The following is a 56,324-nucleotide window of genomic DNA, read 5'->3' as shown; positions in this document are numbered from 1 at the left end:
CTGGGGTCGGGAAGCGCCGCGCCCGAGGGGACGCGGCGCATATCCGGGAGCAGGTCGACCTGAGCCTGCGCCGGCTGGGGACAGATCACGTGGACCTCTATTACCTGCACCGGGTGGACCCCGGCACGCCGATCGAAGAGAGCGTCGGAGCCTTGGGCGAGCTCGTCTCCGCCGGCAAGGTGCGCACCATCGGCCTTTCCGAGGCCACCGGGGAAGAGATCGCTCGCGGCCATGCGGTGCACCCGATCACGGCGGTTCAGAGCGAATGGAGCATCTTCGCACGGGATGTGGAAGCCCATGTGCTGCCGACCTGTGCGCGGCTGGGGATCGGCTTCGTGCCGTACTCCCCGGTGGGCCGAGGCATGCTCACTGATGCCCTCGATCCACAGTCTCTCCCCGCCGATGACATCCGGCAGAACTTCCCGTGGTTCAGCGCAGAGAACATCTCGCGCAACGCCGTTCTCGTCGCGCGGGTGCGTGATGTTGCGTCCAGGCTCGGGATCCCCACAGCCGGGCTTGCCCTGGCCTGGCTCTACCAACAGGCGGACACCCTGGGGGTACAGATCTCCCCGATCCCCGGGACCAGGACGGCGGCGCACTGGGATGAGCTGCAGTCCGGTGTGGATGTCTCACTTCCCGGTGAGGCCGTGGAGGAGCTGGACAGGCTGGCCGGGCAGGTTCATGGAGATCGCAGCTTCGATCCGCGCTGGGTCTCCGGTGGGCGCGAGGGCCTGCTCCCGCGCAGCTGAGCAGGTCGGGACTCCCCTGTGCTCGGGCGGCTCAGGACACGCCGGTGATTGCTCGAAGTTTGCCCCAGCACCGGCGATCTCGGGGCCCTGGATCCATCCTCTCCACAGCAGCGAACGCTCCTGCGGAATCGGCGATGGCGCACCCGAGACTGGTGAGCACCTGCAATCAGCAGGGCTCACCAGTCGTCTGGTCCACGGGGCCGAGAATCTCACTTCCCCGAGGCTCGGTTCGCTGAGGCTCGGGGGTCCCGAGCTCCGGGCGACCGTCATGGAAGGCACTGTCATGGAAGGCATGGTCAGGGAGACGACGCAGGAGCGCACCGGTCCGCAGGAGCCCAGGGGCTGGGGGCGACGGCTCCACCAGGAAGAGGAAGGGCTCGCGACGGCCGAATACGGCATCGTCATGTTGGCAGCCGTCGGGTTCGCGGGGCTGCTGGTGGCGGTGCTGAGCTCCGGCACGGCACGAGGACTGCTGAGCGGCGTCGTGGAACGTGCGCTCTCGTTCTGAGCGCGGCTCGATCAGCGCGGAATTCGCGGTGGCGCTGCCCGGGGTGGTGCTCGTGCTGCTGCTGGTGCTCGCCCTCGGTCTCCATGGCGCCGCCCAGGTCACTCTGGAGACGGGAGCTCGGGCCGCGGCTCGGGAGCTGGCCCGCGGGGAGGACCCCGCCGCGGCGGAGGCGGCCGCCCGGCGGGTCGCCGGTGAGGAGGTGTCCTTCCAGCTCAGCCACGATCAGGACTACGTCACCGTGGCGCTGGTCCGCCCGGTCCGGGTGCTCGGGTGGGTCGAGGTCGGGATGACCCAGGATGCCCGCGCCACGGCCCGGGTGGAGAACCTGCCATGAGGCCCCGGGTGTCGCTCTCGGAAGAGCGCGGTTCGGGCACCGTCCTGGCTCTGGGGCTGATCATGGTGCTGCTCATCCTGCTCGCCGCGGCGCAGACCCTGAGCATGGTCGCGGCGTCCTCCGCGCAGGCTGCCCGGGGAGCGGATCTGGCGGCGCTCGCGGGAGCCGATGCGGCCCGAGGCCTGAGCACCGGGAGCCCGTGCACCGTGGCGGAGGCGGTGGCCGCCCGCAATGCAGTGGAGCTCACCAGCTGCACCGTGACCGGCGAATACCGCACCGAGGTGCTGGTGAGCACCGTTGTGCCGATCCTGCCGGAGCGGCTGCTGGACGCCGGCGGTGTGGATCTCTCCGGACTGCTCAGTCGCGGGGCTGCGCGCGCCGGGCCTCCCCCGTGATCGGCAGGCTGGACCGAGATCCGCGCGAGGACCGCGCGAGCAGAGGCTGCCGCCCACCGGGGGCCGGTCTGGCTCAGAGACGGGCGAGCAGCGCCGCCAGCAGAGCGATCCGCTCTGGGATCGATTCCAGCCGGACCTGTTCATGATCGGCGTGGGCACCGGCGCCATCGGGACCCAGACCGTCGAGGGTCGGCAGGCCCAGCGAGCCGAGGAAGTTGGTGTCTCCTGCTCCTGCCGCGGGCCGACCGCCGACGGTGGGAAGTCCAGCGTCCGCAGCGGCGGCCTCCACCGCGGCGAGCAGCTCCTCATCGGCCGCGTCGGCCTGCCAGGCGGGGCGCTGGGACAGGGTCTGCACCTGCAGCTGGGCGTCCCGACGGACCGGGACGAGATCACTGATGGACGCCAGCACCTGGTTCTCCACCTCGGGGGTGCGAAACCGCAGTCCCACCTCCACCGATGCCGCCGCAGGCACCACATTGGTCTTGCCGCCGCCGGCGATGGTCCCGACATTGCACAGCACATCTCCCGGAGCGGCGTCCTGGGCCGATCCGATGATCTCGCGCAGGGCGAGGATCTGATCCACCAGCTCCTCGATGGCGTTGACTCCGCCCTCGGGGTCCAACGCCGCGTGCGAGGCGCGCCCGGTGACCTGAAGCCGGAGCCTGGTGCTGCCGAGCCGACCGACCTTCAGCGCTCCGCCGGGGTGGGGGGACTCGAAGCCCAGCACGGCGCTGACTCCCTCGGCGCTGGCCAGAAGCAGCTCCCGCGAGCTCGGGGACCCGATCTCCTCGTCACCGACCACGATCACCCGCACCGGCGGCCGGCTGAGGCCCAGCTCTGTGCTGACGCTGAGCCCCTGGTGCATGATCAGCAGCCCGGACTTCATGTCGAAGATCCCGGGCCCGTGGGCGATGCCTGCTTCGATGCGGAACGGCATCTTCTCCAGCGTGCCGGTGGGCCAGACCGTGTCGGAATGTCCGATGAAGAGCACCGGAGCGGCCTCACTGCGCTCGCCGGCTCCCGGGATGTCCATCACCAGGTGCGTCCCCCACTCCCCCTCGTGGACGGCGACCTCGGCATCGTGCTCGGTGAAGAGCACGCGCACCTGATCAGCCACTGAGGTGACCCCCTCGGCGTCTCCGGTGGGCGACTCGGTCACTACCATCCGTTCCAGAAGCTCGAGGGTGCGGTCATAGCGATTCCCTGCCAGGTCAAGCAGGGCAGTGGGAGAAGAGTTGTCCATGGGGCTATGATACGCAACGTAAGAACATATACCAGGCTTCGAGAGGACCGCATGACAAATCAGGATGCAGCCGCACCCGCTTCCCCCGCCATGCCGGAGACGATCAGCCTGGATGATGGGGTCATAGTGCGGGGTCTCACCGAGGTCGCCGAGCTGGAGGCCGCATGCCGGCTCTACCGCGAGGTCTTCTCCTACAGCGGGGAGGACCAGGGGATCAACGCCCGCCTGTTGAAGAACCTGCTCACCTATGGCGGCACAGTCATCGGTGCGCTCGACGCCGCCGGTGCCTTGCGCGGCATGGCCTTCGGCTGGACCGCGGTGGAGACCGATCAGGATGATCCGCACATCTACCACTTCTCCCAGGCCGCAGTGGTCTCCCAGGACCTTCAGGGCCAGGGCGTCGGCCGCGCGCTGAAGAACGTCCAGGCCGCCGTCGCCCACCGGCAGGGATCAAGCCGCATGCGCTGGACCTACAACCCGATGATCAGCCGCAACGCCCACTTCAACCTCGACGTGCTCGGCGCGCAGGGCCGCTGGTTCACCCGCGACGCGCTCGCCGGGCCCGGCACCGATCGCATCACGGTGGAATGGCGACTCGATGAGTCGCACGAGGGACACCGGGTGGCGACCGACAGCAGGTTTGAGGCCGAGCTCGCGGCACACCCGCTCACCACCCCCGGGGAGATCCGGGCCGGCGGCGAATCCACCGCGCTCGCCGTCCCCGCCCAGCAGCCCACCGATCCGGCAGTCATCGAGCTGCTCCGATCGCGCTTCCAGGAGATCTTCGACCAGGGGTTCGTCGCGGTGTCCTGCCGCCGCATGGACGAGGACCTGGCTGTCTACAGCTTCACCCGACCGGCATGAACCGGATGAACAGCATGGTCACCGAAGAGTTCACAGACCAGCATGCGAGTGGCGGAGCAGAGGACGCGGGGTCCGATGATCAGCGCGGTCCGGACAATCCAGCCGCGCGCTTCGGAGCCAGCATGTCCCCGCGGGCCTCGGCCAAGACCCTGCAGGCGCGACTGATCCGCAAGGAGCGCGAGAACCTGGAGCGGGTCTTCGCCAGCTTCGAGACCGAGGACTCGGTGGCCCGGGCCGCTGCGCTCATCGCCGGGGCGCGCCGTCGCTTCATCGTGGGCCACGGCAGGTCTGCGGCCTTCGCGCACCTGCTGGACCTGGACCTCTCCCATGGGGTCTCGCAGGTCTCGCTCATCGACGGCCAGAGCACTCGCAGCATCGATGTGCTCACCGATGTGCGCGGCACCGACGTCCTGGTCGCGTTCTCGATGCGCCGCTACCGCCGGGAGACCGCCGACCTGGTCCATGCCTTCGCCCAGCGCGGCGGCACTGTGGTCGCGGTGACGGACTCGGTCGATTCCCCGCTGGTCGCGCCGGCCAGCGAGGTCGTGATCGTGCCCACCGGCTCCGCCTCGGTCACCGACTCCGCCACCGGCATCGCCGCGGTGATCCACCTGCTCACCGCGCTGACCACCGCAAGTGCCAAGGGAAGCCGCCGTCGGCTGACCGAGAGAGAATCACTGATCCAAGAGATGGGACTGTATATCTGATGCGCGCCACAGAGATCGTGCTCCACGACGTCGAGCTGCCCCTGCGGCACGCCTTCGAGACCAGCTCACACCGGAAATCCTCGCTGCGCCACCTGCTGGTGGAGATGATCGCCGAGGACGGCACCGTCGGCTGGGGCGAGATCGCCTCCCCCGCCGGCCCCTTCTACGCCCCGGAGACGACGACGACGGCGTGGCAGACCGCGGTCGAACATCTGATCCCCGCCGTGCTCGGCGCAGACTGGGAGCACCCAGACGAGGTCGCGGGACTCTACGCGAAGGTGCGCGGAAACTATTTCGCCAAGGCCGGGATCGAGATGGCCGCATGGACCCTGTGGACCGCGGCCCGGTCGGTGCCGCTGGCACAGGCTCTCGGCGGGGAACGCGACTCCGTCATCGCCGGCGTCTCCTTGGGCATCGAGCCCAGCATCGACGCGCTGCTCACCGAGGTGACCCGCCACGTGGAATCGGGCTATCCCCGGGTGAAGCTGAAGATCGCACCGGGTTGGGATGTCGATCCCGTGCGCGCGGTGCGTGCGGCCTTCCCGGACCTCGATGTCCATGTCGACGCCAACGGCGCCTACCCGGGGTCTGCCGAACCGGGCGGCGAGGAGGCCTTTGAGGTGCTGCGCGCCCTGGATCCCTTCCGGCTGACCATGATCGAGCAGCCCTTCGCGCCGAAGAACTTCTTGGACCACGCCCGTCTGACGGCGGCGCTGGAGACCCCGGTCTGCCTGGACGAGTCGGTGGAGACCCTCGATGACCTGCGGACCGCGCTGGCCCTGAAGGCCGGGAATGTGCTCAACATCAAGGTCTCCCGCATGGGAGGGCTCAGCGCGGCGCGCGACGCCCACGCCATCGCCTCCGCCGCGGGCTGGCCGGTCTGGTGCGGCGGGATGCACGAGTTCGGGGTGGGCCGGCTCGCCAATGTGGCGCTCTCCTCGCTGCCCGGGTTCACGCTGCCCTCCGACGTCTCCGCCTCGGGCAAGTACTACGCGGAAGACATCATCGATCCACCGGTCACCGCCGAGCAGGGCGTGGTGCAGGTCCCGACCACCCCGGGGCTGGGCGCCGGCGTGCGCACCGACGTCATCGCCGCGCACGCGACCAGACAGCAGCGCTTCCAGGCCTGAACCCACCCCGCAGCGCGATAATCTGACGGCAGTACTCTGACACCAGCATCCTGACATCCCAGCGGTGCTCAAAGAGTCTCCCCGGCTGAGAGGCAGCGATAACATGGTCACCGCATTCGTGATGATGAAGACCGACCCCCACCGCATCCCCGAGTCCGCGCAGGACATCGCCAATATCGAAGAGGTCCAGGCCGTCTATTCGGTCACCGGCAAGTGGGACCTGGTGGCCATGGTGAAGACTCCGAACCTGGAGGATCTCAGCGATCTGGTCCCGGCGAAGATCTCCAAGGTGGCCACGGTCCATGACACCGAGACGATGGTCGCGTTCCGCACATACTCGGACCAGGAGCTCGAGGCCAGCTTCAGCCTCGGCGGAGAGTAGCCCCGCGGGGGTACGCGCCAGGCCCCCGCCATGTCCGAACACTGAGGGCCCGACCGGATTCCGGTCGGGCCCTCAGTGTTCATTCATCCACGGTGCTTCGGGTTCCAGCGTCTTGAGCCCGGGCGGGTCGGCTCAGGCCATCCCGGGTGCTGGGTTCTCCACCGAGCCGCCGCCGCGGGCGGTCACGTGGGGGCCGTCCTCCTCGGACGTGGCCTCCTCGGCAGACCCATCCCCGCGGCCGCGGCGGATGAACTGCAGCGCCACAGCAAGTGCCAGAGCCACCATTCCGCCGACCGAGAACGTCAGATCCGGGTAGATCAGCAGCAGACCACCGACGATCAGCAACGTCCGTTCGATGACCGAGGCGCGCAGGAAGAGATATCCGGCAAGGCCCGAGGACAGCGCGATCAGCCCCACGATCACGGTGAGCAGGGAGACCGCAAGCTCGTCCCAGGTGCCTTGCAGCAGCAGCGCCGGCTGAAGGATGAAGACATACGGGATCAGGAATCCGGCCAGCGCGATCTTCACCGCCGCCACACCAGCAGCCATCGGATTGGCCCCGGCGATGCCCGCACCGGCGTAGGCCGCGAGACAGACCGGTGGCGTGATGTCCGCGAGGATGCCGAAGAAGAACACGAACATGTGCGCCGCGATCAGCGGGACGTCGAAGTTGTTGTACAAGATCGGCGCCGCCACCGAGGCGGTGACCACATAGTTCGCGGTGGTCGGCAGGCCCATGCCGAGGATGATGCAGGCGATCATCACGAAGAAGAGCACCAGCAGGAAGCTGCCGCCGGCCAGCGACACCAGCCCGCGGCCGAGCTGGCCGCCCAGGCCCGTGGCGGTCACGGTGCCGGCCACGATGCCTGCTGTGGCACAGGCGGCGATCACCGGCAGAGCGGTCCGCGCAGCGGCGATGAACAGTTCCACGAATCCGCGCACGTTGAGCCGGGTGGAGGAGCGGAAGAAGCTCAGGACGATCGCGGTCGCGATGCCCAGCAGTGCCGCCCGGGTGGGGGTCAGGCCGGCGATGAGCGTGCTGATGATCACGACCAGCGGCAGCAGCAGGTCGGCGCGGGTGACCAGCGACCGGATGCTGGGCAGCTCCTCGACCGGCAGACCTTTGATCTCCCGGCGCTTCGCCTCGAAGTGCACCGAGAGGAAGGCGCCCAGGAAGTAGAGCAGCGCCGGGATGATCGCGATGACGATCAGCTCGTTGTACTCCAGGTTGGGCACGTTCTGCGCCATGATGAACGCCGCGGCACCCATGATCGGGGGCATCAGCTGACCACCGGTGGAGGCCGTGGCCTCGGTGGCGGCCGCGAAGTGTGGCTTGAACCCGGCCTTCTTCATGATCGGGATCGTGAAGGAGCCCGAGGCCACGGTGTTGGCCACCGAGGATCCGGAGACCATGCCCTGCAGGCCCGAGGCGGCGACGGCGGCCTTGGCCGGGCCGCCGGTGTACTTGCCTGCCGCGCGGAAGGCCAGGTCATTGAAGAACTGGCCGATGTTGGTCCGGAGCAGGACCACCGCGAAGAGCAGGAAGAGGAAGATGAAGTTCGCCGAGACCTGCAGCGGAGTGCCGAAGATCGATCGCGTGGAGAGGAAGGTCTCCGTGGCGAAGGCGTCCCAGGAGCGTCCGCGGTGCGGGAAGATCGGGCTCATGTTGCCGAAGATCGCGTAGGCGATGGCGGCGGCGGCGATGATCACGATGGGCAGTCCCACGCAGCGACGCGTGGCTTCCAGGACCAGCAGGGTGCCCGCCACTGCCACGGTGTAGTCCAGCGCGCTGAAGCCGAGGATCTGAACGGCGTTGCCGACCAGGTACTCATAGCGGAAGACGATGTAGAGGTTGACCGCCATGCCTGCGGCGGCGAGCAGCGCGTCATACCAGGGCACTCCCCGGCCACGGCCGAGCAGCAGGTCTTTCCAGAGGACCCCGCTGGGCTTCGTGTTGAGCAGCTTCTTGCTCGCCGGGTAAAGCAGGAAGATCAGGGAGGTGGCGCCCGCGAGGTGCAGCGCGCCGTGGATCCAGCCGGTGAAGGGCCGCTCAAGCGCGTAGTAGAGGTGGTACAGCGTGAAGGCTACGGAGAGCCCGCCCACGATCCATGTCCACCAGCCCAGATCCGTCCGGAAGCGGCTCGAGGTGTCGTGCTTCCGAAGAATCTCGGCTGCGCGCTCCTCACCACCGACCCCCGGCTCCTGCAGATCAGCAGAAGCCGGGGAGCGATTCTCAGCAGTGCTGCGTGTCACGGCAGGTCAATGCCCTGCTCTTCGAAGTAACGCTCTGCGCCGGGGTGCAGCGGGATATCGCCGATCCCGGTCAGGGCGTTCTCTTCGCTGATGTTCTCACCGATCTCGAGCGTGACGTCTCCGGCGTTCTCCAGAGTGGCGGCGGTGATCTCGTAGCCGAGGTCCTCGCTGACCTGGGTGGTGGAGGCGACCAGGGCCGCGAACACCGAGACCGTGGTGACGTCCTCGTCGAGGAAGTCATAGGCGTCGGCGGAGATGTCGTAGGACTCGGCGCCGGACTCACCCGAGATGGACTCGGTCATGTCGTCCTCGAGGCCCAGCAGCGCGACATCGGTGGAGGCGGCCAGCTGGGTCAGACCTGCCACCGGGACGCCGACCACGAAGATCGACGCGTCGATCTGGCCGTCAGCGAGCATCTCCGTGGAGGTGCCGAAGTCGGCGATCTCTGCGGTGTAGTCACCCTCCTCGATGCCGTGCGCGGCGAGGATCGCGTCGGAGATCGCGCGGGTGCCGGAGCCGACGTCGCCCACGGCGATGGTCTGTCCCTCGAGATCCTCGATGGACTCGATGCCGGAGTCTTCGCGGACGATGATGTGCGCGGCCTCGGGGTAGAGGTTGGCGATCCAGCCGAAGTTGTCCAGCGCCATGCCGTCGAGGTCATCGATCTCACCGTTGACGCCCATCTCCGCCGTGTCGTTCTGGGTCAGGCCGAGCTGCATCTCTTCCTGGAAGATGCCGCCCAGGTTGTCTGCGGAGCCGCCGGTCTCGATCGCGGTGACCGAGACGTCTTCGATGTTGTCTTCGAAGATCGAGGCCAGCTCGTCTCCCAGCGGGAAGTAGGTGCCGGCGACGCCGCCGGTGCCGAAGGTCAGCTCATTGGTGTAGCTGTCCTCGTCCCCGGTCTGGACGTCTTCGTCCCCACCGTTGTCATCTCCGCCGCAGGCGGACAGGGCTAGAGCGGCTGCAGCGGTGACTGCAATAGTTGTACGACGCATTTTCATGAGTCTTCTCCTCAGTCGAGTGATTCAAGGTGCGTTGAGTAGTCAGAGGTGCGTGGAGTAACCAGCGGGTTGAGTACACGGTGCGATGTGTAGTCAGTCACTTTACCGTGGTGTACGACACTTTACTGGCTCCGCGGATACCCTTTTTATACTGCCCTAGATGGATGAGCAGGGTGTTTCGTGATTTGCACAGCATGGAACCCGGTGCCAGGGCCGCGAGAGAGGGAGGGTCCGAGATGACGATCTACATCGACCCGCCGAGCTGGCCGGCCCACGACACCGTGTTCTCGCACCTGATCTCGGACCACTCCCTGCAGGAGCTGCACCAGATCGCAGCGGCCGCAGGAGTCAGCATCCGCGCCTTCGACCGGGATCACTACGATGTCCCGGCCCACCTCTTCGATGACCTCACCGCCCTGGGGGCAGTGCCGGTCTCGGGGGGTGAGCTGACCCGGATTCTGCTCGGCTGTGGGCTGCGCATCCCTGCGGCGCAGCGGCCCGAGAAGCTGCGCCGGAATCTGCAGCGTGCCTGGCTGCGGCTGGGCACACGCTGGGAAGCCCTCGACGGCACGTGGACGACCCTGGGCGAGGAGCTGCTCACCCGCTGGTCAGAGCCGCACCGGAACTACCATTCGCTGACCCACCTGAACGCGGTTCTGCGTGGGGTGAGCACGCTGGAGCGTGCCGGGGAGCTGTCCCCGGAGCAGCGTCCCGTGGTGAGCCTGGCCGCATGGTTCCATGACGCGGTCTACGTCGGGGTCGCAGAAGAAGATGAAGAAGCCTCGGCATCTCTGGCCGAGAGCAGGCTCGGAGCGCTGCTCCCCACTCATGTGGTGGGAGAGACGGCACGGCTGGTGCGGCTCACCACGCATCACGACCCGCCGACCGGGGATCGCAACGGAGCGGTGCTGGTCGACGCCGACCTCGAGGTGCTCGCCCAGACTCCGGGGGGCTATGCGCGCTACGTCGCGGCGGTGCGTCGGGACTACCACCACGTAGCCGAGGACGATTTCCGCCGCGGCCGGGCACGGGTGCTTCAGCGGCTGCTCGCCGCGCCATCGCTGTTCCACACAGCCACCGGCGTGCAGCGCTGGGAGCCGCAGGCACGGGTCAACCTGACTCGCGAGCTCGAGCTGCTCAGTCGCCGCTGAGGCGCTCTTCGAGGCGGGTGACCTTCTCGGTGAGCTGCCCGGTGAATCCGGGGCGGATGTCGGCCTTGACCACGAGGCTGACTCGAGGGCTCACTGCGGCCACAGCATCGGTGGCCCGGCGGATGACGTCGAAGACCTCATCCCACTCACCTTCGATCGTGGTGAACATCGAGGTCGTCTCGTGCGGAAGCCCGGAATCACGGACCACCCGGACGGCTTCGGCCACGGCCGCGCTGAGCGAACCATCGGGGGTGTCTGCGGCGACGGGAGCGACGGAGAAGGCTGCCAACATGGTCACAGATTACGCCAGTTCCTCCACCAGGCCCAGCACCACCGGAATCACCCCGAGCAGGATGAACCCCGGCAGGAAACAGAGTCCCAGAGGCAGCACCATCTGCACCGCCAGGCGGGCGGCCTGCTCCTCGACCGCCTGGCGGCGTCGTCTGCGCGCCTGGACCGCAGTCAGTTCCAGCAGCTGGACCGTGGGGGCGCCGGTGGCGTGTGCGAAGGCCAGCTCCGCACCGAATTCGCGAAGCTGCACCTGGGAGTCCACACCGGACCAGGCGTCCTGCCATCGTCGCCCGGCAGAGAGTCCACGGTGCACGCGGGCCAGCGGCGCGCATCCCGGGACGTCCTGGGAGAGCCGCTGCACAGCGGTTTCGATGCCCGCACCGGCCCGCAGCATCGCTGCGGTGAGGTCGAGCAGCGTCGCGGCATCGGGGGTGCGATCCGCGGGAGCCTCTGCCGGCGTCGAAGCCCTCGACGCCGGTGCACCCCGCCTTCGCCGCCGCGGCGACGCGGGCGCCGGCAGGGGCGCAGGTGCGGGCGCATGCACCAACGCGATCAGAAGCCCCACCAGCAGGGCACAGAGAAGTGCCGGCAGCACCTGCCCCTCAGCCATGCTTCCCCACCGCTCGGATCATCCTGGTGCTCCAGCGCCAGCCGAGCAGGAGACTCCCCAGCCCGACGACCAGGCATCCCCACCCCAGCGCCGAGCCGAGCAGCACAGCGAAGGGATCAGCCCCCATCAGGGCGCCCATGACCAATCCACCCAGCGGGAGCGCAGCCAGGATGAACTGGGTCAGTCGGGGACCGGCGGCCGCGGTGCGAACGGCGGCCTCCAGGGCGGCCGAGTCCTCCAGTGCATCGGCGGCCTTGCGGCACAGCGCCGAGAGGGGTGCACCGGTGGACTGGGAGAGCGCGTGGATGCTGATCAGCCGCTCCAGCACCTCCGTGAGGACCACCGTGGCGGTGGCGCTGGACCGGGCCGGCGCGAAGTTCCCCATAGTGCGTCCGGCTCTGCGGCGTTGGCTGGCCGTGACGGACGCCAGGCTGCGCCGGAGCCCGACCACGGCCCCGAGGCCTGCCTGCTCTGCCGCTGCCGCGAGTTCACAGACCTGTGTCAAGGGGTGCGTGGTCTCCCGCGAGCGCCAATGGGCCCCAAGGTCGGCCCATGCCTGGGCCTGGGAGCGTCCAGACTGCAGCAGTGCCGCATATTGGTGCAGCAGAGAGCCGGCGCTGCTGCGCAGATCGTCAGCGGAGCGCTCTGCCCTGAATCTCCCGCCCCGCAGCGACGCCGTGCGCAGGACCTCCCTGCGCAGGACCTCCCTGCGCAGGACCTCCCTGCGCAGGACCTCCCTGCGCAGCACCTCTATGAGCAGCGCCTTCGGAGGTCGCAGCGCACGACGAGGCCATCGCCCACGTGGGGGAACTCCGAGAAGCGCCGCGCTGGCCGCCGCAGCGGCCACGCAGAGCAGGAGAAGAAGCGGCACCGGTGTGGTCATCGCAGACCGATCCGCTTCGTCAGTTCATCCCAGCCGCTCTGGATCTGCACGCTCGGCTGGACTGGCACCTCGAGGGCGTTCGGGTCGATGAACCTGGCCAGCAGTGCTGGCACCATCTGAAGCGTCCGCTCACGGCAATGGACGAGTGAGATCGCCACGGGCATCCGCCGACCTCGACGCCGCTCCATGTGGATGACCGCGTCCAGGGCGGCGCCGGCCTGCAGCGCCACCGACTCCGGGGGCAGCTCGGCGAGAGCGCCCATCGCGATGAGTCTGGCCGGGACCGCGTCCGGTGAATTGGCGTGGACCGTCCCGACCGCGCCCTGATGCCCGGTGTTCATCGCGGTGAGGAAGTCCTTGAGCTCACTGCCCCGGCACTCCCCGACGATGAGCCGGTCCGGGCGCATCCGCAGCGTCTCCCGGACGAGTCGGCCCATCCCGAGTTCGCCGGCTCCTTCCACATTGCCGCGGCGCTGCTGCAGGTGCAGCACATGCGGGTGATCTGGCCGAAGCTCTGTGGTGTCCTCGACGATGATGATCCGCTCCTGGTGCGGGCACTCGGCGAGCATGGCCCCGAGCAGGCTGGTCTTGCCAGAACCCGTGGCGCCGGAGATCAGACAGTTCAGCCGGGCGTCCACGATGCCGCGGATCACCGGGAGCCACACTTCTGGTGCGTCCCATTGCTCGGCAAGCTGATCCAAGGTTGCCGCCGAGCCGCGGGAGATGCGCACCGAGATCATCGTGCCCTCCACCGCCACCGGAGGAATCACGGCGTGGATGCGACACTCACCGATCCGTCCCTCGGCACACGGCTGACCCTCATCGAGCCTGCCTCCGGACAGGGCGATGAGTCGCCTGGCCAGGCCACGGACCTGCTCCTCCCCGGCGAACTTCACCTCGGTCTTGCTCAGACCTGCGGCGCCGTCGATCCACACCTGACGGCGACCATCGATGAGCACGTCGGTGACGCCGGGCCGCTCGACCAGCGGCTGCAGCGGGCCGAGCCCGACGAGCTCGTCACGCAGCGTCCTGACCAGCTCCCCGGTGGTTCGAGACCCCAGCGCCAGCCCTGATGCGCGCACGGCCTCCGCGATGCGGGCCGCGGTCACCGGCTCGGCGGAGCTGGTCAGCTTCTCCCGCAGCGCGTGAAGCTGCTGGTCACTCATGGCGGAGGCCCCGCTCGAGGTCCAGGACCTCGAGCAGCGTCCCGATGTAGGCCGCGCCTCGCCGTGAGCGAAGCAGCTCGTAGGCGGCACCGAGTTCATCCTCTCGGCGGAGCCATCGCTGCTCGGGGAGATCTCCGGCCAGGGGGATCTCTGTGGCTGCCGCCAGCTCCTGCGGACTCCACCCGAGATGCCCTGCACCGTTGGCGACGAGCATCGGCGGCACCCCTGTGAGCGCGCGTGCCAACTGCCGCGCGGCCGCGGCGCCCCGGGCACTGCAGGGTGTGACGAGCAGCAGCTGGTGCAGGTGCTCGCGCACCAGCGCCACCGCGTCTGCATCACGCCCGACATCGATCACCACGGTGTCGAAGACCCTCAGGGCCGAGCGCACGACGGGGCCCAGCATCCGCCGTCGCGCGTCAAAGCCTGGTGCGCCGCTGAGCATGTGGACCCCGTCGCGGAGCGGCAGCGCGGCGGCCAGCTGCGGGGAGGCGATCTCCCCCTGCAGACCGGCCAGCTCCTCCCACCCGAATTCTTCGCCGCGCTCTGCGGCCGCTGGACCGCGTCGGTCCTCCCTTCCACGCCCGTTCAGGGCGCCGCACGAGACCTCCGCCACCCCCATCAGCCCCGCGATTCCTGACCCCGGGGCGGGATCCGCATCGACCAGCAGCGCCGAGGCACCTCTCACCGCCTGCTCTGCGGCGAGCAGATATGCCACGGTGCTGGCCCCCACGCCTCCCAGGACCCCGGCGACAGCCACCACCCGACCGGGACCCCGATCCAGCACCCGCTCGCCCAGATGACCGGCCAGCCACGCCTGTGCCGCCGGCAGCGGCACAGGCTGCAGCCCCGGATGCTCCGCCGCGATCCTCCACAGCTGCTGATCCTGCCCCTGTCGCGCTCCCGAGCTGCTCAGCAGCAACGCACCCCGCGCCACCTGCGGAAGCGAGGGCAGCCGGTCGGTCCCACACATCAGGACCGCCCATTCCTGCGGAACCACCGCCTCCCAGCTGGAACGAGACTCCAGCGCAGCGCCCACGGTGGCGGCGATCAGCGCGACGTCGTCGCGCAGCACTCGATCCTCGGTGATCAGCAGCAGGCGAGGTTCAGCGTCCATGACCCCACCCTGCCGGTGTCGGCGGCAGCGGTCCGTGGAGGCGGAGGAGCTGTGGGCAGCGGCTTCGCGGCGCGAGGTTATTCCCAAGCTGGGGAAAACTCTGGGGAAAACCGGGGGGAACAGTAGAGCGAACCATGCGGATCATCACGGACGCTGTTCGGAGACCCTGCCCGGCACCACACCCTGCGCCTCGCCGCTCGTCGCCTCCTAGACTGGGCCGATGAGCACCGATTCAGCCGCCCTGCCCGCATACCCCGACGCTGAGCTGCGCCGGGTGCTGTGCGTGGTGGCCCATCCGGATGACATGGAGTACGGCGGTTCGGCCGCCGTCGCCCGCTGGACCGCGCAGGGGGCTGAGGTCTCCTATCTGCTGCTCACCGCGGGAGAGGCCGGGATGCGCAGCCGCGACCCCGAGGAGGCCGCAGAGATCCGCGCCGAGGAGCAGCGCAGGGCCTGTGAGCTGGTCGGCGTCACGGACCTGGTGATCCTGGATCTGCCCGATGGCACGCTGGAGGCCTCGCTGGACACCCGCCGACAGATTGCTCGACGCATCCGCCAGCTGCGTCCCGAGGTGGTGCTGACCCAGACCTGGGATCTCGAGGTCGGCTGGGGGCTCAACCATGCGGACCACCGCGCAGCCGGGCTGGCCACCCTGGACGCGGTCCGCGACGCCGACAACCCCTGGGTCTTCCGTGAACTCATGGACCAGGAACGGCTCGAGCCCTGGGCGGTGCGGGAGCTGCTGGTCTTCGGGGCGGCACCGACCCATCTGATCGACATCAGCCGGGAGCCGCTGCAGCTGGGCCTCGCCTCGCTGGAGGCCCATGAGCAGTACCTGGCCGAGCTGGGCGGCGCCGCCGAGACCCGGCAGATGCTGGAGTCCATGGCCGCGCAGCAGGCCGAGGACCTGCCCGGGGTGGATCATGCCCTGGGTGTGGCCGTGCACCGCATGGGCTGACCCTCAGGACCTAGAGACCCGGCAGGTAGTCCTGCGGGTCCACGCTGCGCCCGGCGTCCCAGGGCTCTTCCCAGCCGAGCCGGTTGAGCACCCGGTCTACCAGGATCCCGGTGAACCCCCAGATCAGCGTGCCATCGACGAGGAACGCCGGGGCCTTGAACACGGTGCCAGAGCGATGCAGGACCGTGGTGCGGCGGTTCTCCGGGCGGATCAGCGCATCCAGCCGGACGGGCAGCACCCGTTCCACCTCCCCGGACTGCGGGCGGAGCAGACCGGTGTGTCCGGCAATGCCGATCACCGGTGTCACCATGAAGCCGCTGATCGGCACCGGGGCCGGAGGCAGGGAGCCGAGCACCCGGACGCGGGCGGGGTCCAGCCCCACCTCCTCCTGGGCCTCACGCAGCGCCGCGGCCGTCGGGTCGCGATCGAACTTCTCCTGGGCGCCACCGGGGAAGGAGATCTGTCCTGGGTGTTTCTTCAGTCCCGGGGAGCGCTCGGTCAGGAGCAGGTGTGCGTCGTCGTCGTCGGGGGTGGGGGCGCAGAAGAGCATCAGCACCGCCGCCCGCCGGGCGTTCTCCATCCCTGCCGGGGTCATCCGGGGAGGCATCGTGGTCGGGCGCTGGTTCCACCAGCCCCCGGACCCTGCGGATTCCGGATGCGTGCACGCGTAGTCGCGCCCCTGCTGCAACAGCGCCTCGAGTCGGGTCGGGACCGCCGTGCCGGTCAGCGAGAACCCAGCGGGCACTCCCCCGCCGAGAAGGTCGGGCCGGGCGATGTCTGGACGAGCTGCGTCTGGGCGAGCGGCGTCTGGGCCCTGAGATGCGGTGTCGGCGTCACGCACTGAGCGGGTACCCCTGCGCTCGCAGCTCCCGGCGGGTGTGCCCGGCCTGCATCTTGGCCAGCAGCTCCTCGCGCCCCGGCGCCAGCTCGTACTTCAGCAGCGTGGCGGCCAGTTCCGGGTTGACCTCCCCGGCACCGAAGGCAGGGCACATGGAGGCGATCGGGCAGGCGCCGCAGGCCGGTCGACGGGCGTGACAGATGCGCCGGCCGTGGAAGACCAGCCGGTGGGACAGGTCGGTCCAGTCGCGCCGCTCGAAGAGCTCCGCGACCTCCTGCTCGACCTTCACCGGGTCCTGCTGCTGCGTCATGCCCAGCCGGCGGGCCAGCCGACCGAAGTGCGTGTCCACGGTGAGTCCGGGCTTGCCGAAGGCATCGCCGAGCACCACGAAGGCGGTCTTGCGCCCGACCCCGGGCAGCTTGACCAGCTCCTCGAGAGAGTCCGGCACCTCGCCGTCATGCTCGCTGACCAGCGCGCGCGAGAGCCCCAGCAGCGAGCGGGTCTTCGCGCGGTAGAAGCCGGTGGACCGGATCACCTCTGCCAGCTCGTCCTCCTCGGCGTGAGCCATGGCGCCGGCGTCGGGCCAGCGCCGAAACAGCTCGGGCGTGACCGCGTTGACCCGCACATCGGTGGTCTGCGCGGAGAGCACCGTGGCGATCAGCAGCTCGAAGGCATTGTTGAAGTCCAGCTCGGCCACTGCGTAGGAGTAGACCTCCCCCAGGACACGATTGATCCGGCGCACGCGGCGCTTCTTCCCCAGCAGGGTCTCATCGGGCATCGAGACCATTCTACGAAAGCCCCGAGGGTGCGTCCGCTATGTGATATCCGCCTCAGGCACCCGGCGGCAAAGGATGTATTGTGAGCGGCAACACAGGAGTATCCAAGGAGGAGCCGCATGACCCAGAATGCCAAGCAAGAGAACAAACTGGACTCGATGCAGAAATCGGGTCAGGTCTTCCCCCCGAGCGAGACGTTCGCGAAGAACGCCGTGGCCACCCAGGAGCGGTATGACAAGGCCGCCGAGGATCGCCTCGGCTACTGGGCCGATCAGGCCCGCTCCGTGCTGAGCTGGGACAAAGACTTCACCGAGGTGCTCGACTGGTCCGAGGCCCCAGTGGCGAAATGGTTCGTCGGCGGCGAGGTGAACGCGGCCTACAACGCAGTGGACCGCCACGTCGAGGCCGGCCACGGCAGCCGCGTCGCCCTTCACTTCGAGGGCGAGCCCGGCGACTCGCGCAGCATCACCTACCAGGAGCTGGCCGACGACGTCGCCCGCGCCTCCAACGCCTTCGAGTCCCTCGGCCTCACCAAGGGTGACCGGGTGGCCATCTACATGCCGATGATCCCCGAGGCTGTGGTGACCATGCTGGCCTGCGCCCGCATCGGCGCCATCCACTCGGTCGTCTTCGGCGGCTTCTCCGCCGACGCGCTGCGCTCCCGCGTGGACGACGCCGAGGCGAAGCTCGTGGTCACCGCCGACGGCTCCTACCGCCGCGGCAAGCCCTCCACGCTGAAGCCGGCCGTCGACGACGCGCTCGCGGCGCCCGGGCACACCGTGGAACACGTGGTCGTGGTCAAGCGCAACGGCGAAGAGGTCGCCTTCAACGACGATCTCGACGTCTGGTGGCACGACATCGTGCCGCAGCAGTCCGCCGAGCACGCCTACGTCGCACACGACTCCGAGCACCCGCTGTTCATCCTCTACACCTCCGGTACCACCGGGAACCCCAAGGGCATCCTGCACACCACCGGCGGCTACCTGACCCAGACCGCGGTGACCCATCGCGACACCTTCGACCTGCGACCGGAGACCGATGTCTACTGGTGCACCGCCGACGTCGGCTGGGTCACCGGGCACTCCTACATCGTCTACGGCCCGCTGGTCAACGGCAGCACCCAGGTCATCTACGAAGGCACCCCGGACTCACCGCACAAGGGCCGGCTCTGGGAGATCGTTCAGAAGTACGGCGTCACGCAGTTCTACACCGCGCCGACGCTGATCCGGACCTGCATGAAGTGGGGCCGGGAGATCCCGGACCAGTTCGACCTCTCCACCCTGCGCGTGCTGGGCACCGTGGGCGAGGCGATCAACCCCGAGGCGTGGCTGTGGTTCCGCGACGTCATCGGCGCCAACAACGGCGTCGGCAAGGCTCCCAAGGAGGAGCCTGCTCCGATCGTGGACACCTGGTGGCAGACCGAGACCGGCGCGCACATGATCGCCCCGCTGCCCGGGGTGACCGCGACCAAGCCGGGCTCCGCCCAGACCGCGGTGCCCGGCATCTCCATCGGCATCGTCGATGAGATGGGCACACCCCTGGAGAAGGGCGAGGCCGGCCTGCTCGTCATCAAGGAGCCCTGGCCCGCCATGCTGCGCGGCATCTGGAAGAACCCGGAGCGCTACCAGGAGACCTACTGGTCACGCTTCGGTGACGTCTACTTCGCCGGCGACGGCGCTCGCACCGACGAGGACGGCGACGTCTGGCTCATGGGACGCGTGGACGACGTCATGAACGTCTCCGGGCACCGGCTCTCCACCACGGAGATCGAATCGGCCCTGGTCTCGCACCCGTCGGTCGCCGAGGCCGCCGTCGTCGGGGCCAAGGACGCGACCACCGGCGAGGCTGTCGTGGCATTCGTGATCCTGCGCGGCGACTCCGAGGGTGGGGACAAGGAGCAGATGGAGCAGGATCTGCGCGCCCATGTGGGCAAGGAGATCGGCCCGATCGCCAAGCCGCGCAACGTGCTGGTGGTCCCTGAGCTGCCGAAGACCCGCTCGGGCAAGATCATGCGGCGTCTGCTCAAGGACGTGGCCGAGGGCCGTGAGGCCGGAGACGCCTCCACCCTGGCCGATCCCACGGTGATGCTGCAGATCGCGGAGGACATGCGCGCCAAGCATGGCGCGTCCTGACCTCCCACGGCTGAACACCGCTGAACAACCCGAAGACGCCTGAGTGGCGGATTCTCCGGGCATGTTCTCCCCTCAGAGGGGCGAACTGCACGGAGAATCCGCCATTCGGCGTTGGGGGGACAGTAGGGTGTGACCATGCCCTCTGAGACTCCCCGCCTGCTGATCATCAACGGTCCCAACCTGAACATGCTGGGCACTCGTGAGCCCGGGATCTACGGGGCCGCCACGCTGGCCGACATCGAGCAGCTGTGCCGCGAGTCCGCCGCCGCGCTCGGCTTCGCCGCGGAGCTGCTGCAGTCCAACCATGAGGGCACCATCATCGACGCGATCCAGGCCGCGAAGGGCAGCGCCTCCGGGATCGTCATCAACCCCGCGGCCTATACCCACACGTCGGTGGCGATCGCGGATGCCCTGCGCGCAGTGGACCTTCCGGTGGTGGAGGTCCATATCTCCAACGTCCACGCCCGCGAGGAGTTCCGCCGGCATTCCTATGTGTCCCCCGCTGCGGCGGCGGTGATCGCCGGTGCCGGACTCAACGGATACCGCTACGCGATCGATCACCTGGCGTCGCTGCTGCGCGAGCGCTGAGCCGCTCAGGCTCCCATGGAGCTCTGCCACGCCGCGTCCAGCTTGGCGTAGTAGCCGCCCTGGGCCGCCAGCTCGGCAGGAGCTCCGTCCTCCACCACCCGGCCGTCGTCGATCACCAGGACCCGGTCCGCGATGGCCACGGTGGAGAGCCGGTGAGCGATGATCAGCGCGGTGCGGTTGCCCAGCAGCCGCTCGAGCCCCTGCTGCACCAGCGCCTCGCTGGGCAGGTCCAGCGAAGAGGTCGCCTCATCGAGGATCAGCACCGCAGGGTCCGCCAGGAACGCGCGTGCGAAGGAGATCAGCTGACGCTGTCCGGCCGAGAGCCTGCCGCCCCGCTTGTTCACATCGGTGGCGTAGCCCTCGGGCAGCTCCATGATCAGGTCGTGACAGCCCACCGCCTTGGCCGCGGCGATGATCTCCTGCTCGGAGGCCTCCGGGCGGCCCAGCGCGATGTTGCCGCGGATGGTCCCGGAGAACAGGAACGCCTCCTGGGTCACCATGGCCACGTGGCGGTGATGATCGGTCACGGCCAGGTCCCGCAGGTCCACCCCGTCCAGGCTCACCGCGCCGCTGCTCACGTCATAGAACCGCGCCAGCAGCTTCGCCAGCGTGGACTTGCCCGCTCCGGTGCGTCCCACCACTGCCACGGTCTGGCCTGCGGGGATGTGCAGGTCAAGGGCGTGGAGCACCACCGGGCCGTCCTCGTCGTAGCGGAACGAGGCCTGGGTGAACTCCAGCTCTCCACGGGCCTCGGGCAGGTGCCGCGGGTGGTGGGCCTCGGTGACCGTGGGGCTCTCCTCCAGCAGCCCGGAGACCTTCTCCAGCGCCGCGGTGGCTGACTGCAGCGAGTTGTAGAACATCGCGATCATGTCCAGCGGCTGGAAGACCCGTTTGGTCGCCAGCACCAGGGCGACCAGCACCCCGATGCCGAGATCACCCTCGAGCACCCGGTATCCGCCCCAGAGCAGGACCACGGTGACCGTGATGTTGCCGATGAGCATCAGGGAGGGCTGCAGCACCCCGAACAGCGAGATCGAGCGCACCATGTCCTCGCGGTAGCGGGCCGCCAGACGCCGGTACTGCCTGGACCGGGAGTCTTCCCGGCGGAATGCCTGCACGGCGCGGATGCCGGTCATGGACTCCACGAAGTGCACGATCATCTTGGCCGAGGAGACCCGGGTGCGCCGATACGCCACCTCGGAGTTGCGCTGGTACCAGCGGCCGAGCATCGCGATCGGAATCAGCGCCGCGACCAGGACCAGGCCCGAGCGAAAGTCCATGATCCAGATGGTCACCCCGGTGAAGAACATGAACATCACGCCCTGGACCAGCGAGTTGATCCCGCCGTCGAGCAGCTCGCGCAGAGACTCCAGGTCGGAGGTCTGCCGAGAGATCACCTTGCCCGAGGTGTAGTCCTCGTGGAAGTCCAGGCTCAGCGCCTGGGTCTTGCGGAAGACCTCCCCGCGCAGGGTGAACAGCATCTGCTGCGAGGCCTCAGCGGTCATCCGGGTGTAGTGGAAGATCAGGATCCCAGCGGTCACCGCGCAGGCGATGTAGGACAGACCGGGCAGCCACATGCCGGAGCTCTGCCCCTCGATCATCCGAGGCAGCCCCCAGTCGATGGCCCAGGCGACGATCAGCGGGATGGAGGCCTGGGCGGCCTGTGCGATCACCACGAAGAGCGCGGTGATCAGCAGCTTGCGCCGGACCCCGACGGAGAGCTGGACCAGCAGCTTCCAGGAGCGACGCCGGATGAACCCGCGCTCCTCCTTGTCGAGCTCGATCTGCTCCTCGCCCGCGGTCCCGCGCAGGTGCGCGAAGCGGTCGCTCATGGCGTCGTCCGTGGCAACGTTGGCGGCGACGCCGCCGGCTCTGCTGGTGGCTTCACTCACGGCCGAGCACCTCCTCGGCACTGACGGGACGAACGCTGGCGCTCATGACCTCGCGATAGGCCCGGCTGCGCTCCAGCAGCTCCGAGTGGGTGCCGACGTCGCTGATCCGCCCGTGCTCGAGCAGCGCCACCCGGTCCGCCATAGCGACGGTGGAGGGGCGGTGCGCGACGATCAGCGTGGTGGTCCGGTTCAGCACCTCGCGCAGCCGGTGCGTCACGGCCTCCTCGGTGCGGACATCGAGGGCGGAGAGCGGATCATCGAGCAGCAGCACAGAAGGCGCGGAGGCGATCGCGCGGGCCAGCGCCAGGCGCTGGCGCTGGCCGCCGGAGAGGCTGAGCCCCTCCTCACCGACCGGGGTGTCCACACCCTGGGGCAGGGTCTCCACAAATTCTGCGTCGGCCGTGATCAACGTCCGGCGCAGCACCTCGTCGAGCTGATCTGGCGCAGGTGCGGCGTCACGGTGCGGGTGCTGCGGGTCGTCGACGTCGCGCAGGTGTGAGGTGCCCAGCAGCACATTGGACTTCACCGAGGTGGAGAACAGGATCGGGTCCTCGAAGGCGACGCCGATCCGTGAGCGCAGGTCTGCGAGGCTGTAGTCCTTCACGTCCACCCCGTCGATCCGGATGGCGCCGCCGGTGGTCTCGTAGAGCCTGGGGATCAGGTTCAGCAGCGTGGAGGTGCCCCCGCCGGTGGCGGAGACCAGCGCCATGGTCTCTCCGGGCCGGACCTGCAGGGTGACCCCGTCGATCAGGTCACGGTCCCCGGCCTTGGTGTCGGGGTAGCGGAAGTGCACGTCGTCGAACTCCAGCACGCCGCGCTCCGGGGCCACCACAGGCGCGTGGGGTGAGGTGATCTCGGTGGCGGTGTCCATCACGTCGGCGTGCCGGTCGATCGCGGTCTTCGCGGTGAAGGTCATCCCCAGCATCATGCCTACGCCTTCGATCGGACCCTTGAGCACCGCGGCGGTGGCGAAGAACGCGGCCAGGGCACCGATGGTCACACCGGTGGTCTCCTGGTTCGCGACCTGCCAGAGCCCGATCAGCAGGCACAGTCCGAGGATGCCCTCGGGCAGGATCACCATGGCCATCAGGAACTTCGCCAGCGTGCGGGCCTTGGAGACCTCGAGGTCGCGCAGCTCGTCGGCCTCCTCGGTGAAGCCCTCCTGGGCATAGTCTCCGCGGCCGAAAGCCTTCAGCACGCGGATCCCGTGGACCGATTCTTCGACCTTGGTGGCCACATCTCCGGCCTGGTCCTGCGAGGCGCGCGAGTAGTGCACGAACTTCTTCCGGAACCGCGGTCCGATGATCATGATCGGCAGCGCGGCGCCGAGGAAGACCACCGCCAGCAGCGGGGAGAGCGTGGCCATCAGGGTGAAGCCCACCAGCAGGCTGACCACCGAGGTGATGAGCATCAGCGAGCCGAACGCGAACCAGCGGCGCAGCAGGTTCAGGTCGGCGATCGCGCGGGACTGGAGCTGTCCGGCACCCCATGCCGAATGGAAGGACGCGGAGAGGTCCTGGAGCTTGTCGAAGAGCCGCGTCCGCATGGAGGTCTCGGCGTCCGAGGCCGGCGGGATCACGAAGAATCGGCGCAGGTAGACCAGCCCAGCCTCCAGCACGCCCAGCCCGAGGATCACCGCACCCGCGGTCCAGACGGCGCTGACCTCTGCGTTGTCATCCAGTAGGGAGTTCACCAGGACCTGAAGCACCTGCGGGATGGACAGTGCGACGACGCCGGCGCCGATCGCCGCGATCAGACCCAGGGTCCAGCGCAGCTTGAGGCCTTCGAGGTAGGGCCCGAGCCGGGCCAGGGCCTGCCAGAGCGTACGACTGCGCCCGGGGGACTCAGTCATCTCAACTCCTGCAGCTCGTTGCATCAAGCAACTAATCTATGTCGTTTCGTGCTGAACTTCAATGAGTGTGGCCTCGGGCGGGCAGAACAGCCGCACCGGGGCTGTGCGGGAGGTTCCGATGCCCGCTGAGACGTGGAGCGGGACCTGCCGGGCAGGCTCCCCCGGCTGGCCCGGCACCGACTGCGCCGGCACCTGCACCGAGCTCAGACCCTTGGCCTGGGGCCGCGGCAGGTCGCAGTTGGTCACCAGCGCGCGCCCGCCGGGCAGGCAGACCTGTCCGCCGTGGGTGTGGCCGGCGAGGATCAGCTCGGCTCCGCTGCCGGCCAGTGTGGCCAGCGCCGCGGAGACCGGGGCGTGGGCCAGACCGATGCGCAGCGGATCGGGGATCGAGCCCTGCTCCTGGACCGACTCCCCGGGCGCGGGCCAGCCCTGGAACTCGTCTCGGGCGATATGCGGATCATCCACTCCGGAGAAGGCCAGGGGCCGTCCGGCCACGGTCAGCTGGGCGGTCTGGTTGTTCAGGTTCTTCCAGCCGCTGGATTCGAAGCCGCCGAAGAGGCGCTGCCAGTCCAGCTCCTTGGGGTGCGCATCCAGACTGGAGGGGCCGCGGAAGTAACGCAGCGGGTTCTTCCAGGTGGGCGCGTAGTAGTCGTTGGATCCCCCCACGAAGACTCCGGGGAACCGGCGCAGCGGCTCCAGCGCCTGGAGGACCTCGCCCACGGCGTCCGGGTGGGAGAGGTTGTCACCGGTGTTGATGACCAGGTCGGGCTTCAGGTCCGCCAGCGACTGCAGCCAGGCGAACTTCTTGCGCTGGCCCGGGACGTAGTGGATGTCTGAGATGTGCAGGATGCGAAGCCCTGCCCCGGCGCGCAGCGGCACGGTCACGTGGCGGGTCCGGAAGTCATTGACGCCCAGGCCCACCACCTTCAGGGATGCGGTGGCGCTCAGTTGTCGTCTCCGCCGCCGTTGTTGGAGCCGCCGTTGTTGCTGTCGTTGTTGCTGTCGTTGTTCCTGTCGTTGTTGTCGGAGTCTCCGCCGTCGGAATCGTCGTCGAGGTCAGCGGCGGAACCGTCGGTGCCGGGGTCTCCACCCTCGGACACGGTGCCGCCGTCGCGATACCGGGCGCGGTCGCGCCGGTCCTCGAACGGGGAGTCATCGGCCTCGCGGAAGTCGGAGGTGTCATAGTCGTCCCCGACCTGTTCCATGTACTCCAGCCACATCGGGGCCGCCAGGGTGGAGCCGAAGAACTCTTCGTAGAACTCACCGGCGACGGTGCGCCCACGGTAGCCCTGGTTGCTCTCGGGGTTGCCGATCCAGCTTGCGGTGGACACACCCGAGGAGTAGCCGACGAACCAGGTGTGGGCCGCCTCGTCGGTGGTGCCGGTCTTGCCAGCCATCGGGAACGGCGGGTCGCCTGCGGCGATGGTGCCCTCGGCGATGTTGATGGTGATGTCGTTGACCTGCGCGACGATGTCCTCGTCGACGACCTGCTCACAGTTGGCCTCGGGGACGTCGTACTCGTTGCCATGGGTGTCGGTGACCTCGAGGATCGCGCGGGGCTCGCAGAAGGTCCCGTCGGCGGCGAAGGCGGCATAGGCGGCGGCCTGAGTCAGGGGAGCGATCTCGTCGGTGCCCAGCACGAACGAGGGGTTCTGCGGAGAGAGCCCCTGGCTGGTATCGGTCGCCCGGTGGACGCCCAAGCGGTCGGTGAGATCGGTGATGGCGCAGAGGTCCATGTCCGCCGCGGTGGCCAGGGTCGCAGTGTTCACCGAGAAGTAGACGCCATAGTCGATGGTCATCCGGCGATTGGAGTCTTCCTCGACGTTGCCGACGCTCCAGTCCTGATCCGAAGTGGTGTAGCCGCGCTCGAGGCAGCTGGCCTCCCAGCGCGCAGTGTCACCCCATTCATCGACGGAGGCATCGACGACGTCGTCGGTCTCGCCGCCTTCTTCGAGGTACGCCGCGACGACGAAGGGCTTCAGCGAGGATCCGGGCTGGAAGCCGTTTCCACCGCCGTCCTCGGCGTCGACGTTGTAGTTCAGCGTGGTGTTGCCGTCACCCTGTTCGGGAGTGAAGTTGCGGTTCTGCGCCATGGCGAGGATGTTGCCGGTGCCTGGCTCCACCGAAGAGATAGCGGCACCGGCACCGGAGCTGTCATCCGCGGGAACGGTCTCCATGACGCCCTCCTCTGCGGCGGTCTGGGCGTCCGGGTCCAGCGTGGTGGTGATCCGGAGTCCACCGCGGTCGAGCAGCTCTTCGCGGGCAGCCTCATCGGGGCCGAAGGTGTCGCTGGCCAGGATCTCGCGACGCACGTAGTCACAGAAGTAGGCAGCCATGCTGGCGGAGACGCAGCCGACCTCTTCGCGGTTGACATCCAGGCCGAGCCCGGAGCCGAGGGCCTCGTCGTATTCCTCCTGGGTGATGAGTTCCTCGTCGAGCATCGAGCCGAGCACGATGTCCCGGCGGGCCTGGGAGGCTTCGGGGAAGACCTCGGGGTTGTAGCCGTTCGGTGACTGCACCATGCCGGCCAGGACTGCGGACTGGGCCACGTCGAGCTCGGAGGCCGGGATGCCCCAGTAGTACTGGGCGGCGGCCTCGACGCCGTAGGTGCGGCCACCGAGGAGCACGATGTTCAGGTAGCCCTCGAGGATCTCGTCCTTGGTCATCTCCTGCTCGACCGCGACGGCGAGCTTCATCTCGCGCAGCTTGTCGGCGTAGGTCTTCTCGCCGGTGCCGGAGATGGTCAGGCGGCCCTCGCCGCTGATCACCACCGCGTTGATCAGCATGTTGTTCACGTACTGCTGGGTGATCGTCGAGGCGCCCTGCTGGGTATCAGAAGTGGCGTTGTGCACCAGCGCACGGGACAAGCCGCGGGGGTCGACGCCGCCGTGCTCATAGAAGCGCTCGTCCTCGATCGCGATGATGGCGTCGATCATCTCCTGGGAGATGTCCTCCAGCGCGACCGGCTGCCGGTTCTCCGCATAGAAGGTCGCCAGCTCTGTGCCGTCGGAGGCATAGATGTAGGAGGGCACGCTGAGCGGCTCCTCCGCCAGCTCGGCGGGGATGTCTTCGAGGATGTCTGTGCCGGCGGCCGCGGCGGCGCCGCCGGAGGCCGCCAGCGGGAAGATCAGCCCTGCTGCCAGCAGGCCGCAGAGAGCACTCACGCCCAGGAAGGACATGATCTTGCCGACCGTGGTGGCAGTATCAAACAGGGGGGATTTACGTGACGCCATGGGCTTCATCTTAGCGGCACGCTCTGTGCGCCTGCGCGAGGTGACGTCACGCGGATCTGGGCGGGCTCTTCTTGGTCCCGGCGGGCGTCCGTTAGTCTGAGAATATGAGTGCATCTGAGACCCAATGGGAATACGCGACGATTCCGCTGATCATCCACAACACCAAGGGCATCCTGGACCAGTGGGGCGAGGACGGCTGGGAGCTGGTCACCGTGCTTCCCGGCCCGGAGGGCAACGCCCCCGTGGCCTACCTCAAGCGGCCGCGGAACTGAGTCACACACCATGGCTGAGCAGATCTCTGCAGTTGAAGCGCGCCTGGCCGAACTCGGCCTGAGCGTTCCCGAGGTGGTCCCCCCGGTCGCCTCCTATCAGCCGGCGGTCATCGCCGACGGCGTGGTCTACGTCTCTGGGCAGCTGCCCTTCGTCGACGGCGCGCTGCCGTTGACCGGCAAGGTCGGCGCCGAGGTCTCCGAAGACCAGGCCTACGAGCTCGCCCGGCAGTGTGCGCTGAACTGCATCGGCGCGCTGAAGGCGGCCGTGGGTGATCTCGACCGGATCACCCGGATCGCCAAGGTGGGCGGCTTCGTCGCCTCGGTTCCGAGCTTCACCGGTCAGCCCAAGGTGCTCAACGGCGCCTCGGAGCTGCTCGGTGCGGCCTTCGGCGACGCCGGGCAGCATGCCCGCAGCGCCGTGGGCGTGTCGGTGCTGCCGCTGGACACCCCGGTGGAAGTCGACCTCATCGCCCATGTCCGCTGAGGCCTCCCCGGTCTTCACCCAGGACAGACGCTGGCAGGACCAGGAGCGCCGCTGGGCCGCCGTCGGCTTCGCCCCGGTGATCATCGGCGGCGACGCCGGAGCCTATGGCGCAGCACGGGCCTTCCATGAGGCCTACGGCATCACGTCGCTGGTGCTCTCGAAGCACCAGATGTGGATGATCGCGCATTCGAAGATCATCACCCACCTGGAGATCGAGAACGGCACGGTGATGGAGCATGTGCGCACCGGGCTGAACCTCGCACCGATCCGGCGGCTGCGCGATCAGGGGATCCCGATCCTGTTGCTGGGCGCGATCGACTCCACCGTGCAGGCGATCATCGAGCTGCGCGAGGCACACCCTGAGGACCTGGGCGACGACGTCGTCGTGCCCTATGTGGACCGGGCCCGTTTCGACGCGGCCACCGTCAAGGACAACTTCACCGCGCTGGCCGAGAGGCTCGGCGTGGATCACCCGGTCACCCGGGTGGTGGACTTCGGCGCCGCTCTGGACACCCAGCTCCCGCTGGATCTCAGCTTTCCGGTATGGGCGAAGCCTGCTGATGTCACGGCCTGGTATTGGACCGAGTTCGAGGGCAAGCACAAGGTGCACCGGGTGGAGACTTCCGAGGATCTGGCCGATCTCTTCGCCAAGGTCCACGCGGCCGGGTACCGGGCGAGCTTCGTGGTGCAGGAGGAGGTCCCGGGCGATGACCAGAACATGCGGGTGCTGACCTGCTACGCCGATCAGAACTCGGTGATCCGCTTCGCCTCCTGGGGCGAGACCGTGGTGGAGGATCACTCCCCCGCCGCGCTGGGCAACCCTTCGGTGATCCTCACCACGAAGAACTCCGAAGCGGTGGATCAGGCGCAGAAGCTGCTCACCGAGCTGGGTTGGGTGGGTTACGCGAACTTCGACCTGAAATTCGATCCGCGCGACGGAAAGACGAAGTTCTTCGAGCTCAATCCCCGGCTGGGTCGCTCCAGCTACTACATCACCGGGGCGGGCAACAACCCGGTGGAGTACTACGTGCGGGACTTCATCCGCGGCGAGCTCTCAGCCGATGGCGACACATCCCGCGTGGAGGATCAGCAGGAGACGGTCTACACCGTGCTGCCGGGCTGGCTGGCCGGCCGGTATGTCTCTGACCCGCAGCGACGACGCCGGGTCGCAGGGATCCTGCGCTCGGGCGGTGCGCGGAACCCGTTCTTCTACGCGGCTGATCGCAGCCCGCGCCGGGTGGCGCTCCTGCTGGCCGCGCAGGCCTCCCTGGTGCGCAAGTTCCTCCGCTTCTATCCGCCCTCACGGGTCACCGGGGAGTAGCCTCCGAGCGTCACCCGCAGATCAGGCGCAGATCAGGCGCAGATCAGGCGCAGACATAGAAGGAGCGCCCGGCGATTCGCCGGGCGCTCCTTCTATGTCTGGGATCAGTGCTGGTGGAGACCAGCGGGTTCGGCTCAGCGGGAGCGCTGGCGGATCCGCTGGATGTCCAGGATCACCACGGCGCGCGCCTCCAGGCGCAGCCAGCCGCGCTGGACGAACTCGGCCAGCGCCTTGTTCACGGTCTCGCGGGAGGCGCCGACCAGCTGGGCCAGCTCCTCCTGGGTGAGCTCGTGCGCCACCAGCACGCCGTCCGGAGCCGGGCGGCCGAAGCGGTCAGCCAGGTCCAGCAGCGCCTTGGCGACGCGTCCGGGGACGTCGGAGAAGACGAGGTCCGCGAGGGACTCGTTGGTCCGGGTCAGCCGCTTGGCCAGGGCCTGGAGCAGCTGCACCGAGACCTCTGGGTTGGTGGTGATGACGTTGCGCAGGCTGTCATGGCGCAGGCCGGCCAGTCGCGTCTCGGACACGGCAGTCGCCGTGGCGGTGCGTGGCGCGGGGTTGAACAGCGCCATCTCGCCGAAGATCTCGCCCGGGCCGAGGACTGCAAGCAGGTTCTCACGGCCGTCCGGGGTGGTGCGTCCCAGCTTGATCTTGCCGGAGATGATGAAGTACAGCTGATCACCCTGGTCACCCTCGTGGAAGACGGATGACCCGCGGGACAGGTCGACCTCGTTGAGCTCTTTGATGAGGGCGCTGAAGACGTCGTCGTCGAGCGTGGCGAACAGCGGTGCGCGGCGCAGTACTTCAAGGTCCATGGGCGATCCGTTCTTCCTGGATGTGTGAGATAAACAGAGTCTCGTTGCTTAGAAGTTACCAGTTCGCCTCGACGTGCGGAAACGTTCAGCAAGCGGCCAGGGATTCTATGTCATTCTTTGGGGACCGATTCCGTCGGCCGACAGCCAGGCCCAGCGGTCCCAGAGCAGCAGTCCCGAACCGCAGAGCCACGATCCCCCTGAACCATAAGGAGCCCGCCACCGATGGGAATCACCATACTCGACGTGATCTTGGTGGTGGTGCTTCTGGGCTTCCTCATCGCAGGCCTGCGCAGGGGCGTCTGGGCCACCCTCGGCGGTGTCTTCGGATTCCTCATCGGCGCGACCGCGGCGTTCTTCGCGATCCCGCTGGTCGCATCCTGGGTCCCTGATCCGCTCTGGCGGGTGATCGCGGTGCTCGCCGCCGCCATCGTGCTGGTGGCCGCCGGGCACGGGCTGGGATCCGCCGCCGGGGCCGAGATCCAGAGGATGTTCAAGTCCCGCGCGGTGCGCGGCCTGAGCTCGCTGGTCGGCGGTGTCGTCAACGTGGTGGTCGCCGTGTTCGTGATCGCGCTGCTCTCCTTCTCGATCTCCGCCATGGGCTTCCCCGCAGTGAACCAGGCGATGAAGCAGTCCACCGTGCTGAGCACCGTCGACTCCGCGGTGCCCGATCAGGCAGAGTCCTGGTTCGCCCAGGTCCGCTCCGCGGTGCTGGACTCCGACATCCCGGAGCTCGCACAGCTGGTGCCCGAGCCTGCGGAGCTGCCGGAGAACCAGGACCTCAATGACGCCGGCGTCGCCTCCGCCGCCTCGGTGGGGAGGATCACCGGGGTCGCGGAGCAGTGTGGGCAGTCCCAGTCGGGGTCCGGCTTCGCCGTCTCCCCCACCCGGGTGGTGACCAACGCCCATGTCATCGCCGGTGTGGCCGAGCCTGCGGTGGAGATGCCGGACGGCGAGGTGCTCACCGGCCGCGCGGTGCACTTCGATCCCGCCTCCGACCTGGCCCTGATCGCAGTGGACGGCCTCGATGTGGCGCCGCTTCAGATGAGCGAGGGGGTCGACGTCGGAGATTCGGGCTACGTGATGGGATACCCCGCGGGCGGGCCGTTCTCCGCGGGCAGCGCGGTGATCCAGGCGCGCGACGTCTCCCAGGTGAACAACATCTACGGCAGCTCGCCGAGCACCCTGGAGATCTTCCAGCTCAGCGCCGATGTCCGGCAGGGCAACTCGGGCGGGCCGTTGATCGATCGGGCCGGGGACGTGGCCGGCGTCGTGTTCGCCCGCGCCGTGGAGGGCAGCAACGTCGGCTTCGCGATCACCGCGGACCAGGCCGGGGATGTGCTGACCGATCCGGATCGCTACTCCGAGACCGTCTCCACCGGGCAGTGCACCGACCGCTGAACACAGCTCCCTGAGGTGCGCAGCCCCAGGAGCGGAATCCCAGGGTCGATGCCCCCGAGTCGGGCAGCCCCAGGGGTCAGAAGACCAGTTCGGTCCCGGTGAGGCGCTGGTAGGCGTCCAGGTAGCGCTGTCGTGTGGCGCCGATGACCTCCTGCGGAAGCGCCGGCGGTGCCTGCCCGGCGCTGCGGTCCCATCCGGACGCGGCCGAGGTCAGCCAGTCGCGGACGAACTGCTTGTCGAAGGAGGGCTGTGCCGCCCCGGGCTCCCAGCTCTCGGCGGGCCAGAAGCGTGATGAGTCAGGGGTCAGGACCTCATCGGCCACGGTGAGCGCGCCGCCGGGGTCGAAGCCGAACTCGAGCTTGGTGTCCGCCAGGATCACCCCGGCCTCGCGGCAGATCTCCTCGGCCAAGACGTAGATCCGCAGCGTCGCGTCGCGCAGCTGCGTCGCCACCTGCACGCCCACGGTCTCGGTGAGCGTCTCGAAGCTGATGTTCTCGTCGTGATCACCCTGGGCGGCCTTCGAGGACGGGGTGAAGATCGGCTCGGGCAGCGCGGAGCCGTCGGTGAGGCCCTCCGGCAGCACCAGCCCGGTCACGCCGCCGGTCTCCCGGTAATCGGCGAGCCCGGACCCGGTGAGGTAGCCGCGGGCGATGCATTCGGCCTGGATCATCTGCAGGTTCCGGCAGATCATCGCGCGCCCGGCGACAGCTTCGGGCACCTCGACCGAGACCACGTGATGCGAGATCCCGGCGGCCTCGAGCTGATCGAACCACCACAGGCTGAGCTGGGTGAGGATGATGCCCTTGTCGGGGATGGGGCTGGAGAGCACGTGGTCGTAGGCGCTGATCCGGTCGCTGGCGACCATCAGGATCACGTCCTGACCGTCCCAGGGGGATCCGGGGGCGGGCCGGTAGAGCTCGCGGACCTTCCCGGAGGACACGTGCACCCAGCCGGGCAGGTCTTCGGCTGACTGGTCGGCTGTTTCGCCGGCGGGGTGCACCGGGAGGCGCGCGGCCGACTCGCTCGGTCCCGCGTCCAGCTGGACGTCACTGCGGAGCTGGACGTCACTGCGGAGCTGGATCTCTCCGGCGAGCGCCTTCGCGGCGATGTCGGTGCGGTGCTGCTCGCCCTCCCAGGAGATCTCCTGCACCCCGGCGTAGGCGCGCTGCACGGCCTCAGCCAGCGAGTCACCGGTGCCGACGACGGCGAGCACCCGCCCGCCGTTGGTGGTCAGCCGGCCCTGGTCGTCTGCGGCGGTGCCGGCGTGCAGCACTGCCACGCCGTCGAGGTTCTCGGCCTGCGCGGTGCCGGTGATCACGTCACCCCTGCGCGGGGTCTCCGGGTAGTTCTCCGCGGCCATCACAACGTCGGCGGCGTAGCCCTGCGCCCAGTCAAGGGTGCGGGCGCGGCCGAGCGAGCCGGTGGCGCAGTCCAGCAGCAGCTGACCCAGCGGTGTGGCCAGGCGTTCGAGCACCGCCTGGGTCTCGGGGTCGCCGAAGCGGGCGTTGAACTCGATGACCCGGACCCCGCGGGAGGTGACGGCCAGCCCGCAGTAGAGCACCCCGACGAAGGGGGTGCCGCGGCGGGACATCTCGGCCAGGGTCGGGGCGGCGACGGTGTCCACCACGATCTGCACGAAGTCGCGCTGGGCGCCGGCGGCGTCGGTCTCGGTGTACCCGGTCAACCAGTCCAGCGGGGTGTAGGCGCCCATGCCGCCGGTGTTGGGGCCGGCGTCGTCGTTGAAGATGCGTTTGAAGTCCTGCGCCGGGGACAGCGGCACCAGGTTCACCCCGTCTGAGAGGACGAAGAGCGAGACCTCGGGTCCGTCGAGGAACTCCTCGATGACCACCGAGCCGCCGGCGGCGAAACAGGCCTGGGCGTGGGCCAGCGCCTCGGCGCGGTCGTCGGTGACCACCACACCCTTGCCGGCGGCGAGCCCGTCGTCCTTGACGACATAGGGCGCGCCGAACCGGTCGACGGCGTCTTGCGCCGCGGCGAGGTCGCTGACGTGCACCGCTCCGGCGGTGGGCACCTCGGCGGCGGCCATGATCTCCTTGGCGAAGGCCTTGGAGGCTTCCAGCCGCGCGGCGGAAGCGGAGGGCCCGAAGGCCGGGATCCCGGCCTCGCGGACGGCGTCGGCCACTCCTGCGGCCAGCGGCGCCTCGGGACCGATGACCACCAGGTCGAAGCCGCCGGCGACGGCGAGCGCTGCCACCGCGGCCCCGTCCTGGGCGTCGACGCTGTGGCAGCGGACCTGCGCTGCGATGCCGGCGTTGCCCGGCGCGGCCTCCACGGTGGTGACTGCTTCATCGCGCAGCAGTGCTCGGACGATGGCGTGCTCGCGGCCTCCGGGGCCGACTACAAGTACCTTCACGCCGCTCAGCCTATCGAACGGCGGACTCCCGCGGGTCCGCCTCGGCCGCGCGCGGCCCTCACTCCGTAGACTGAGCCCATGACTGATGCGCGCCTCTCTGCCGAAGCACCCTCGGTGCCGCCCCTCCCCGGATCCGCCGAACAGCAGGACCTGCACGCGGCCTCGGTGGCGGAATCGGCCGAACTGGCAGTGGTGACCCGCGCCGGCGTCGTCGAGTCCCGGCACATCGGCTCCGCCGTGGTGGTGGGACCTGACGGTGCGGTGCTGGAGTCCATCGGCGCTCCCGAGCGGCTGATGTTCCCGCGCTCCACGCTGAAGCCCTTCCAGGCCATCGCCTCGCTGCGCTCCGGCGCGCTGATCTCACCGGAGGCGGTCGCCCTGGCCTGCGGCTCCCATGTGGGCTCGCGCAAGCACCAGGAGCTCGCCGCGAGCATCCTCGCCGCCGAGGGCCTGGACGAGTCGGCGCTGAAATGCCCGTCGGCCTGGCCCTCCCGCAACCATGACCTGCGCGTGCATCTGGAGGCCGGCAAGACCGAGACGCCGCTGGCCTTCAACTGCTCCGGCAAGCATGTCGCGTTCCTCGCCGCCACCCGGACCAACGGCTGGCGGCTCAACACCTACCTCGAGCGTTCCCACCCGCTGCAGCGGGTGATCATGGACGTGATCACCGAATACTGCGGCGAGGAGCCGACCGTGGTCGGGATCGACGGCTGCGGAGCCCCCGCCCCGGCGCTCTCACTCACCGGACTGGCCCGCGGATTCTCCAAGCTGGCCGCCTCCACCTCGCGCCGCGACGCCGAGGTCCACGCGTTCACCGTGAACCAGGCGATGCTCGACTACCCCTGGGCGGTGCACGGCCGCGGCGAGGCCAACACCGTGGTGCTCGAAGAGCTGGGCCTGACCGCGAAGCTCGGCGCCGAGGGCGTCCTGGTGGTCGCGGCCCCGGACGGCACCGCCGCCGCGGTCAAGGTCCTCGACGGATCCTCCCGCGCCACGAACCTTGTCGCGCTGAGCCTGCTGGCCGCCCGCGGGGTGATCGAGCTCGACGCTCTGGGCCCGGTGCTGCGCAAGATCGTCAAGCCGATCACCGGAGGACTCGCCGCGGAGCAGGTGGGCAGCATCCGCCTGGCCCCCGCGCTGCTCGAACGCCTCTGAGGCCTCCCGTCGACTGAAGCGCACGGGTGCCAGCACCAACCGGGTTTTTATTCCACACATCGTCCCGGTTTCGCGTATTGGTGAACTACCCGGCCCAGCGCCTGATCAGCTTGTGCCGCACCGCGCAGGGTCATAGCGTCGAGGAGTCCGCCGCTTCGGCGGGCAGGTCACCGATCGACCACTGACAAGCGAGGCACAGATTTCCATGGCCGACTACAAAGTCACCAACCCTGCCACCGGTGAGGTCGAGGCGGAGTTCGCCACCCTCACCGACGATCAGCTGAGCGCGACACTCGATCACGCCGCCGAGACCTTTACCAGCTGGTCGAAGACCGAGCTCTCCGAGCGCGCCGACCTGCTGCGCCGCGCGGCGGCGATCTATGAAGAGCGCAAGGACGAGCTGGCCACGATCATCACCCGCGAGATGGGCAAGCCGATGACCCAGGCCCGCTCCGAGCTGGACATCGTGATCTCGATCTTCCATTACTACGCCGATCACGGTGCCGAGTTCCTCGCCGATGAGCCGATCACCGACTCCCCAGACGGAAGCGCCGTCATGCAGAGCCGGCCCGTCGGCGTGCTGCTGGGCATCATGCCCTGGAACTTCCCGTACTACCAGGTGGCCCGCTTCGCGGTGCCGAACCTGATGATCGGCAACACGATCATGCTCAAGCACGCCTCGCAGTGCCCCGAATCCGCGGCGGCGATGGAACAGATCTTCCGCGATGCCGGCTTCCCGCAGCACGCCTACACCAACGTGTATGCCTCCAGCGCGCAGCTCGCAGACATCGTGATCCCGGACCCCCGCGTGGCGGGCATCTCGCTGACCGGCTCCGAGCGGGCCGGCACCAAGGTCGCAGCCGTCGCCGGTGAGAACCTCAAGAAGGTCGTCCTTGAGCTGGGCGGCAATGATCCGCTGCTGGTCCTGGATCGCGAGATCCTGCCCGCAGCGGTCAAGGGCGCCGTGCAGGGCCGGATGGCCAACGCCGGACAGGCCTGCAACGCCGCCAAGCGCGTCATCGTCCCGGCAGAGTTCTACGACGATTTCCTCGAGCAGTTCCAGCAGGCGCTGTCCGAGATCAAGCTGCTCGACCCGCTCTCCGAGGAGGCCTTCATCGGCCCGATGTCCTCGGCCCAGGCCGCCGAGGATCTGCACGAGCAGGTCCAGGACGCCGTGGAGAAGGGCGCCACCCTGCACCTGGGCGGCGACTTCGACCAGCGCCGGGGCGCCTGGTACCAGCCCACCCTGCTGACCGGTATCACCCGTGAGATGCGCGCCTACGGCGAAGAGCTCTTCGGGCCGGTGGCGATGGTCTACAAGGTCGCCGATGAGGAAGAGGCCGTGAAGCTGGCCAACGACACCCAGTACGGTCTCTCCGCCTCGGTGTTCGCCACCGACGTCGAGCACGCTCAGCGGATCGGCGAGCAGATCCACACCGGCATGGTCTTCGTCAACGAGCCCGCCGGCACCTCCGCCGAGCTGCCCTTCGGCGGCGTGAAGCGCTCCGGCGTGGGCCGCGAGCTCGGCCCCTACGGCATGGCGGAGTTCGTCAACAAGCGCCTGGTCAAGATCGCCGGAAGATGAGCGGCTGAGCATGGCACGACGTCGCATCACCGCCGTCGACGGCATGGCCGCGGTCCGCGCGTGGGAGTCAGGAGACTCCGACCGCCGGACCGTGGCCACCGCTGTGCGGTATTGCCTCGAGGAGCTCGCCGAGGTGGCTCCGGGGAACTCCGTGGAGGTCCGGGTCCCGCCCTTCGGGGTGACCCAGTGCGTCGAAGGCCCCTCCCATTCCCGGGGCACTCCCCCGAACGTGGTCGAGCTCGCCCCGCAGGACTGGTTGGAGCTCGCCACCGGGGTCACCGGATGGGAGACGGCACGCGCCGCCGGGCGGATCTCCGCATCGGGCACCCGCGCCGACCTCTCGGCGCTGCTGCCACTTCGCCGGTGAACCGCGGGGCACCAGCTCCCACGTGCCCGGCACCCAGGCTGGGCCGGTAGCATGGTGGTATGTCTTCACGCGAGCAGACGGGCGAGTCGGAGCGTCGGCAGGTGACCGTTCGTCCTACCCCCAGGCTGAGCCCCTTCCTCATCGCAGGAGTGTTGGCGGCAGTTGTGGCCGCCGTCGTCGTGGTGCTGGTCACCGGCCCCGCGGACGACTATTCGCTCCGCGGTTCGCTGGGATATCTCACCGTCGCCTTCGCGATGCCAGGGTTGGCCCTGGGCGCCGTGACCTGGCTCTTCATCGACTGGCGCTCACGGAAGCGCACCCGCACTTATGACCTGCAGAAGATCGACTCTGCAGAGAGGACTTCTGCGAATGGCCCACAATGATGGTCAGCTGAACTTCAATCTCCTCGACGAGGACCCGCTGCCGCAGGACGAATGCGGAGTCTTCGGCGTCTGGGCCCCCGGGGAGGAAGTCTCCAAACTGGCCTATTACGGGCTCTACGCGCTGCAGCACCGCGGCCAGGAGTCCGCCGGGATCGCTGCCTCCGACGGCAAGAGCATCCGGGTCTATAAGGACCTCGGCCTGGTCTCCCAGGTCTTCGACGAGTCCACGCTCAACTCGCTGACCGGGCACATCGCCGTCGGACACTGCCGATACTCCACCACCGGAGCCAGCCAGTGGTCCAACGCCCAGCCGACCCTCGGGGACACCCCGCACGGGACCGTCGCGCTGGGGCACAACGGCAACCTCACGAACTCCGCGGACCTGCGCGACCGCATCATCGAACGCCACGGACGAGCCGACTTCGGCGAGCTCAACCAGGGCAACACCACCGACACCGCGCTGGTCACCGCGCTGTTGAAGGAACAGCCCGGGGACAGTCTCGAAGATCAGGCGATGGCCCTGCTGCCCACCCTGGAGGGCGCGTTCTGCCTGGTGTTCATGAATGAGAACACGCTCTATGCCGCCCGGGACCCGCATGGCGTGCGCCCGCTGGTGCTGGGCCGTCTGGCCCGCGGCTGGGTGGTCGCCTCCGAGCAGTCGGCGCTGGCCACCGTGGGGGCCTCGGTGATCCGCGAGATCGAGCCCGGGGAGCTGATCGCCATCGATTCCGACGGCGTGCGCTCCCACCGCTTCGCCGCCGCGACCCCTTCGCGCTGCGTCTTCGAATATGTCTACCTGGCCCGCCCGGATGCGAACATCAACGGCCGCTCGGTCTATGAGTCGCGGGTCGAGATGGGCCGTCAGCTGGCCCGCGAGGACACCCACGACGCCGATATCGTGATCCCGGTCCCAGAATCCGGGACCCCGGCGGCGGTGGGCTACGCCGAGGCCTCCGGGCTTCCCTTCGCGCTGGGCTTCATCAAGAACGCCTATGTGGGCCGGACCTTCATCGAGCCCTCGCAGACGCTGCGCCAGCTCGGCATCCGGCTCAAGCTCAACGTCCAGGACCACGTGGTCCGCGGCAAGCGCGTGGTGGTCGTCGATGACTCGATCGTGCGCGGCAACACCCAGCGCGCCATCGTGCGGATGCTCAAGGAGGCCGGCGCCGCCGAGATCCACGTGAAGATCTCCTCCCCGCCGGTGAAGTGGCCCTGCTTCTACGGCATCGACTTCGCCTCCCGCGCCGAGCTGATCGCCAACGGGGCCACCATGGACGAGATCACCCAGGCGGTGGGGGCAGATTCGCTGGCCTACATCTCCGAGGACGGGATGATCGCCGCCACCCAGCAGCCGCGCTCCACGCTGTGCACCGCCTGCTTCTCCGGGGTCTACCCGATCAAGCTGCCGCCGGAGAGCCGACGCGGGAAGATGCTGCTGGAACAGCCCGCCGATTCCACCCTGACTCCGGCCGGTGGCTGCGAGCCAGGACCCGATGCCGAATTCGAACTCGACGAGATCCCCCTCGCGGAGGCCAAGAAGTGACTTCTGAACACACCAGCGCGGATTCCCACTCCGGCGCTCCGATCACCTATGCCTCCGCCGGCGTCGACGTGGAGGCCGGCGACCGCGCCGTGGAGCTGATGAAGGCCCACATCGAGGCTACGCACACGCCACAGGTCATCGGCGGGGTCGGCGGGTTCGCCGGGCTCTACGACGCCAGCGAGCTCAAGCGGCTTCCCCGGCCGCTGCTGGCCACCTCCACCGACGGGGTCGGCACCAAGGTCGCCATCGCCCAGGCGATGGACATCCACGACACCATCGGCTTCGACCTGGTCGGCATGGTCGTCGACGACATCGTGGTCATGGGCGCGAAGCCGCTGTTCATGACCGACTACATCGCCACAGGCAAGGTGGAGCCCACCCGGATCGCTGCGGTGGTCTCCGGCATCGCCAAGGCCGCCGCCGAGACCGGCACCGCTCTGATCGGCGGCGAGACCGCCGAACACCCCGGACTGCTGGCAGCCGATGAGTACGACGTCGCGGGCGCGGCCACCGGCGTCGTCGACGCCTCCGCCGTGCTGGGCCCAGAGCGGGTCCGTGCTGGTGACGTGATCATCGGCATGGCCTCCTCCGGCATCCACTCGAACGGCTACTCGCTGGTCCGCCGCGTGGTCTCTTCCGCCGGCTGGGGCTATGAGCGCGAGGTCGAGGAGTTCGGCCGCACCCTGGGCCAGGAGCTGCTGGAACCGACCCGGCTCTACACCACGCCCTGTCTGGACCTGGTCACCGCACTCAACGGCGACCCCGCCGAGGCTGAGATCTCGCCCGAGGCCCCGGTGCGCGGGTTCAGCCATGTCACCGGCGGTGGTCTCGCGGCGAACCTGGCGCGTGTGCTCCCCACCGGGCTGATGGCGACCGTGGACCGCTCGACCTGGTCCTGGCCCGCGGTGTTCTCGCTGATTGCGCGGCTTGGCTCGGTCCCGCAGGCCGACCTGGAGCGCACGCTGAACCTGGGCGTGGGCATGATCGCTGTGGTCTCCGCCGAGAAGGCCGACGACACCCTGGCTCACCTGACCGCCTCGGGCCAGACCGCCTGGGTGATGGGTGAGGTCAGCGCCTACCGCCCCGAGGAGGCCCGGGTGGCCGGTGCCGGTCTGGACTTCGTCCAGGGCGCCAAGGGAGTCGACGGCGGCGGCGTGCTGCTGACCGGCCGCTACGGCTCCTGATCCATTGATCCTCTGACCTCGGCAGCGCGCCGGGACGAATGACTGGGAGCCCCGGGAGCGATCTCCCGGGGCTGTTCGTCATCTTCGGGCAGGTGCACATCGGCCACGCTGATGTTGACCTCCACGACCTCCAGCCCTGTGCCGTGCTCGACGGCGCGGATGACGTTGCGCCGGACGTTCTCGGTGACCTCCACGATGGATGCGCCGTACTCGACGATCACGGTCAGGTCGATGGCGGTCTGACGGTCACCCTTCTCCACCGAGACGCCGCCGCTGACCTGGGTGCGCGCGCCGGGGATGCGCTCGGAGATCGCGTCGAGGGTGCGCCGGGCGATGTTGCCCATCGCGTACACGCCGGGGACCTCGCGGGCGGCGATCGCGGAGAGTTTCTGCACCACGGTCTCTTCCACCGTGGTGGCGCCGAACGCGGTCAACAGCGGGCTCTGGGCTGCCGGGCTCTGGGCTGCGGAGTTCTGGCGCCCGGGGGCAGGTTCTGCCTGGTCCGTGCCATGCGTGCTGGCGGAGGTGTTCTCGGTCATTGCGCTCTCCTTCAGATCGCTGAGCGCTCAGGGAGCGCTCGGTGCAGTCAAGGATCTCGACCCTGCCGGTCGGACCTAGGCGGGACGCACCTGCCCGAGGATCCTCACGCGGATTCTCAGATCTTTCTCGAGACATCGTGGGACGCCGCGTCGGTGGGGCCGAGCTGTCCGCCGCGGGCCGCCTCCAGCTCCCGCGCCACCTGCGCAGCCTCCGCCCGCTCCCTCCGGCTCGGACGCATGGCCCGCAGCGCCCACAGGATGGAGGCGAGATCGTCCACCTCCTGCAGCCAGGCGCCGACGATGGCAGGCAGCATGCCCGCCGCGGCGATGAGCATCAGGACCACCGACATGCCGACGCCGATCCAGATCGCCTGCCAGGCGACCCGCATGGTGCGCCGCCCGATGTGCACGGCCCGAGCACTGCGTCCGAGGTCATCGACGGTGATCACGATGTCGGCGGACTCACTGGCAGCACTGGAACCGCGCGCGCCCATGGCCACTCCCACGTCAGCGACCGCCAGCACCGGCGCATCGTTGACGCCGTCGCCGACCATCATCACCGGGCGCGGGTGCGCCGCCTGCACTGCGGATACCTTGTCCTCGGGGAGCAGGTCTGCGCGCACGTCGTCGATGCCTGCCTGCTGCGCGATGTGGCGGGCCACGTGTTCACCGTCGCCGGTGAGCATCATCGTGGTGCTGACCCCGGCCCGGTGAAGCGAGGCCATCGTGGCCCGGGTCTCGACGCGCAGCTCATCGGCGAGGGCGATGTACCCCGCGTAGGTGCCGTCCACGGCCACGTGCACACCACTGTGACCCACCGGCGGAGTGTCCGGCGTCGTGGAGGTCTCCCGGCCGATGAAGCGGACGCTGCCGACGACGACGGCGCGCCCCTCGACCCTCCCGCGCACCCCGTTGGCGGGCACCTCGATCACGTCCTCGGCGCTCGGCACGCCCTGCGCGTTCGCGCTGGCAGCTTCGACCACGGCGGCTGCCAGCGGATGTGAAGAGTACTGCTCGACTGCCGCGGCGAGCGCGAGCATCCGTTCTGGTTCGAGTCCGACGGCATGGACGTGTGTCACCTCAGGCTTGCCGTGGGTGAGGGTTCCGGTCTTGTCGAAGGCTGCGGTCCTCACCCGCGCCAGCTGTTCCAGCGTGCCGCTGCTCTTGACGATGATGCCGTTGCTGGCCGCGCGGGACATTCCGGCCATGAATGCCACCGGCGCCGCGATGATCAGCGGGCAGGGAGTCGCGACGACGAGCACCTCTGCCGCGCGCGTGGGGTCGCCGGAGAACGCCCAGGCCCCCACGGCGAGTCCGAGCGCTCCCAGGGTGAAGGGCACCGCGACCCGGTCGGCGAGCCGGACGAAGGGAGCCTTCGACTCCTGTGCCTCGCGGACCAGCTCGATGATCCGCTGGTACTGGGACTCGGAGGCGTTGGCGGTGGCGCGGATCTCGATGGCCTCGCCACCGTTCACAGCCCCGGAGAGCAGCTCCTCGCCCTGAGCGCGTTCCACCGGCAGGGATTCTCCGGTGAGCGAGGACTCGTCGAATGTCGCCGAGGCGGACTCGAGCACACTGTCCACCGGCACCACCTCGAAGGGCCGCACCAGCAGCCGGTCACCGACGCTGACCTCTTCCACCGGCACATCTGCGGGGCCGCTGTCCCCGCGCAACAGGTGCGCGGTGTGCGGGGCATTCTCCAGCAGCCCGGTCAGCTCCCGCCGAGCTCGACCGGCGGCGTAGTTCTCCAGGGCTTCACCGCCGGAGAGCATCAGGCACACGACAAGCGCAGCCCAGTATTCTCCCACCGCCACCGTGGAACCGATGGCGGTGACCGCCAGCAGGTCGATGCCGTAGGTTCCGGCGCGCAGATCCGTGATCATCCGACGGGCCTGCAGCAGCGCGACGACCACGGCGAATCCGGAGATCACCCAGCGCGCCGCAGGTCCCTGACCGCTGAACTCGAGGGCCCCGCCGAGCATCCCGATGACCAGGGTCGCCAAGACCACCGGGTAGCGCGCCAAGCCGAGGACGGTCTTCCACATGCCTCATTGATACTCCGGAATCATCCGGCTGTATAGAGAGGTCCTGCTGGGCCCATTACGGTCGTCGCTCAGGAACTGACCCGCGCGGCACCCCGGGGTCCAGGTCGGGGGCTCCCCGATGCCGCGTTGCCGCATCGCGCCGTAGCCTTCAGACAGCGCTCCAGGGGTTCTCCACACCGATGTACTGGGTGCTGGTGTATTCCGCAATGCCTTCGGCTCCTCCCTCGCGACCCAGCCCAGACTGCTTCACCCCGCCGAAAGGGGCGGCCGCGTTGGAGATCACTCCGACGTTGAGACCCATCAGCCCGAACTCGATCCGGTCTCCGATGCGCAGCCCACGCGAGATGTCTTCGGTGAACACATACGAGGCCAGGCCGTATTCGGTGTCGTTGGCCAGAGCGACCGCTTCGGCTTCATCGCGGAACGTGATCACCGGGGCGACTGGACCAAAGATCTCCTCCCGCAGCACTCGAGCATCGGGGGCGATGTTGCGCAGCACTGTCGGTTCGAAGAAGTACCCGGCGCCTTCAGTGCGCTTGCCTCCGGTGACCACCTGCGCCCCACCGGCCACAGCATCAGCCACGAGTGCCTCCATCGAGTCGCGGGCCTTGGCATCGATCAGCGGCCCGACGTCGACGCCGTCCTCGACTCCGGAACCCAGCCTCAGCGCAGACATCTTCTCCGCGAGCCGAGCAGTGAAATCCTCCGCCACCGATTCATGGACCAACAGGCGGTTCGCGGCCGTGCAGGCCTCCCCCATGTTGCGCATCTTCGCGGCCATCGCTCCGGCCACGGCCTTGTCCAGATCGGCATCCTCAAACACGATCAGCGGTCCGTTGCCGCCGAGCTCCATAGAGGTGCGCAGCACGTTCTCGGCAGCCATCTTCATCAGGTGCTTGCCCACCGGTGTCGAACCGGTGAAGGATACCTTCCGCAGCCGGCGATCACCCATGATCGGCTCGGAGATCGCTGACGCGGAGCGGGTCGAGACGACGTTGAGCACTCCGTCGGGGAGCCCCGCATCGAGCATGATCTGCGCAAAATAGTGCGCGGTCAGCGGCGTCAACGCTGCAGGTTTGAGGATCATCGTGCATCCTGCCGCGAGGGCCGGCGCGACCTTGCGGGTGGCCATGGCCAGCGGGAAGTTCCACGGAGTGATCAGCAGGCAGGGGCCGACTGGTTTGCGGGTGACCAGCATGCGCAGATTACCCTCGGGGGTGGCCGCATAGCGGCCATAGTCTCGGACGGCCTCCTCGGAGAACCAGCGCAGGAACTCCCCGCCGTAGGCGACCTCTCCCCGGGACTGGGCGAGTGGTTTGCCCATCTCCAGGGTCATCAGCAGCGCCAGCTCCTCGGCCCGGTCCTGGACCAGGTCGAAGGCCCGGCGGAGGATCTCGGCCCGCTCACGCGAGGGAGTTCGCGCCCATGATTCCTGAGCATCGGCGGCGGCGTCCATGGCCGCGCGGGCATCGTCTGAGGTGGCCGAGGACATCGTCGCGATGACTTCCTGGGTGGCCGGGTTCTCCACCTCGAAGGTGGCACCGTCGGAGGACTCCCTCCATGCGCCGTCGATCAGCAGCCCCTTGGGGGTCGCGGCGAGCAATGCCTGGATGCGGTCCTGCGTGACAAGGGTCTGGTCTGGGGTGTTCATCTGTGTGACTTTCTGATCGGCACCGCGGCGCATCCGAACGGGATGGCGATGCGCGGCGCTGGACTGGAGGTGTGACCGGCAGCTTCAGGCTGCGGCCAGCGCGTCGGTGATGATGCTCAGGCCTTCTTCGAGGAGCGCATCGCTGATGGTCAGAGGTGGAAGCAGTCGAACCACGTTGCCATAGGTCCCACAGGTCATGGCGATGACCCCGGCTTGGCGCGCTGCGGTCGCGACAGCAGAGGTCAGCCCCGCGTCTGGAGCCTTCGTCTCAGGGTCCACCAGTTCGAAGGCCAGCATCGCACCGCGACCGCGGATATCCCCGATGCGGGGGTCTCGGCGCTGGACCTTCTCCAGATGGGTGCGCACCAGTTTCTCGATCCGCAGCGCCTCCTGATCCAGATGCCCCTCTTCAATGGTCTCGATGGCAGCCAAGGCGGCAGCACATGCGACGGGGTTACCGCCGTAGGTCCCCCCGAGGCCGCCAGGGTGAGCAGCGTCCATGATCTCTGCTCGCCCGGTGACCGCCGAGAGCGGCATTCCGCCTGCGATGCCCTTGGCGGTGGTGATGATGTCTGGCTGCACGTCCTCGTATTCTGAGGCGAACCAACGACCGGTGCGGGCAAAACCAGTCTGGATCTCATCGGCGATGAACACGACATCGTTCGCATTGCACCATTGAACGATCTTCTTGAGGAACCCAGGCGCTGGAACGATGAATCCGCCCTCACCCTGGATCGGTTCCATGATGACCGCCGCGAGGTTCTCGGCGCGGATCTGTGTCTCCAGCTGTTCGATGGCACGGGCCGCGGCGGTATGGCCATCGAGCTGGTCGCGGTAGGGGTACGAGCCCGATACCCGATACACCTCCGGGGCGAAGGGTCCGAAGCTGTGCTTATAGGGCATGGACTTCGCGGTCAGCGCCATCGTGAGCGTGGTGCGGCCGTGGTACGCATGATCGAAGGCAGCGACGGCCTGTTTTCCGGTGTACGCCCTGGCGATCTTGACCGCGTTCTCCACTGCCTCGGCTCCGGAGTTGAACAGAGCGGTGCGTGCCGGACCTGAGACGGGGGTGATCTCCGCGAGCTTCTCGGCCACGGCCACGTAGCCCTCATAGGGGGTCACCATGAAGCAGGTGTGGGTGAACTCAGCGACCTGCCGCTGCACCGCTTCGACCACCTTGGGTGCACTGGCGCCGACGCTGGTCACAGCGATGCCTGCTCCGAGGTCGATGAGCCTGTTCCCGTCGACATCCTCGAGGATTCCATCCTGGGCGCGGACGGCAAAGGTGGGCATCAAGGTCGAGACCCCACGGGCCACTGCGGCGTGCTGACGCTCCATGAGTGCCTGGGCCTTCGGGCCGGGCAGTTCAGTCGCGAGGTGTCGGGTCTGTTCCATGCAGGGCTCCTTGAGGCGACGCAATCAAATGATCTGTGACTCTGATACTCGTCCACCCGGAACCATACTGTCTAATGCCCGCTGCGGATACAAGGCATGCCTACAGAGCATGCCACACTGTCAGTTGTGGACCATCGACTTCTCAGGTACTTCGCCGCTGTCGCTGATGAAGGGACTGTCTCAGCGGCCGCGGAATCCCTGCACATCACGCAGCCAGCGCTCTCGCGACAGATCCGGGAGCTCGAGAGCAAGCTCCGACTCCAGCTGTTCCGCCGCACGGGCAACCGACTGATTCTCACATCAGAGGGCACAGAGTTCCTCTCGGTCACCCGCGAGGTGCTGCGCGTGCACAGCCATGCCGAGCTGATCGCCGAGACGCTCGCCTCAGGCAGCATGCGCAATGTCTCCATCGGCGCGCCGCAGACCACCTTGATCGACATCGTCGCCCCCTTCGTCGCGACCTTCTCCCAGCACGATCCAACCCCGCACGTCTCCGAGATTTCACTCAGCCCGGAACCCACCCAGAACAGCTCCGACTACGATCTGATCGTCACGCCGCAGAGACCGGCAGACGATCATGAAACGCTGTCGCTTGCCGCTCTTCCCGTCTGGGCCTACGTTCCCCAGACCCACGCATGGGCGCAGCGAGAGGCGATCGACCTGGCCTCCCTGTGTGAACACGCATTGATCCTCGTGCCAGCCGCGCAGAAGTCTCGACAGATCCTCGACGCCGCGCTGAGCCTCGCCGACCTCGCACCGCGCGGCACCATCGAAGTCTCACAGGGGCGGCTCGCGCAGGCCCTCGCCGCGGCCGGACGGGGCGTCGCCGTTCTCTCGGACGACGCCCACTTCGCATTGCACCCCTTGAGGATTCTTGACGAACGGGGTTACGCTCTCCAATTTCACCTTCATGCAGCCTGGCGTCGGGATCATCACGGAAGCGCGGAGCTGTTCAGCATGGCGCAGCGGCTGCGCGACTTCTGTCAGCTCCGATACGGCCCGACCCTGGCCTCAGCACCGGACGACGATGCGCAGCCAGAGAGTCCCACTGCTCACAGACCTGGTCATTGAAGAATCCGCCGAGCATCAGGGACCGTGGTCAGTGGCGCTCAGTCCGCGATGTAGAGAAGTCGTCTGTTGACGAACTCATCCATGCCGAGCGGTCCAAGCTCGCGGCCATAGCCCGAGTTCTTCACGCCCCCGAACGGCATCTCCGGACCCTCCGCAGCGGGCGTGTTGACACTGGCCATCCCGACCTCGAGCTGAGCGGCGACTGCCGCTGCGCGTTCGGCGTCCACGGAGAAGACCGCACCGCCGAGGCCATACTGGCTCTCGTTGGCGAGTCGGATCGCCTCCTCGTCGCTCTCGCACCGATAGACCACGGCGACTGGGCCGAAGAGCTCTTCGCTGTAGGCTCGCATCTCCGGTGTGACCCCAGTCAGCACTGCTGGAGAGTAGTAGAATCCCGAGGAGTCGGGGATCTCTCCGCCCGCATGCAGCCGCGCACCCTTCGACACAGCATCGTCGACCTGCTCCTTGAGCAGATGCACAGCACCCTCCGAGGACATCGGCGAATACGTTCCGGGAGTCGGGTCTGAGGGATCTCCAGGCCGCAGGCCCGCAGCTCGAGCAGTCAGTTGATCGACGAATGCCTCGTAGATGTCTTCGTGGACGATGATCCGCTTATTCGAGTTGCACACCTGGCCCATGTTGTAGACGCGCGTCTCCCACGCGGTGTCCGCTGCACCGGCTACATCCTCGGAATCCAGCACGATGTAGGGGTCCGATCCGCCGAGTTCCAGCACCACCTTCTTGAGGTGCGCCCCCGCCTGCCGCGCGACTGCGGATCCCGCGCGCTCAGATCCGGTGAGCGAGACGCCGCGCAGTCGTGGATCAGCGATCATCGTCGCGACCTGCTCGTGAGTGGCGAAGACATTGGCATACACGCCAACTGGCACCCCAGCGTCGTGCAGCAGCTGCTCGATAGCGAGAGCTGATCTTGGGCATGACTCCGCGTGCTTCAGAATTATCGGGTTGCCCAGAATCAGGTTGGGCGCAACGAAGCGGGCGACCTGGTAATACGGAAAGTTCCAGGGCATGATCCCCAGCAACGGACCGATCGGCAGGTGCTCGATGACGGCTCGTCCGCCGGAGTAGCTTTCGATCTCCCGATCCGCGGTGAGCTCGGCCGCCTTCTCCGCGTAGTAGGCGAAGATGGCGGAGGCGAACTCGACTTCTTCTTCGCCCTCGCTCAGCGGCTTCCCCATCTCGATGCTGATCATCCTCGCCAGCTCATCGATTCGTTCGGCGAAGAGCTCTGAGACGCGCAGGGCTGTCCTTGCTCGACTCTCCAAAGAGGTCCTTCTCCACGTGGCGAAGGCCTCTGTGGCCTTGGCCAAGGCCACCTCCACCTCCTCCGGGGTCGCAGCTGGAAAGTCTTCCAGCGTCTCCCCTGTCGCAGGATTCGTGACGTGGTAGGCGTGCGATCGTGTCATGGCTCATCTCCTAGTTTGCAGCTCGCGAAGCGGGGTATCCGTCTGTCGTGTCAGTCCGGACCGGACGCCGGTCGGACCGAGGCTCGACGCATCAGGGACGCGCCGCCATGGCAGAGATCACCTCGTAGGCGACATGCGAGCCCGCGACAGCCGTGAGCTGAGCGTGGTCATAGGGGGGCGAGACCTCGACGACGTCGGCACCGACGATCGACGTGTTCGAGAAGGCGCGCAGCATCCGCAGCAGTTCTCGACTCGTCATACCGCCGGCCTCCGGCGTGCCGGTGCCCGGAGCGTGTGCAGGATCAAGGACGTCTATGTCGATCGATAGATATACCGGCCGGTCACCGATGCGACGGTGCATCCGTTCGATGGCCATTTCGACGCCCTCGACCTCGATGTCGTGGGTCGAGATGATGGCGAATCCCAGACGCTCATCATCTCGAAGGTCCTCCTTGCCGTACAACGGACCGCGGATGCCGACATGCAGACTGGCCTCCATGTCGATGAGGCCCTCCTCCGATGCCCTCCGGAACGGAGTGCCGTGGGTGACGGGTGCACCGAAGTAGGTGTCCCAGGTGTCGAGGTGCGCGTCAAAGTGAACGACGGCGACAGGGCCGTGCGTCTTTGCCACTGAACGAAGCATCGGAAGAGCGAGTGTGTGGTCACCGCCGATCGCAAGGAGCCGCGTGCCTCCAGCCCGGAGTTCGTCAGCGGCGCGTTCTATATCGAGGACAGCCTCGTCGAGGCTGAACGGATTCACCGAGATGTCACCCGCATCGGCCACCTGCACCTGGGCGAAGGGAGAGATATCGGCGGCGGGATTGTATGGACGCAGAAGCCGGGACGCTTCGCGCACGTGCGCCGGACCGAACCGTGCGCCCGGGCGGTAACTCACCCCAGAGTCGAAGGGCACCCCCACCACCGCGATATCGACATGGTCGACCTCCTCTGCCCTGGGGAGCCGTGCGAACGTCGCGATTCCCGCGAACCTGGGCGACTTGCTCGCATCTGCGGGGCCGATGTTCCCCGAATCGAACTGCACATATTCCGTTGCTGACATGGGTACATCCGATCTCTCGCCACTTTCGGGCCAGGAATAGTTATAGAGAATATTTGTACTCTATTAGACACCTTGTATGGAAGAACCGACAGTCTCAGCGGTGATCGATCAGACGAGCCCGCTCCACGGCGCAGGCACGAGCACCCAGAGCGCCGCGCTCTCCACCGGCGCCCACCAGCTATGCGGCTCATTGCCTGGAAACGTGATGGTATCCCCGGCGTAGAGCACCTCGCTCGACGCTGCGAAGCGAATGCGCAGCTCGCCGCGGATGATGTGCAGAGACTCGACTTTGCAGTTGATCGTGTAGAGATTCTCTCCACCGTGAGCGCCGCTGGCGATCTCCGAGTGGATCACCTGCACCTGGGACTGGCCGCGCGGCGTGACCATGTGCTCCACCGCTCCAGTTCCCCCCAGGTTGATCAAGGGCGCATCGTCGAAACGCACGATTGCACTGTCCGGCTCCTCGAACAGCTGACCCAGCGACAGCCCCAGCACCTGGCAGATAGACATCAGCGACGCGACGCTCGGCGATGTGTCGTCACGCTCCACACGCGAGATGTAACCCTTGGTGAGATTCGCCTGCTTCGCCACGACGTCGAGCGTGAGGTGTTGAGCCTGTCGAGCGGCACGAAGCTTCGCACCAATAGGGGGTGGCGAGTCGCTCGCGGCGGGATTGACGTTTCGCATTCATCCTCTTTTTCGTCGAGCCGAGACTCCAGCGTATCGCGCAGCGGAACAATGTTGACTCATGTACAACTCTTGTTGCATGCTGACCTCTGTATCGAGCGTCACATCAATCGACCCACAGCGGAGTCGGGTGCCGCACTGAAGGGGTAGATCCAATGACTGAATTACTTCCACAGCACATCTCGTCGGCTGCAGAAGCGATAGTGCGGGCGTTTGAGAACAATGATGAAAATGATTACTTCAGCCGATTCTCTCCTACATGTACCTTCATATTTGCTCCCGACAATACCGTTCACGCTGACCGTGCGAGCTGGCACGCCGCGTGGGGCAAGCTCCAGGAAGCCGGCTGGCGCGTCATCGCGTGCCGCACGCTCGAATCAGGAGTCCGAGTACTCGCCGGCGGCGGCGTCTTCTGGCACGTGCTGGAGACGACCGCGCTCGTCGAGGGCGTGACCCAGACGTACCGCGAACGCGAAACCATAGTCTTTGAAAATACCCAGGAGGGGCTGCTCGCGGTCCATGAACACCTTTCCTCGGTGACCGAGGAAGGTACTTCCCTGTGAAGAACTCCCAGCAGAGCGCAACCTTGACCGCAGACCCAGACGAAGAACAGGTGCCGCTTCGAGGCACCCTCGGGGGCGGCCGAATCATGCTGATCTGGCTGGCGGCGAACCTGGTCGTCACGACGCTGCTGACCGGCACCCTGTTTGTTCCAGGCATCTCATTCGGCGACTCGCTCCTCTGGATCGTCTGCGGCACCGTTCTGGGCGCTGGCGTCCTGACCCTTGTCGCTGTCATGGGTGTTCGCACCGGCCTTTCGACCATGGCACTTACAAAGGGATCCTTCGGGCTGCGCGGTTCGATCGTTCCCTCGCTGTCGAACTTGATCATTCTGATGGGCTGGTCGTGGGTGCAGGCCATGCTCGCCGGCATCTCGGTCGACTACCTCGTTCACGCGTGGACCGGGTACTCCAACCCGATCCTGTTCGCCGCGCTGTGTCAGGCGTTCGTCGTGTTCCTGGCGATCTTTGGCCACGTCGGAATCGCGCGCATCGAACCGCTCTTCGGGCTCGTCATTGTGAGCATCATCATCTACGTCTTTGCCGTCGCCTTCTCGACCCATCCCCCTGCCGAGTACCTCGCCATCGCGATTGACCCTGCACTGGGAATGGACGGCGCGCTCGTATTCGACATCGTGTTCGCCACCGCGATCTCCTGGACGGTGCTCAGCGCCGACCTCACCCGCACGGCGCGCAGCGTCCGCGCCGGAGCAGCAGGCGCAGCCATTGGTTACACCACGTCGACGATTCTCACGATGGCACTCGGCGCCACTGCGATCTCCTACGTCCTGCTCGAGGGCAACGAGGCTGTTGCATTCGATCCGACCGTGATCATCACTGCGTTCGGAGCGCCCCTGGCCGCCGTGATGTTCCTGTCTGTCATGGCGACGAACACAATGGTCATGTACGGCATGACGCTCTCGCTTCAGCACGCGTTTCCCCGTCGCCGGCCGCTGCCGTTCCTTCCCACTGCGCTCGGGCTCGGCGTCGTGGCTGTGATCGGCTCTACCTGGCTCGGGCTGCTCGAGCAGTTCACGAACTTCCTGGCAACGATCGGCGCCCTGTTCATCCCCGTCTTCGCCGTGATGATCGTGGACTACTACTTGGCTCGTCGGCGCAGCTACAACCGCGAGATTCTGAACTATAAAGGTGGGAAGTACTGGTTCACCGGTGGGTGGAACATCGGCGCGATCGTTGTCTGGGCGACTGGCGCCGGTCTGTACACGCTCTTGACGACCGTGTGGTTCTCTCCCGTTGGAGCGGCCCTCCCGACGGTGTTGTTCTCGGGCTTGATGTACTGGCTGTGGACGAGGATCGCGAGAATCTCTGAACCCCGGGGCGTCGAATCTCGACACCTCGCGGACCAGCTCGAACTCGCGACTGAGAAGTAGGAGGCTGGAGATGTCGCGGTGGGCTGATCTGTCTCACGACCTGAGTTCTGGGATGCCGGTGTTCCCCGGCGACCCGCAGGTGTCGATCCAGCCTGCCGCGACAGTCGCCGTAGACGGATTCGAAGTGCACGCGTTGCATCTGGGAACGCATTCCGGCACCCATGTGGACGCACCAGCCCATGTCATTCCCGGCGGTCACACCGTCGACGCTATCGACGTGGAGGACCTCATCGGCGAAGCGATGGTGCTTCGCGCCGGAGAGCTGAGCGCAGGGGCCACCGTGACTCTTGAGAGTGTCGCAGATCAGCTCGCCGGCGGTCTGGGAGATGCCCGCATCGTATTGGTGGCAACTGGTTGGGACCGACACTGGAGTTCCGAACGGTATCTCGATCACCCGGTCCTCGAGCCCACCCTCGCCGAGCATCTGCTGGAGCTCGGCGCCAGGGTCATCGGCGTGGACACGCTGAATCCCGATTCCACCCGTGCGGCCGACCAAGGCCTGCCTGTGCACGACATCGTGCTCGGCAAGGGGCGGCTGATCATCGAAAACCTGAGGCAACTCACACAGCTGCCAGCCCGCGTCGAGTTCGTAGGGCTCCCGCTGCGACTGCCAGGCATGGACGGGTCACCCATCCGAGCTGTGGCGCGGCCCTTGTGAGCACTGCCGGGCGAACAGTCAGGGGACCCGTTCGGCAGGATGTGCCTGCTCCTCTGGCCCGCTGCGCGGGTCAGAGGAAGCTGGGCATCAGCGTCGCACCCCGTCTCTCGATGCTGACCCGTGCGGGCCTCGCCGAGCAGGCATGGCACTCGGTGAAGGCCGGGTAGAAGACGCCCGCACCCTGGACGGCGAGGTGGACCTGTGTGCCAGGCGTCAGGGGCACCGCGTTGAGCTGGCGCAGCCGCAGCGGGGACTCCACGCCCTCGAGCTGGACCAGCGCAGTGGTGTCATGACCGAAGTACTGGGAGCTGAGCACGGTTCCTGCCACACCCTCCTCGCTGAGTGTGATCTGTTCAGGGCGCAGCATCACCTGCCCCGTTGATCCGCTCGCCGTCCGATGAGCGATGGCCAGGTTCGGGCAGACCAGCTCCACGTTCACGCTGCCCAGCGGAGTCGACGAATCCCACACCGCCCCAGCCTGTCCGGAGAGCGGCTCTGGAAGCTGGCCGGTCAGCTGGCCGGGCAGCAGCACGGCGTCGCCGAGGAACTGGGCGGTCTCCACGTCGCAGGGCCTGGTGTAGACCTCTTCGGGGGCACCGATCTGGCGCAGCCGCCCATCCTTGAGCACCGCGACCTGATCGGCGAAGGACAGCGCCTCGTCCTGGTCGTGGGTGACCAGGATCGTCGTGGTCCCGGTGATCCGCAGGATCTCCCGGATCGCCTGCCGGGTGCTCTCGCGCAGCCCAGCGTCCAGGGCGGAGAACGGCTCGTCGAGCAGGATCATCTCCGGCTGGCGGGCCAGCGCCCGGGCCAGCGCCACCCGCTGGCGCTGACCACCCGAGAGCTGGTCCGGACGCCGGGAGGCGTGATCACCGGTGAGGCTGACCAGCTCGAGAAGCTCCGCGACCCTGCGGCGCCGCTCGCGCCGGGGAGTTCCGCGCGGCAGGCCGAACGCGATGTTGCCGGCGACGTCGAGATGCGGGAACAGCGCTCCGTCCTGGGCGACCAGTCCGATGCTGCGCCGATGGGCGGGAACCTCTGTCACATCCGCGCCGTGGAGTCGGACCTCCCCGTGTTCGGGGGCCAGGAACCCCGCGATGACGCGCAGCAGCGAGGTCTTGCCCGAGCCGGAGGGGCCGACGATCGCCGTGGTCGTCCCAGCCTTCACGCGCAGATCGATGTCGTGGAGGACCGGCTGATCGCCGAATCGCACCTCGACCCCGGAGACCTGGAGCATCGTGGTGTCAGTGTCCGTGATGCCAGTGTCCGTGGCGTCAATGTCCGTTGCAGTCATCGGACCTCCTTGAGTAGTCGCGAAATCATCATCCAGGCGGGGACCGCGGCGACGAGCACCAGCAGCGCGGCGAAGGGCGCGGCGGCCGCATAGGACTCTCCGCCGGTGTAGGTCCAGAGCCGCGTGGCGAGGGTGTCGAACCCTGTGGGTCGCAGCATCAGCGTGGCCGGAAGCTCCTTGATCGTGGTCAGGAGCACCAGCAGCGCCCCGGAGAGGATCCCGGGAAGCATCAGCGGCAGCGTCACGCGCAGGTAGCCCACGCCGGGGCTGCTGCCCAGGGACTGGGCGGCCTCCTCCAGCTCCGGGGGCGCCGAGAGCGCGGAGGCGAGCACCGGGCCCAGGGCCAGCGGCAGCATCAGCGCGCAGTAGGCCAGGGTCAGCATCCACATGGTCTGGTACAGCGCCGGCAGCACCGCGATCCCGAGCATCACCACCGAGAGTCCGATGACGACGCCGGGCAGCGAGTGCGCCAGGTAGGCGGTGCGTTCCAGCAGCCGAGCGAGCTTCGAGGGCCGCCGCGCCAGCCACAGGGCCAGCGGGATCGCGATCGCCGTGGTGGCCAGCGCCGCGAGCCCGGCGGCCCAGAGCGAGTTCAGCAGCGCCGACCCGATCTCCGCCAGTGAACCCGGGCGAGAGACCCCGCGCAGGCTCCAGACCAGCAGTGCCGAGAGCGGGACCATCAGTGCGACGAGCACCGGGGTCCAGGCCAGCGCGAGGATCGGCAGCGTCCAGCGTCCTATCTGGAAGCGGGCGGGGCGGGCTCGCCCCTCACCGGACATGGTGGAGTAGCGGGTGCCGGTGCGGCGGACCCGGCCTTCGAGGATGAGCAGGCACAGCGTGAAGACCAGCAGGATCGAGGACAGCGCGACTCCTCCGAGCCGGTCGAAGCCCATCGAGAAGCTGGTGAACACAGCGCGGGTGAAGGTGTCCACGCGCAGGATCGAGACGGCGCCGAAGTCGGCGATGACGTAGATGGCGCAGAGCAGGGTGCCGGCGGTGATCGCAGGGGCGGCCTGCCGAACGGTGACGCTGAAGAAGGTGTCGATGGGGCCGCGGCCCAGCGCCCGGGCGGCCTCTTCCTGGGCGGGATCCACCGAGACCAGCGCGGCGACCACCGGCAGGTAGATGTAGGGGTAGGTCACCGAGGTGATCACGATCGCCGCGGCCAGGAACCCCTCGAAGCTGGTGCCCGGGTTGATCAGGGCGTTCATCGACTGCCAGCCGAACGCGGCGACATAGCTTGGGACCGCCAGGGGCAGCGCCGCGGCGACGCCGAGGATCAGTCGTCCCGGGAGCTGTGTGCGGGTGACCAGGAACGCCAGGCCCACGCCGAGGACCAGGCACAGCACGGTGACCGTAAAGGTCAGCGTCAGCGAGGTGTAGGCCAGCCGGGCGCTGCGCGCGCTGAACACGGTGTCCAGGAAGTCCGGAAGCGGGAACTGGGCCAGCCGGATGACGAGGTAGAACAGCGGCAGCAGCGCCACCAGCGTGGCGAGGACAGCGGCGGCGCGCAGCCACAGCGGCACCGCCACACGCCCGTTCCCTGCGGAGCGGGAACGGGCGGCGGTGCGCGCTGGAGCTTTGGCCGGGGCGGTGATGGGTCAGCCCACCAGACCCGATTCGACGATCATCTCCACAGAGGTCTCCAGGTCATCGAGACGGTTGAGATCGATGTCCGGCGCGTCGAGCTCCTCGAGGCTCGGCATGCCCTCAGGTCCGTCCACGCCTTCGATCATCGGGTACTCCGCGGTCTCCTCAGCGAAGTAGGTCTGACCCTCGGTGCTGAGCATGAACTCGGCCAGTGTGGCGGCGGCTTCGTTCTCGGAGTTCAGCACCCCGACTCCGGCCACGTTGACCAGGGACCCGACGTCACCGCCGCTGAAGAGGTGGTTCGCCACGTTCAGCTCGGCCGGGTCCTCGCCGAGCTCCTTGGCGCGGCCGTAGAGGTAGTAGTGGTTCACCAGGCCCATCTCGATGACCCCGTTGGCGACGTCGGTGACGATCTCGCCGTTGCCCTCGCGGATCTGCGGGTCGTTCGCGGCCAGGTCGTCGAGGAAGGTCTGAGTGGCCTCTTCGCCTTCAAGCTCGCGGTGGGCGGTGACGAAGGACTGGAAGGACGCATTGGTGGGGGCCACTCCGACGCGACCAGCGTACTCGGGCGCTGTCAGCTCATCCACACTCTCGGGCAGGTCGGCCTCCTCCACCGTGTCGGTGTTATAGATCAGCGTGCGTGCTCGTCCGGAGACGCCCACCCACTGGTTCTCGGCGTCACGGTAGGCCTCCGGCACCTGCTCGAGCAGCTCGGCGTCGAGCTCCTCGAAGAGGCCCGCTTCGGCCACGGCGCCGAGGGCGCCTGCATCCTGGGCGAGGAAGACGTCGGCTGGGGAGCCTTCTCCCTCCTCCAGCAGCTGGGCGGCCAGCTCGGCGGTGTCGCCATAGCGCACCTCGACCTCGATGCCGGTCTCTTCCGAGAAGGTGTCGATGAGCGGCTGGATCAGTTCCTCGTTGCGCCCGGAATAGAGCACCAGGCTCTCCTGCTCGGCGGAGGTCTCGTCACCGTTCGACGCCGGCTCAGTGGTATCGCCACAGGAGGTCGCGGTCAGGGCGACAAGTGCGCCCAG

52 protein-coding genes and 1 pseudogene (1 of these 53 running past the window's edge) are annotated in these 56,324 nt (G+C 68.0%); 27 read left to right on the top strand and 26 right to left on the bottom strand.

Annotated features, from left to right (window positions below):
* From LTI14_RS12285 to LTI14_RS12270, 4 genes are all read left to right on the top strand, one after another.
* On the top strand, window positions 1-749 hold the 3' portion of the coding sequence (locus LTI14_RS12285) for an aldo/keto reductase (RefSeq protein WP_241476690.1). 274 nt of this gene lie to the left of the window's left edge; 749 of the gene's 1,023 nt are visible here — the last part of the coding sequence; the start codon falls outside the window, past its left edge; the stop codon is at window positions 747-749.
* A gap of 268 nt (window positions 750-1,017) precedes the next feature.
* Window positions 1,018-1,257: a DUF4244 domain-containing protein gene (locus LTI14_RS12280; protein ID WP_241476689.1), complete on the top strand. Its 240-nt coding sequence runs from the start codon at window positions 1,018-1,020 to the stop codon at window positions 1,255-1,257.
* Window positions 1,241-1,591, top strand: a complete 351-nt coding sequence (locus LTI14_RS12275) for a TadE family type IV pilus minor pilin (RefSeq protein ID WP_241476688.1) — start codon at window positions 1,241-1,243, stop codon at window positions 1,589-1,591. The genes LTI14_RS12280 and LTI14_RS12275 overlap by 17 nt, the downstream gene beginning before the upstream one ends.
* Before the next feature lie 8 nt (window positions 1,592-1,599).
* Complete coding sequence (locus tag LTI14_RS12270; RefSeq protein WP_241476687.1) at window positions 1,600-1,986, top strand: Rv3654c family TadE-like protein; 387 nt, start codon at window positions 1,600-1,602, stop codon at window positions 1,984-1,986.
* A gap of 73 nt (window positions 1,987-2,059) precedes the next feature.
* On the opposite strand, the gene LTI14_RS12265 is transcribed toward LTI14_RS12270, so the two are convergent.
* Window positions 2,060-3,229, bottom strand: coding sequence for a M20/M25/M40 family metallo-hydrolase (locus tag LTI14_RS12265; RefSeq protein WP_241476686.1), 1,170 nt, complete (start codon window positions 3,227-3,229; stop codon window positions 2,060-2,062).
* A 51-nt stretch (window positions 3,230-3,280) separates the two neighbouring features.
* Between LTI14_RS12265 and LTI14_RS12260 the strand changes: the two genes are divergently transcribed.
* From LTI14_RS12260 to LTI14_RS12245, 4 genes are all read left to right on the top strand, one after another.
* Complete coding sequence (locus tag LTI14_RS12260) at window positions 3,281-4,093, top strand: hypothetical protein (protein WP_241465992.1); 813 nt, start codon at window positions 3,281-3,283, stop codon at window positions 4,091-4,093.
* A 14-nt stretch (window positions 4,094-4,107) separates the two neighbouring features.
* The gene (locus tag LTI14_RS12255; RefSeq protein ID WP_241465990.1) at window positions 4,108-4,800 is read left to right on the top strand and encodes a MurR/RpiR family transcriptional regulator; all 693 of its coding nucleotides are present in this window, start codon (window positions 4,108-4,110) and stop codon (window positions 4,798-4,800) included.
* Window positions 4,800-5,930: an o-succinylbenzoate synthase gene (gene menC / locus LTI14_RS12250; protein ID WP_241476685.1), complete on the top strand. Its 1,131-nt coding sequence runs from the start codon at window positions 4,800-4,802 to the stop codon at window positions 5,928-5,930. The genes LTI14_RS12255 and menC overlap by 1 nt, the downstream gene beginning before the upstream one ends.
* A 103-nt stretch (window positions 5,931-6,033) precedes the next feature.
* Window positions 6,034-6,312 carry an Lrp/AsnC family transcriptional regulator gene (locus tag LTI14_RS12245; RefSeq protein WP_036476260.1) on the top strand — a complete coding sequence of 93 codons (279 nt, stop codon included), beginning with the start codon at window positions 6,034-6,036 and terminating at the stop codon, window positions 6,310-6,312.
* A gap of 132 nt (window positions 6,313-6,444) precedes the next feature.
* Here LTI14_RS12245 and LTI14_RS12240 read toward each other — a convergent pair whose 3' ends face one another.
* Window positions 6,445-8,565: a TRAP transporter permease gene (locus LTI14_RS12240; protein WP_241471161.1), complete on the bottom strand. Its 2,121-nt coding sequence runs from the start codon at window positions 8,563-8,565 to the stop codon at window positions 6,445-6,447.
* Entirely contained in the window at window positions 8,562-9,566 is a 1,005-nt protein-coding gene (locus LTI14_RS12235; RefSeq protein ID WP_241465985.1) for a TAXI family TRAP transporter solute-binding subunit, read from the bottom strand. The genes LTI14_RS12240 and LTI14_RS12235 overlap by 4 nt, the downstream gene beginning before the upstream one ends.
* A 236-nt stretch (window positions 9,567-9,802) precedes the next feature.
* Between LTI14_RS12235 and LTI14_RS12230 the strand changes: the two genes are divergently transcribed.
* The gene (locus tag LTI14_RS12230) at window positions 9,803-10,717 is read left to right on the top strand and encodes a DUF4031 domain-containing protein (RefSeq protein ID WP_241465983.1); all 915 of its coding nucleotides are present in this window, start codon (window positions 9,803-9,805) and stop codon (window positions 10,715-10,717) included.
* Here LTI14_RS12230 and LTI14_RS12225 read toward each other — a convergent pair.
* Genes LTI14_RS12225 through LTI14_RS12205 form a run of 5 tightly spaced genes read right to left on the bottom strand, consistent with a single transcriptional unit; the run spans window position 10,704 to window position 14,781 of the window.
* Entirely contained in the window at window positions 10,704-11,009 is a 306-nt protein-coding gene (locus LTI14_RS12225) for a thiamine-binding protein (RefSeq protein WP_241465981.1), read from the bottom strand. The two genes, LTI14_RS12230 and LTI14_RS12225, sit on opposite strands and share 14 nt — an antisense overlap.
* A 9-nt stretch (window positions 11,010-11,018) precedes the next feature.
* Window positions 11,019-11,618, bottom strand: a complete 600-nt coding sequence (locus tag LTI14_RS12220; RefSeq protein WP_241476684.1) for a type II secretion system F family protein — start codon at window positions 11,616-11,618, stop codon at window positions 11,019-11,021.
* A complete protein-coding gene (locus LTI14_RS12215; protein ID WP_241476683.1) occupies window positions 11,611-12,489 on the bottom strand; it encodes a type II secretion system F family protein in 879 nt (292 codons plus the stop codon). The genes LTI14_RS12220 and LTI14_RS12215 overlap by 8 nt, the downstream gene beginning before the upstream one ends.
* A gap of 8 nt (window positions 12,490-12,497) precedes the next feature.
* Window positions 12,498-13,667, bottom strand: coding sequence for a TadA family conjugal transfer-associated ATPase (locus LTI14_RS12210; RefSeq protein ID WP_241476682.1), 1,170 nt, complete (start codon window positions 13,665-13,667; stop codon window positions 12,498-12,500).
* Window positions 13,660-14,781: a hypothetical protein gene (locus LTI14_RS12205; RefSeq protein WP_241476681.1), complete on the bottom strand. Its 1,122-nt coding sequence runs from the start codon at window positions 14,779-14,781 to the stop codon at window positions 13,660-13,662. Before LTI14_RS12205 ends, LTI14_RS12210 begins: the two co-directional genes overlap by 8 nt.
* Window positions 14,782-15,001: 220 nt before the next feature.
* Here LTI14_RS12205 and LTI14_RS12200 point away from each other — a divergent pair, with 220 nt between their 5' ends.
* Window positions 15,002-15,739: a PIG-L deacetylase family protein gene (locus tag LTI14_RS12200; protein WP_241465972.1), complete on the top strand. Its 738-nt coding sequence runs from the start codon at window positions 15,002-15,004 to the stop codon at window positions 15,737-15,739.
* A gap of 10 nt (window positions 15,740-15,749) precedes the next feature.
* Here the strand turns inward: LTI14_RS12200 and LTI14_RS13295 are convergent, their stop codons facing one another.
* Both LTI14_RS13295 and nth read right to left on the bottom strand, forming a co-directional pair.
* Window positions 15,750-16,580, bottom strand: a complete 831-nt coding sequence (locus LTI14_RS13295) for an NUDIX hydrolase (protein WP_241476680.1) — start codon at window positions 16,578-16,580, stop codon at window positions 15,750-15,752.
* Entirely contained in the window at window positions 16,573-17,355 is a 783-nt protein-coding gene (gene nth / locus LTI14_RS12190) for an endonuclease III (protein WP_241471168.1), read from the bottom strand. Before nth ends, LTI14_RS13295 begins: the two co-directional genes overlap by 8 nt.
* A gap of 117 nt (window positions 17,356-17,472) precedes the next feature.
* Here nth and acs point away from each other — a divergent pair, with 117 nt between their 5' ends.
* Together acs and aroQ are read left to right on the top strand one after the other, a co-directional pair.
* Complete coding sequence (gene acs, locus LTI14_RS12185) at window positions 17,473-19,485, top strand: acetate--CoA ligase (protein WP_241465966.1); 2,013 nt, start codon at window positions 17,473-17,475, stop codon at window positions 19,483-19,485.
* A 135-nt stretch (window positions 19,486-19,620) separates the two neighbouring features.
* Complete coding sequence (gene aroQ, locus LTI14_RS12180) at window positions 19,621-20,073, top strand: type II 3-dehydroquinate dehydratase (RefSeq protein ID WP_241471169.1); 453 nt, start codon at window positions 19,621-19,623, stop codon at window positions 20,071-20,073.
* A 5-nt stretch (window positions 20,074-20,078) separates the two neighbouring features.
* On the opposite strand, the gene LTI14_RS12175 is transcribed toward aroQ, so the two are convergent.
* Genes LTI14_RS12175 through LTI14_RS12160 form a run of 4 tightly spaced genes read right to left on the bottom strand, consistent with a single transcriptional unit; the run spans window position 20,079 to window position 27,050 of the window.
* Complete coding sequence (locus LTI14_RS12175) at window positions 20,079-21,905, bottom strand: ABC transporter ATP-binding protein (protein WP_241466054.1); 1,827 nt, start codon at window positions 21,903-21,905, stop codon at window positions 20,079-20,081.
* A gap of 52 nt (window positions 21,906-21,957) precedes the next feature.
* Window positions 21,958-23,817, bottom strand: coding sequence for an ABC transporter ATP-binding protein (locus LTI14_RS12170; protein ID WP_241476679.1), 1,860 nt, complete (start codon window positions 23,815-23,817; stop codon window positions 21,958-21,960).
* A 36-nt stretch (window positions 23,818-23,853) separates the two neighbouring features.
* Complete coding sequence (locus LTI14_RS12165) at window positions 23,854-24,738, bottom strand: metallophosphoesterase (RefSeq protein WP_241476678.1); 885 nt, start codon at window positions 24,736-24,738, stop codon at window positions 23,854-23,856.
* A gap of 23 nt (window positions 24,739-24,761) precedes the next feature.
* A complete protein-coding gene (locus LTI14_RS12160; protein WP_241476677.1) occupies window positions 24,762-27,050 on the bottom strand; it encodes a transglycosylase domain-containing protein in 2,289 nt (762 codons plus the stop codon).
* A gap of 104 nt (window positions 27,051-27,154) precedes the next feature.
* On the opposite strand from LTI14_RS12160, the gene LTI14_RS12155 reads away from it, so the two are divergent.
* Genes LTI14_RS12155 through LTI14_RS12145 form a run of 3 tightly spaced genes read left to right on the top strand, consistent with a single transcriptional unit; the run spans window position 27,155 to window position 29,127 of the window.
* On the top strand, window positions 27,155-27,322 hold the full coding sequence (locus LTI14_RS12155) for a hypothetical protein (RefSeq protein WP_166645872.1): 168 nt from the start codon (window positions 27,155-27,157) through the stop codon (window positions 27,320-27,322).
* A 10-nt stretch (window positions 27,323-27,332) separates the two neighbouring features.
* Window positions 27,333-27,806, top strand: coding sequence for a RidA family protein (locus tag LTI14_RS12150; RefSeq protein WP_241471173.1), 474 nt, complete (start codon window positions 27,333-27,335; stop codon window positions 27,804-27,806).
* Window positions 27,796-29,127, top strand: coding sequence for a carboxylate--amine ligase (locus LTI14_RS12145; protein WP_241471174.1), 1,332 nt, complete (start codon window positions 27,796-27,798; stop codon window positions 29,125-29,127). Before LTI14_RS12150 ends, LTI14_RS12145 begins: the two co-directional genes overlap by 11 nt.
* Before the next feature lie 134 nt (window positions 29,128-29,261).
* Here the strand turns inward: LTI14_RS12145 and LTI14_RS12140 are convergent, their stop codons facing one another.
* Entirely contained in the window at window positions 29,262-29,939 is a 678-nt protein-coding gene (locus LTI14_RS12140) for a Crp/Fnr family transcriptional regulator (protein ID WP_036477681.1), read from the bottom strand.
* Window positions 29,940-30,161: 222 nt separating this feature from the next.
* Here LTI14_RS12140 and LTI14_RS12135 point away from each other — a divergent pair, with 222 nt between their 5' ends.
* A complete protein-coding gene (locus LTI14_RS12135) occupies window positions 30,162-31,337 on the top strand; it encodes a MarP family serine protease (RefSeq protein ID WP_241471175.1) in 1,176 nt (391 codons plus the stop codon).
* Window positions 31,338-31,413: 76 nt separating this feature from the next.
* Here LTI14_RS12135 and purD read toward each other — a convergent pair whose 3' ends face one another.
* The gene (purD, locus tag LTI14_RS13290; RefSeq protein ID WP_241476676.1) at window positions 31,414-33,711 is read right to left on the bottom strand and encodes a phosphoribosylamine--glycine ligase; all 2,298 of its coding nucleotides are present in this window, start codon (window positions 33,709-33,711) and stop codon (window positions 31,414-31,416) included.
* Window positions 33,712-33,789: 78 nt separating this feature from the next.
* Between purD and LTI14_RS12125 the strand changes: the two genes are divergently transcribed.
* The 6 genes from LTI14_RS12125 to purM all read left to right on the top strand — a co-directional run bounded on the left by LTI14_RS12125 (window position 33,790) and on the right by purM (window position 39,928).
* Window positions 33,790-34,866: an asparaginase gene (locus LTI14_RS12125; RefSeq protein ID WP_241465950.1), complete on the top strand. Its 1,077-nt coding sequence runs from the start codon at window positions 33,790-33,792 to the stop codon at window positions 34,864-34,866.
* A gap of 205 nt (window positions 34,867-35,071) precedes the next feature.
* Window positions 35,072-36,451 carry an NAD-dependent succinate-semialdehyde dehydrogenase gene (locus LTI14_RS12120; RefSeq protein WP_241476675.1) on the top strand — a complete coding sequence of 460 codons (1,380 nt, stop codon included), beginning with the start codon at window positions 35,072-35,074 and terminating at the stop codon, window positions 36,449-36,451.
* 10 nt (window positions 36,452-36,461) lie between these two features.
* Window positions 36,462-36,818: a sterol carrier family protein gene (locus LTI14_RS12115; RefSeq protein WP_241471178.1), complete on the top strand. Its 357-nt coding sequence runs from the start codon at window positions 36,462-36,464 to the stop codon at window positions 36,816-36,818.
* 59 nt (window positions 36,819-36,877) lie between these two features.
* Entirely contained in the window at window positions 36,878-37,201 is a 324-nt protein-coding gene (locus LTI14_RS12110; RefSeq protein ID WP_241465944.1) for a hypothetical protein, read from the top strand.
* The gene (gene purF, locus LTI14_RS12105; RefSeq protein ID WP_241465942.1) at window positions 37,188-38,744 is read left to right on the top strand and encodes an amidophosphoribosyltransferase; all 1,557 of its coding nucleotides are present in this window, start codon (window positions 37,188-37,190) and stop codon (window positions 38,742-38,744) included. The genes LTI14_RS12110 and purF overlap by 14 nt, the downstream gene beginning before the upstream one ends.
* Complete coding sequence (purM, locus tag LTI14_RS12100) at window positions 38,741-39,928, top strand: phosphoribosylformylglycinamidine cyclo-ligase (RefSeq protein ID WP_241476674.1); 1,188 nt, start codon at window positions 38,741-38,743, stop codon at window positions 39,926-39,928. The genes purF and purM overlap by 4 nt, the downstream gene beginning before the upstream one ends.
* Here the strand turns inward: purM and LTI14_RS12095 are convergent.
* The 4 genes from LTI14_RS12095 to gabT form a co-directional block, all read right to left on the bottom strand.
* On the bottom strand, window positions 39,916-40,467 hold the full coding sequence (locus LTI14_RS12095; RefSeq protein ID WP_241476673.1) for an Asp23/Gls24 family envelope stress response protein: 552 nt from the start codon (window positions 40,465-40,467) through the stop codon (window positions 39,916-39,918). The two genes, purM and LTI14_RS12095, sit on opposite strands and share 13 nt — an antisense overlap.
* Before the next feature lie 116 nt (window positions 40,468-40,583).
* Complete coding sequence (locus LTI14_RS12090) at window positions 40,584-42,512, bottom strand: heavy metal translocating P-type ATPase (RefSeq protein ID WP_241476672.1); 1,929 nt, start codon at window positions 42,510-42,512, stop codon at window positions 40,584-40,586.
* A 148-nt stretch (window positions 42,513-42,660) separates the two neighbouring features.
* On the bottom strand, window positions 42,661-44,163 hold the full coding sequence (locus LTI14_RS12085; protein ID WP_241476671.1) for an NAD-dependent succinate-semialdehyde dehydrogenase: 1,503 nt from the start codon (window positions 44,161-44,163) through the stop codon (window positions 42,661-42,663).
* Between the two features lie 84 nt (window positions 44,164-44,247).
* The gene (gabT, locus tag LTI14_RS12080) at window positions 44,248-45,558 is read right to left on the bottom strand and encodes a 4-aminobutyrate--2-oxoglutarate transaminase (RefSeq protein WP_241476670.1); all 1,311 of its coding nucleotides are present in this window, start codon (window positions 45,556-45,558) and stop codon (window positions 44,248-44,250) included.
* Between the two features lie 96 nt (window positions 45,559-45,654).
* Here gabT and LTI14_RS13285 point away from each other — a divergent pair.
* A pseudogene (locus LTI14_RS13285) lies at window positions 45,655-45,855 on the top strand (LysR family transcriptional regulator); the annotation flags it as partial.
* A gap of 48 nt (window positions 45,856-45,903) precedes the next feature.
* A complete protein-coding gene (locus LTI14_RS12070) occupies window positions 45,904-46,629 on the top strand; it encodes a substrate-binding domain-containing protein (RefSeq protein ID WP_241476700.1) in 726 nt (241 codons plus the stop codon).
* A 38-nt stretch (window positions 46,630-46,667) separates the two neighbouring features.
* Here the strand turns inward: LTI14_RS12070 and LTI14_RS12065 are convergent, their stop codons facing one another.
* From LTI14_RS12065 to LTI14_RS12055, 3 genes are all read right to left on the bottom strand, one after another.
* On the bottom strand, window positions 46,668-48,053 hold the full coding sequence (locus tag LTI14_RS12065; protein WP_241471184.1) for an NAD-dependent succinate-semialdehyde dehydrogenase: 1,386 nt from the start codon (window positions 48,051-48,053) through the stop codon (window positions 46,668-46,670).
* A 91-nt stretch (window positions 48,054-48,144) separates the two neighbouring features.
* Window positions 48,145-49,113 (bottom strand): agmatinase, encoded by a 969-nt coding sequence (speB, locus tag LTI14_RS12060; RefSeq protein ID WP_241465929.1) that lies wholly within the window; start codon window positions 49,111-49,113, stop codon window positions 48,145-48,147.
* A 108-nt stretch (window positions 49,114-49,221) separates the two neighbouring features.
* Window positions 49,222-49,800, bottom strand: a complete 579-nt coding sequence (locus LTI14_RS12055; protein ID WP_241476669.1) for a helix-turn-helix domain-containing protein — start codon at window positions 49,798-49,800, stop codon at window positions 49,222-49,224.
* A 155-nt stretch (window positions 49,801-49,955) separates the two neighbouring features.
* Here LTI14_RS12055 and LTI14_RS12050 point away from each other — a divergent pair, with 155 nt between their 5' ends.
* Genes LTI14_RS12050 through LTI14_RS12040 form a run of 3 tightly spaced genes read left to right on the top strand, consistent with a single transcriptional unit; the run spans window position 49,956 to window position 52,409 of the window.
* Window positions 49,956-50,363, top strand: a complete 408-nt coding sequence (locus LTI14_RS12050; RefSeq protein WP_241465926.1) for a nuclear transport factor 2 family protein — start codon at window positions 49,956-49,958, stop codon at window positions 50,361-50,363.
* On the top strand, window positions 50,360-51,751 hold the full coding sequence (locus LTI14_RS12045) for a purine-cytosine permease family protein (protein WP_342357763.1): 1,392 nt from the start codon (window positions 50,360-50,362) through the stop codon (window positions 51,749-51,751). The genes LTI14_RS12050 and LTI14_RS12045 overlap by 4 nt, the downstream gene beginning before the upstream one ends.
* Window positions 51,752-51,761: 10 nt before the next feature.
* Window positions 51,762-52,409, top strand: a complete 648-nt coding sequence (locus tag LTI14_RS12040) for a cyclase family protein (protein WP_241471185.1) — start codon at window positions 51,762-51,764, stop codon at window positions 52,407-52,409.
* A 70-nt stretch (window positions 52,410-52,479) separates the two neighbouring features.
* On the opposite strand, the gene LTI14_RS12035 is transcribed toward LTI14_RS12040, so the two are convergent.
* From LTI14_RS12035 to LTI14_RS12025, 3 genes are all read right to left on the bottom strand, one after another.
* The gene (locus LTI14_RS12035) at window positions 52,480-53,703 is read right to left on the bottom strand and encodes an ABC transporter ATP-binding protein (protein ID WP_241471186.1); all 1,224 of its coding nucleotides are present in this window, start codon (window positions 53,701-53,703) and stop codon (window positions 52,480-52,482) included.
* The gene (locus tag LTI14_RS12030; protein WP_241465921.1) at window positions 53,700-55,235 is read right to left on the bottom strand and encodes an ABC transporter permease; all 1,536 of its coding nucleotides are present in this window, start codon (window positions 55,233-55,235) and stop codon (window positions 53,700-53,702) included. The genes LTI14_RS12035 and LTI14_RS12030 overlap by 4 nt, the downstream gene beginning before the upstream one ends.
* 69 nt (window positions 55,236-55,304) lie before the next feature.
* Window positions 55,305-56,324: iron ABC transporter substrate-binding protein (locus LTI14_RS12025; protein ID WP_342357762.1), on the bottom strand; the 1,020-nt coding region annotated here is incomplete at its 5' end.

Source organism: Nesterenkonia sp. YGD6 (genome assembly GCF_022565895.1).
In the GTDB taxonomy this organism is placed as follows: domain Bacteria; phylum Actinomycetota; class Actinomycetes; order Actinomycetales; family Micrococcaceae; genus Nesterenkonia.
This window is presented reverse-complemented; position numbering and strand designations above follow the sequence as displayed.

Bases quoted from the DNA above. Each gene is read 5' to 3' on its own strand.
- speB (WP_241465929.1), bottom strand. From the start codon at position 49,113: ATGTCAGCAACGGAATATGTGCAGTTCGATTCGGGGAACATCGGCCCC.
- LTI14_RS12095 (WP_241476673.1), bottom strand. From the start codon at position 40,467: ATGACCGAGAACACCTCCGCCAGCACGCATGGCACGGACCAGGCAGAA.
- acs (WP_241465966.1), top strand. From the start codon at position 17,473: ATGACCCAGAATGCCAAGCAAGAGAACAAACTGGACTCGATGCAGAAA.
- LTI14_RS12155 (WP_166645872.1), top strand. From the start codon at position 27,155: ATGAGTGCATCTGAGACCCAATGGGAATACGCGACGATTCCGCTGATC.
- LTI14_RS12210 (WP_241476682.1), bottom strand. From the start codon at position 13,667: ATGAGTGACCAGCAGCTTCACGCGCTGCGGGAGAAGCTGACCAGCTCC.
- LTI14_RS12200 (WP_241465972.1), top strand. From the start codon at position 15,002: ATGAGCACCGATTCAGCCGCCCTGCCCGCATACCCCGACGCTGAGCTG.
- aroQ (WP_241471169.1), top strand. From the start codon at position 19,621: ATGCCCTCTGAGACTCCCCGCCTGCTGATCATCAACGGTCCCAACCTG.
- LTI14_RS12035 (WP_241471186.1), bottom strand. From the start codon at position 53,703: ATGACTGCAACGGACATTGACGCCACGGACACTGGCATCACGGACACT.
- LTI14_RS12225 (WP_241465981.1), bottom strand. From the start codon at position 11,009: ATGTTGGCAGCCTTCTCCGTCGCTCCCGTCGCCGCAGACACCCCCGAT.
- LTI14_RS12135 (WP_241471175.1), top strand. From the start codon at position 30,162: ATGGGAATCACCATACTCGACGTGATCTTGGTGGTGGTGCTTCTGGGC.
- LTI14_RS12260 (WP_241465992.1), top strand. From the start codon at position 3,281: ATGACAAATCAGGATGCAGCCGCACCCGCTTCCCCCGCCATGCCGGAG.
- LTI14_RS12255 (WP_241465990.1), top strand. From the start codon at position 4,108: ATGGTCACCGAAGAGTTCACAGACCAGCATGCGAGTGGCGGAGCAGAG.
- LTI14_RS12280 (WP_241476689.1), top strand. From the start codon at position 1,018: ATGGAAGGCACTGTCATGGAAGGCATGGTCAGGGAGACGACGCAGGAG.
- LTI14_RS12065 (WP_241471184.1), bottom strand. From the start codon at position 48,053: ATGACACGATCGCACGCCTACCACGTCACGAATCCTGCGACAGGGGAG.
- LTI14_RS12245 (WP_036476260.1), top strand. From the start codon at position 6,034: ATGGTCACCGCATTCGTGATGATGAAGACCGACCCCCACCGCATCCCC.
- LTI14_RS12110 (WP_241465944.1), top strand. From the start codon at position 36,878: ATGTCTTCACGCGAGCAGACGGGCGAGTCGGAGCGTCGGCAGGTGACC.
- LTI14_RS12125 (WP_241465950.1), top strand. From the start codon at position 33,790: ATGACTGATGCGCGCCTCTCTGCCGAAGCACCCTCGGTGCCGCCCCTC.
- LTI14_RS12175 (WP_241466054.1), bottom strand. From the start codon at position 21,905: ATGAGCGACCGCTTCGCGCACCTGCGCGGGACCGCGGGCGAGGAGCAG.
- menC (WP_241476685.1), top strand. From the start codon at position 4,800: ATGCGCGCCACAGAGATCGTGCTCCACGACGTCGAGCTGCCCCTGCGG.
- LTI14_RS12170 (WP_241476679.1), bottom strand. From the start codon at position 23,817: ATGACTGAGTCCCCCGGGCGCAGTCGTACGCTCTGGCAGGCCCTGGCC.
- purF (WP_241465942.1), top strand. From the start codon at position 37,188: ATGGCCCACAATGATGGTCAGCTGAACTTCAATCTCCTCGACGAGGAC.
- LTI14_RS12160 (WP_241476677.1), bottom strand. From the start codon at position 27,050: ATGGCGTCACGTAAATCCCCCCTGTTTGATACTGCCACCACGGTCGGC.
- LTI14_RS12145 (WP_241471174.1), top strand. From the start codon at position 27,796: ATGTCCGCTGAGGCCTCCCCGGTCTTCACCCAGGACAGACGCTGGCAG.
- LTI14_RS12050 (WP_241465926.1), top strand. From the start codon at position 49,956: ATGACTGAATTACTTCCACAGCACATCTCGTCGGCTGCAGAAGCGATA.
- LTI14_RS12140 (WP_036477681.1), bottom strand. From the start codon at position 29,939: ATGGACCTTGAAGTACTGCGCCGCGCACCGCTGTTCGCCACGCTCGAC.
- LTI14_RS12085 (WP_241476671.1), bottom strand. From the start codon at position 44,163: ATGAACACCCCAGACCAGACCCTTGTCACGCAGGACCGCATCCAGGCA.
- LTI14_RS12220 (WP_241476684.1), bottom strand. From the start codon at position 11,618: ATGGCTGAGGGGCAGGTGCTGCCGGCACTTCTCTGTGCCCTGCTGGTG.
- LTI14_RS12040 (WP_241471185.1), top strand. From the start codon at position 51,762: ATGTCGCGGTGGGCTGATCTGTCTCACGACCTGAGTTCTGGGATGCCG.
- gabT (WP_241476670.1), bottom strand. From the start codon at position 45,558: ATGGAACAGACCCGACACCTCGCGACTGAACTGCCCGGCCCGAAGGCC.
- LTI14_RS12265 (WP_241476686.1), bottom strand. From the start codon at position 3,229: ATGGACAACTCTTCTCCCACTGCCCTGCTTGACCTGGCAGGGAATCGC.
- LTI14_RS12090 (WP_241476672.1), bottom strand. From the start codon at position 42,512: ATGTGGAAGACCGTCCTCGGCTTGGCGCGCTACCCGGTGGTCTTGGCG.
- LTI14_RS12115 (WP_241471178.1), top strand. From the start codon at position 36,462: ATGGCACGACGTCGCATCACCGCCGTCGACGGCATGGCCGCGGTCCGC.
- LTI14_RS12230 (WP_241465983.1), top strand. From the start codon at position 9,803: ATGACGATCTACATCGACCCGCCGAGCTGGCCGGCCCACGACACCGTG.
- LTI14_RS12120 (WP_241476675.1), top strand. From the start codon at position 35,072: ATGGCCGACTACAAAGTCACCAACCCTGCCACCGGTGAGGTCGAGGCG.
- LTI14_RS12150 (WP_241471173.1), top strand. From the start codon at position 27,333: ATGGCTGAGCAGATCTCTGCAGTTGAAGCGCGCCTGGCCGAACTCGGC.
- nth (WP_241471168.1), bottom strand. From the start codon at position 17,355: ATGCCCGATGAGACCCTGCTGGGGAAGAAGCGCCGCGTGCGCCGGATC.
- LTI14_RS12235 (WP_241465985.1), bottom strand. From the start codon at position 9,566: ATGAAAATGCGTCGTACAACTATTGCAGTCACCGCTGCAGCCGCTCTA.
- LTI14_RS12055 (WP_241476669.1), bottom strand. From the start codon at position 49,800: ATGCGAAACGTCAATCCCGCCGCGAGCGACTCGCCACCCCCTATTGGT.
- LTI14_RS12205 (WP_241476681.1), bottom strand. From the start codon at position 14,781: ATGGACGCTGAACCTCGCCTGCTGCTGATCACCGAGGATCGAGTGCTG.